The sequence below is a fragment of the Pseudomonas sp. AC463 genome, from assembly GCF_979253585.1.
The window spans coordinates 1-57,159 of record NZ_CEEDDZ010000007.1 but is presented as its reverse complement, the minus strand read 5'-3'; the positions used below and the strand labels follow the sequence as shown (position 1 = coordinate 57,159).

The 57,159-nt window shown below is 61.3% G+C and carries 49 protein-coding genes; 22 read left to right on the top strand and 27 right to left on the bottom strand.

The window, feature by feature from the left end; translation table 11 throughout:
- Window positions 1-269: 269 nt before the first annotated feature.
- The gene (locus tag AC0IYH_RS10465; RefSeq protein WP_122772997.1) at window positions 270-566 is read left to right on the top strand and encodes a PilZ domain-containing protein; all 297 of its coding nucleotides are present in this window, start codon (window positions 270-272) and stop codon (window positions 564-566) included.
- A 61-nt stretch (window positions 567-627) separates the two neighbouring features.
- Here the strand turns inward: AC0IYH_RS10465 and AC0IYH_RS10460 are convergent, their stop codons facing one another.
- Window positions 628-1,317 (bottom strand): MlaA family lipoprotein, encoded by a 690-nt coding sequence (locus AC0IYH_RS10460; RefSeq protein ID WP_116629506.1) that lies wholly within the window; start codon window positions 1,315-1,317, stop codon window positions 628-630.
- A gap of 206 nt (window positions 1,318-1,523) precedes the next feature.
- Here AC0IYH_RS10460 and AC0IYH_RS10455 point away from each other — a divergent pair, with 206 nt between their 5' ends.
- Both AC0IYH_RS10455 and AC0IYH_RS10450 read left to right on the top strand, forming a co-directional pair.
- Window positions 1,524-2,132, top strand: a complete 609-nt coding sequence (locus AC0IYH_RS10455; RefSeq protein ID WP_471834188.1) for an HAD family phosphatase — start codon at window positions 1,524-1,526, stop codon at window positions 2,130-2,132.
- Window positions 2,133-2,242: 110 nt separating this feature from the next.
- A complete protein-coding gene (locus AC0IYH_RS10450; RefSeq protein ID WP_101267746.1) occupies window positions 2,243-2,509 on the top strand; it encodes a DUF4404 family protein in 267 nt (88 codons plus the stop codon).
- 124 nt (window positions 2,510-2,633) lie between these two features.
- On the opposite strand, the gene queF is transcribed toward AC0IYH_RS10450, so the two are convergent.
- Together queF and copI are read right to left on the bottom strand one after the other, a co-directional pair.
- On the bottom strand, window positions 2,634-3,464 hold the full coding sequence (gene queF, locus AC0IYH_RS10445) for an NADPH-dependent 7-cyano-7-deazaguanine reductase QueF (RefSeq protein ID WP_116629504.1): 831 nt from the start codon (window positions 3,462-3,464) through the stop codon (window positions 2,634-2,636).
- Between the two features lie 66 nt (window positions 3,465-3,530).
- Window positions 3,531-4,052, bottom strand: coding sequence for a copper-resistant cuproprotein CopI (copI, locus tag AC0IYH_RS10440; protein WP_471834185.1), 522 nt, complete (start codon window positions 4,050-4,052; stop codon window positions 3,531-3,533).
- Window positions 4,053-4,208: 156 nt separating this feature from the next.
- Here copI and AC0IYH_RS10435 point away from each other — a divergent pair, with 156 nt between their 5' ends.
- Together AC0IYH_RS10435 and AC0IYH_RS10430 are read left to right on the top strand one after the other, a co-directional pair.
- On the top strand, window positions 4,209-4,889 hold the full coding sequence (locus AC0IYH_RS10435) for a heavy metal response regulator transcription factor (protein ID WP_116629502.1): 681 nt from the start codon (window positions 4,209-4,211) through the stop codon (window positions 4,887-4,889).
- The gene (locus AC0IYH_RS10430) at window positions 4,886-6,232 is read left to right on the top strand and encodes a heavy metal sensor histidine kinase (RefSeq protein ID WP_471834183.1); all 1,347 of its coding nucleotides are present in this window, start codon (window positions 4,886-4,888) and stop codon (window positions 6,230-6,232) included. The genes AC0IYH_RS10435 and AC0IYH_RS10430 overlap by 4 nt, the downstream gene beginning before the upstream one ends.
- Window positions 6,233-6,348: 116 nt before the next feature.
- Here the strand turns inward: AC0IYH_RS10430 and AC0IYH_RS10425 are convergent, their stop codons facing one another.
- The 3 genes from AC0IYH_RS10425 to AC0IYH_RS10415 are packed head-to-tail and all read right to left on the bottom strand — an operon-like array spanning window position 6,349 to window position 9,594.
- A complete protein-coding gene (locus AC0IYH_RS10425; RefSeq protein WP_116629500.1) occupies window positions 6,349-7,593 on the bottom strand; it encodes a lipoprotein-releasing ABC transporter permease subunit in 1,245 nt (414 codons plus the stop codon).
- A 59-nt stretch (window positions 7,594-7,652) separates the two neighbouring features.
- Entirely contained in the window at window positions 7,653-8,336 is a 684-nt protein-coding gene (gene lolD / locus AC0IYH_RS10420; RefSeq protein WP_017477213.1) for a lipoprotein-releasing ABC transporter ATP-binding protein LolD, read from the bottom strand.
- 7 nt (window positions 8,337-8,343) lie between these two features.
- Complete coding sequence (locus AC0IYH_RS10415; protein WP_101267732.1) at window positions 8,344-9,594, bottom strand: lipoprotein-releasing ABC transporter permease subunit; 1,251 nt, start codon at window positions 9,592-9,594, stop codon at window positions 8,344-8,346.
- Window positions 9,595-9,688: 94 nt separating this feature from the next.
- On the opposite strand from AC0IYH_RS10415, the gene AC0IYH_RS10410 reads away from it, so the two are divergent.
- Complete coding sequence (locus AC0IYH_RS10410; RefSeq protein WP_116629499.1) at window positions 9,689-10,267, top strand: PilZ domain-containing protein; 579 nt, start codon at window positions 9,689-9,691, stop codon at window positions 10,265-10,267.
- Window positions 10,268-10,311: 44 nt separating this feature from the next.
- Window positions 10,312-11,034, top strand: coding sequence for a glycerophosphodiester phosphodiesterase (locus AC0IYH_RS10405; RefSeq protein ID WP_116629498.1), 723 nt, complete (start codon window positions 10,312-10,314; stop codon window positions 11,032-11,034).
- 42 nt (window positions 11,035-11,076) lie between these two features.
- Here the strand turns inward: AC0IYH_RS10405 and sthA are convergent, their stop codons facing one another.
- Window positions 11,077-12,471 carry a Si-specific NAD(P)(+) transhydrogenase gene (gene sthA / locus AC0IYH_RS10400; protein WP_116629497.1) on the bottom strand — a complete coding sequence of 465 codons (1,395 nt, stop codon included), beginning with the start codon at window positions 12,469-12,471 and terminating at the stop codon, window positions 11,077-11,079.
- Between the two features lie 215 nt (window positions 12,472-12,686).
- On the opposite strand from sthA, the gene AC0IYH_RS10395 reads away from it, so the two are divergent.
- Window positions 12,687-13,220: a chalcone isomerase family protein gene (locus AC0IYH_RS10395; protein ID WP_471834179.1), complete on the top strand. Its 534-nt coding sequence runs from the start codon at window positions 12,687-12,689 to the stop codon at window positions 13,218-13,220.
- 120 nt (window positions 13,221-13,340) lie between these two features.
- Here the strand turns inward: AC0IYH_RS10395 and AC0IYH_RS10390 are convergent, their stop codons facing one another.
- Window positions 13,341-14,804 carry a glyceraldehyde-3-phosphate dehydrogenase gene (locus AC0IYH_RS10390; RefSeq protein WP_471834178.1) on the bottom strand — a complete coding sequence of 488 codons (1,464 nt, stop codon included), beginning with the start codon at window positions 14,802-14,804 and terminating at the stop codon, window positions 13,341-13,343.
- Between the two features lie 340 nt (window positions 14,805-15,144).
- Here AC0IYH_RS10390 and mfd point away from each other — a divergent pair, with 340 nt between their 5' ends.
- From mfd to AC0IYH_RS10375, 3 genes are read left to right on the top strand one after another with little or no spacing between them, the layout of a single operon-like run.
- On the top strand, window positions 15,145-18,594 hold the full coding sequence (mfd, locus tag AC0IYH_RS10385) for a transcription-repair coupling factor (protein ID WP_471834176.1): 3,450 nt from the start codon (window positions 15,145-15,147) through the stop codon (window positions 18,592-18,594).
- 11 nt (window positions 18,595-18,605) lie between these two features.
- Window positions 18,606-19,172: a CsiV family protein gene (locus AC0IYH_RS10380; protein ID WP_471834174.1), complete on the top strand. Its 567-nt coding sequence runs from the start codon at window positions 18,606-18,608 to the stop codon at window positions 19,170-19,172.
- A 9-nt stretch (window positions 19,173-19,181) separates the two neighbouring features.
- The gene (locus AC0IYH_RS10375; protein ID WP_122772988.1) at window positions 19,182-21,872 is read left to right on the top strand and encodes a DEAD/DEAH box helicase; all 2,691 of its coding nucleotides are present in this window, start codon (window positions 19,182-19,184) and stop codon (window positions 21,870-21,872) included.
- 91 nt (window positions 21,873-21,963) lie between these two features.
- Here AC0IYH_RS10375 and nagZ read toward each other — a convergent pair whose 3' ends face one another.
- Entirely contained in the window at window positions 21,964-22,974 is a 1,011-nt protein-coding gene (gene nagZ, locus AC0IYH_RS10370; protein WP_471834172.1) for a beta-N-acetylhexosaminidase, read from the bottom strand.
- A 144-nt stretch (window positions 22,975-23,118) separates the two neighbouring features.
- On the bottom strand, window positions 23,119-23,826 hold the full coding sequence (locus AC0IYH_RS10365; RefSeq protein ID WP_122772986.1) for a TetR/AcrR family transcriptional regulator: 708 nt from the start codon (window positions 23,824-23,826) through the stop codon (window positions 23,119-23,121).
- Between the two features lie 263 nt (window positions 23,827-24,089).
- On the opposite strand from AC0IYH_RS10365, the gene lexA reads away from it, so the two are divergent.
- The gene (gene lexA / locus AC0IYH_RS10360) at window positions 24,090-24,698 is read left to right on the top strand and encodes a transcriptional repressor LexA (RefSeq protein WP_169355608.1); all 609 of its coding nucleotides are present in this window, start codon (window positions 24,090-24,092) and stop codon (window positions 24,696-24,698) included.
- Between the two features lie 10 nt (window positions 24,699-24,708).
- A complete protein-coding gene (sulA, locus tag AC0IYH_RS10355) occupies window positions 24,709-25,182 on the top strand; it encodes an SOS-induced cell division inhibitor SulA (RefSeq protein ID WP_116629489.1) in 474 nt (157 codons plus the stop codon).
- Between the two features lie 159 nt (window positions 25,183-25,341).
- On the opposite strand, the gene AC0IYH_RS10350 is transcribed toward sulA, so the two are convergent.
- The 7 genes from AC0IYH_RS10350 to AC0IYH_RS10320 form a co-directional block, all read right to left on the bottom strand.
- Window positions 25,342-25,575, bottom strand: a complete 234-nt coding sequence (locus AC0IYH_RS10350) for a hypothetical protein (protein ID WP_053255041.1) — start codon at window positions 25,573-25,575, stop codon at window positions 25,342-25,344.
- A 118-nt stretch (window positions 25,576-25,693) separates the two neighbouring features.
- A complete protein-coding gene (locus AC0IYH_RS10345) occupies window positions 25,694-26,215 on the bottom strand; it encodes a DUF6586 family protein (protein ID WP_471834169.1) in 522 nt (173 codons plus the stop codon).
- Between the two features lie 126 nt (window positions 26,216-26,341).
- Window positions 26,342-28,963 (bottom strand): type I DNA topoisomerase, encoded by a 2,622-nt coding sequence (gene topA / locus AC0IYH_RS10340; protein ID WP_471834168.1) that lies wholly within the window; start codon window positions 28,961-28,963, stop codon window positions 26,342-26,344.
- Window positions 28,964-29,077: 114 nt separating this feature from the next.
- Window positions 29,078-29,314, bottom strand: a complete 237-nt coding sequence (locus AC0IYH_RS10335) for a DUF1653 domain-containing protein (protein ID WP_116629487.1) — start codon at window positions 29,312-29,314, stop codon at window positions 29,078-29,080.
- A gap of 96 nt (window positions 29,315-29,410) precedes the next feature.
- The gene (gene fadA / locus AC0IYH_RS10330) at window positions 29,411-30,586 is read right to left on the bottom strand and encodes an acetyl-CoA C-acyltransferase FadA (protein WP_026136849.1); all 1,176 of its coding nucleotides are present in this window, start codon (window positions 30,584-30,586) and stop codon (window positions 29,411-29,413) included.
- A gap of 29 nt (window positions 30,587-30,615) precedes the next feature.
- Window positions 30,616-32,763 (bottom strand): fatty acid oxidation complex subunit alpha FadB, encoded by a 2,148-nt coding sequence (gene fadB / locus AC0IYH_RS10325; RefSeq protein WP_101267702.1) that lies wholly within the window; start codon window positions 32,761-32,763, stop codon window positions 30,616-30,618.
- 498 nt (window positions 32,764-33,261) lie between these two features.
- Window positions 33,262-33,699, bottom strand: a complete 438-nt coding sequence (locus AC0IYH_RS10320; RefSeq protein WP_471834166.1) for a hypothetical protein — start codon at window positions 33,697-33,699, stop codon at window positions 33,262-33,264.
- Window positions 33,700-33,804: 105 nt separating this feature from the next.
- Between AC0IYH_RS10320 and AC0IYH_RS10315 the strand changes: the two genes are divergently transcribed.
- Window positions 33,805-34,245 (top strand): universal stress protein, encoded by a 441-nt coding sequence (locus AC0IYH_RS10315; protein ID WP_105522471.1) that lies wholly within the window; start codon window positions 33,805-33,807, stop codon window positions 34,243-34,245.
- 137 nt (window positions 34,246-34,382) lie between these two features.
- Here the strand turns inward: AC0IYH_RS10315 and AC0IYH_RS10310 are convergent, their stop codons facing one another.
- Window positions 34,383-36,302 (bottom strand): ATP-binding cassette domain-containing protein, encoded by a 1,920-nt coding sequence (locus tag AC0IYH_RS10310; RefSeq protein ID WP_116629485.1) that lies wholly within the window; start codon window positions 36,300-36,302, stop codon window positions 34,383-34,385.
- 213 nt (window positions 36,303-36,515) lie between these two features.
- On the opposite strand from AC0IYH_RS10310, the gene AC0IYH_RS10305 reads away from it, so the two are divergent.
- Window positions 36,516-38,444: a transglycosylase SLT domain-containing protein gene (locus AC0IYH_RS10305; RefSeq protein WP_116629484.1), complete on the top strand. Its 1,929-nt coding sequence runs from the start codon at window positions 36,516-36,518 to the stop codon at window positions 38,442-38,444.
- A gap of 61 nt (window positions 38,445-38,505) precedes the next feature.
- On the opposite strand, the gene AC0IYH_RS10300 is transcribed toward AC0IYH_RS10305, so the two are convergent.
- Window positions 38,506-40,287 (bottom strand): ABC transporter transmembrane domain-containing protein, encoded by a 1,782-nt coding sequence (locus AC0IYH_RS10300; RefSeq protein WP_471834164.1) that lies wholly within the window; start codon window positions 40,285-40,287, stop codon window positions 38,506-38,508.
- Between the two features lie 246 nt (window positions 40,288-40,533).
- Between AC0IYH_RS10300 and AC0IYH_RS10295 the strand changes: the two genes are divergently transcribed.
- The gene (locus AC0IYH_RS10295) at window positions 40,534-40,707 is read left to right on the top strand and encodes a PA1571 family protein (RefSeq protein ID WP_163821381.1); all 174 of its coding nucleotides are present in this window, start codon (window positions 40,534-40,536) and stop codon (window positions 40,705-40,707) included.
- 52 nt (window positions 40,708-40,759) lie between these two features.
- On the opposite strand, the gene pdxB is transcribed toward AC0IYH_RS10295, so the two are convergent.
- Window positions 40,760-41,902 (bottom strand): 4-phosphoerythronate dehydrogenase PdxB, encoded by a 1,143-nt coding sequence (gene pdxB / locus AC0IYH_RS10290; protein WP_116629482.1) that lies wholly within the window; start codon window positions 41,900-41,902, stop codon window positions 40,760-40,762.
- Window positions 41,903-42,042: 140 nt separating this feature from the next.
- On the opposite strand from pdxB, the gene AC0IYH_RS10285 reads away from it, so the two are divergent.
- Complete coding sequence (locus AC0IYH_RS10285) at window positions 42,043-43,437, top strand: MATE family efflux transporter (protein WP_116629481.1); 1,395 nt, start codon at window positions 42,043-42,045, stop codon at window positions 43,435-43,437.
- Here AC0IYH_RS10285 and tusA read toward each other — a convergent pair.
- Both tusA and rlmM read right to left on the bottom strand, forming a co-directional pair.
- Entirely contained in the window at window positions 43,434-43,679 is a 246-nt protein-coding gene (gene tusA, locus AC0IYH_RS10280; protein WP_471834161.1) for a sulfurtransferase TusA, read from the bottom strand. The genes AC0IYH_RS10285 and tusA overlap by 4 nt on opposite strands.
- A 126-nt stretch (window positions 43,680-43,805) precedes the next feature.
- Complete coding sequence (gene rlmM / locus AC0IYH_RS10275) at window positions 43,806-44,882, bottom strand: 23S rRNA (cytidine(2498)-2'-O)-methyltransferase RlmM (protein ID WP_116629479.1); 1,077 nt, start codon at window positions 44,880-44,882, stop codon at window positions 43,806-43,808.
- A gap of 190 nt (window positions 44,883-45,072) precedes the next feature.
- On the opposite strand from rlmM, the gene acnA reads away from it, so the two are divergent.
- The gene (gene acnA / locus AC0IYH_RS10270; protein ID WP_122772978.1) at window positions 45,073-47,814 is read left to right on the top strand and encodes an aconitate hydratase AcnA; all 2,742 of its coding nucleotides are present in this window, start codon (window positions 45,073-45,075) and stop codon (window positions 47,812-47,814) included.
- 134 nt (window positions 47,815-47,948) lie between these two features.
- On the opposite strand, the gene AC0IYH_RS10265 is transcribed toward acnA, so the two are convergent.
- Complete coding sequence (locus AC0IYH_RS10265) at window positions 47,949-48,887, bottom strand: aspartyl/asparaginyl beta-hydroxylase domain-containing protein (RefSeq protein WP_116629477.1); 939 nt, start codon at window positions 48,885-48,887, stop codon at window positions 47,949-47,951.
- A gap of 109 nt (window positions 48,888-48,996) precedes the next feature.
- Window positions 48,997-49,971 carry a cysteine synthase A gene (gene cysK, locus AC0IYH_RS10260; RefSeq protein ID WP_471834158.1) on the bottom strand — a complete coding sequence of 325 codons (975 nt, stop codon included), beginning with the start codon at window positions 49,969-49,971 and terminating at the stop codon, window positions 48,997-48,999.
- Window positions 49,972-50,093: 122 nt separating this feature from the next.
- On the opposite strand from cysK, the gene AC0IYH_RS10255 reads away from it, so the two are divergent.
- The 3 genes from AC0IYH_RS10255 (at window position 50,094) to AC0IYH_RS10245 (ending at window position 53,339) form a co-directional block, all read left to right on the top strand.
- Window positions 50,094-51,170: a DUF748 domain-containing protein gene (locus AC0IYH_RS10255; protein ID WP_471834156.1), complete on the top strand. Its 1,077-nt coding sequence runs from the start codon at window positions 50,094-50,096 to the stop codon at window positions 51,168-51,170.
- 145 nt (window positions 51,171-51,315) lie between these two features.
- Entirely contained in the window at window positions 51,316-52,161 is an 846-nt protein-coding gene (locus AC0IYH_RS10250; RefSeq protein WP_003210690.1) for an AAA family ATPase, read from the top strand.
- Entirely contained in the window at window positions 52,161-53,339 is a 1,179-nt protein-coding gene (locus AC0IYH_RS10245) for a vWA domain-containing protein (protein WP_471834152.1), read from the top strand. The genes AC0IYH_RS10250 and AC0IYH_RS10245 overlap by 1 nt, the downstream gene beginning before the upstream one ends.
- A 136-nt stretch (window positions 53,340-53,475) precedes the next feature.
- On the opposite strand, the gene AC0IYH_RS10240 is transcribed toward AC0IYH_RS10245, so the two are convergent.
- From AC0IYH_RS10240 to AC0IYH_RS10230, 3 genes are read right to left on the bottom strand one after another with little or no spacing between them, the layout of a single operon-like run.
- Window positions 53,476-54,390, bottom strand: a complete 915-nt coding sequence (locus AC0IYH_RS10240; RefSeq protein WP_471834150.1) for a 5-oxoprolinase subunit C family protein — start codon at window positions 54,388-54,390, stop codon at window positions 53,476-53,478.
- Window positions 54,387-55,091, bottom strand: coding sequence for a 5-oxoprolinase subunit B family protein (locus AC0IYH_RS10235; protein WP_122772975.1), 705 nt, complete (start codon window positions 55,089-55,091; stop codon window positions 54,387-54,389). Before AC0IYH_RS10235 ends, AC0IYH_RS10240 begins: the two co-directional genes overlap by 4 nt.
- Window positions 55,088-55,828 carry a 5-oxoprolinase subunit PxpA gene (locus tag AC0IYH_RS10230; RefSeq protein WP_116629472.1) on the bottom strand — a complete coding sequence of 247 codons (741 nt, stop codon included), beginning with the start codon at window positions 55,826-55,828 and terminating at the stop codon, window positions 55,088-55,090. The genes AC0IYH_RS10235 and AC0IYH_RS10230 overlap by 4 nt, the downstream gene beginning before the upstream one ends.
- A 175-nt stretch (window positions 55,829-56,003) precedes the next feature.
- On the opposite strand from AC0IYH_RS10230, the gene AC0IYH_RS10225 reads away from it, so the two are divergent.
- Complete coding sequence (locus AC0IYH_RS10225; protein WP_122772973.1) at window positions 56,004-56,915, top strand: LysR family transcriptional regulator; 912 nt, start codon at window positions 56,004-56,006, stop codon at window positions 56,913-56,915.
- Window positions 56,916-57,159: the final 244 nt, after the last annotated feature.

The window sequence follows — 57,159 nt, the reverse complement described above, 5'->3', positions numbered from 1 at the left end:
AACGGCGCCAGAATTAGGTTGGCGTAGGTGGCTCGACAATGGCCGGGCTCACGTACTGGATTCGCTTTCTAGCCTCTCTGTCCTACAAAGCACGGGGTTTTTACCCACGCACAACGGTAAAGCAGAGGTGCCCTTCTAAGGCGCAGACGGTACTCCCATCCGCCAGGGGTTTCAAGCTCATGCCGATGGTCGCCGGGCGTCTTTACACCGCAAATCACTGGGAGTTATAAGAACAGCCACGACCACAACACAAAGTAAGGATGGAACCTATGAGCGAACACGAGCGCGACTACGCCGAAAAACGCGATTTCATCCGCATGCGAGTGGATGCCGATGTGTCGCTGATCCACGCGGGCCAGGAGATTGCCGGGGTGTGCGTGGACCTTTCCAGCTCCGGGATGCAGGTACAGGCACCGCGCCAGTTCCAGGTGGGTGATCGACTGACCGTGCGCATCGATTCGGAGCACGCCGCCCTCAAGGGGCTGGAAGCGGACACCGAAGTGATCTGGACCAAGACCACCGGTGCAGACCAGCACTTGGGCCTCAAGATCCTGAAAATGCGCTGAAACCCGCGCATGAAAAAGGCGACCGTCAGGGTCGCCTTTTTTCATTTCAAAGTGTCACGGCTTAAAAGTCGTCGACGACCTTGCCATCCTTGACCTTGAACTCGCGGTTCTGCAGGTAGGCATTGCGGATAAAGGTGTACTTGTCACCGGTGATCAGCTTCTCGCTGTCGAGCAGGCTGGCACGGGTGTCGACGATGCCAAGGCCCATCACGCTGTTGCGCAGGGACACATCATCCATATAGCGGTAAGGCTGGGTGTAACTGTCCACATATTTGGACGGCGCATCACGCAGCGTGCTCGGGCCCAGCAGGGGAATCATCACGTATGGACCACTGCCGACGCCCCAGTAGCCAAGGGTCTGACCGAAGTCTTCGTCACTGCGCTGCAGCCCCATTTTGGTGCCGACATCGATAAAGCCCAGCACGCCGAACGTGGTGTTAACCAGCAAACGGGCGGTGTCGACACCGGCATTGTGGGGCTTGAGCTGCAGCACGTTGTTGGCCAAGTTGCCGACATCGCCGATGTTGCGGAAGAAGTTATGAACGCCATCCTGCACGAATTGCGGGGTCACGAACTGATAGCCTTGGGCCAATGGTTTGAGGGCGTAGGTATCAACGGTGTCGTTGAAGGTGAAGATCGGACGGTTGACGCTTTCCCACGGGTCATCTTCCGATGCAGCCTGGGCAGCGAACGGGGCCAGCAGGACGGTGGCACACACCGACAGCTGAGCGAAGTAATGGCTCCAGCGCATAGCTTTTGCTCCTTGAATGGTCTGTCATGGGCGCTATGCCCTGAATAAGGTTGGCAGTATATGACGGAAGTGTGGAATTAGGCAGCATGCGAGAAACGTCATACGCCAAACATACAAAATTCCTACAATTACCGCCGCTTTCACAGTCCTGTCATCGATTTGTCATCCCGCACCGATAGCGTCAAAGCTATTTCAGGGAAGTCGACATGCCCCACGCCGAGATTGCCAACGCCAGCGCGCCCGCCTTGACTGCTGTTCTGTTCGGACTGAGTGGCTGCCTGGTGGACTTTGGTTCCCGGGCCCGCACCGACACTCCCTCCCCCGACTCCCAGGCCACGCCAGGCGCGCTGAAAATCCTGCGCAGCCTCAAGGACCAGGGCGTGCCCTGCGCCTGGCTGGATGAACTCCCCGCCTCGGTGACCACCCCGCTGGCCGCCGCACTCCCCGACTGGCTCAAGGCTGCCGCCCCCGCCTCGATCCGCTGGCCGGCGCCCCACGCCTGCTGGCAAGCCTTGATGGAACTGAACATCGAACGCCTGGAAGGCTGCGTGCTGGTCAGCGGCGAACCACGCTTGCTGCAATCAGGGCTAAATGCGGGGTTGTGGACCATCGGCCTGGCCTCCTGCGGCTCGCTGTGCGGCCTGGCCCCCGAGCAATGGCAAGCGCTGAGCGAACAGGAGCGCGAATACAAGCGCGGCAAGGCCACGGTGGCACTGTACGGGCTGGGCGTGCACTCGGTGATCGATCACCTGGGCGAACTCGGCAGCTGCCTGGCCGACATCAGCCTGCGCCAGCTCAAAGGCGAGAAGCCCTGATCGAGATCATGCACACTCGGCGCCGGTGGATTAATCTACAGGTCAGCCCGTAGACCTTTCTCGGCGTGCCGTGGTCTATGCCAGTGCCTATCGATAAAAGGAAGAACGTCATGCCTGATCGCAAAAAGTTGGAAGAACAGGTCGAGATCCTGCGCGGGCAGTTGGAACAGCAACCTCCGCTGCCGGAAGAAAAGCGTGAAGCGCTGGAAGAGTTGATTGCCAAATTCGAAGTGCAACTTGAACTGGAACCGGCCACCCAAACCCCAAGCATCGCCGACGATGTGAACCGGGCGGTGGAAGGCTTTGAGTTGGATCACCCGGGGATTGCCGGGACGCTGCGCAATATTGTGATCACTTTGGGCAATATCGGCATCTGACCGAACCCAGAACCAAATGTGGGAGGGGGCTTGCCCCCGATGGCAGTGGGTCAGACACACATACTGTGACTGACACTCCGCTATCGGGGGCAAGCCCCCTCCCACATTTGGTTCTTGGTGATGTTTACTGACGAGCCAGACGCAGATTCTGGAACGCCACATCCTCAGTACTGCGATACGGGTTGATATCCAACCCACCCCGTCGCACATACCGCGCATACACCGTCAACTTCTCCGGCTTCAGCAAACGCTGCAAGTCCAGGAAGATGCGCTCCACACACTGCTCATGGAAGTCCGAATGCTGGCGAAAGCTCACCAGGTATTCCAGCAGACTGGCATGGTCCAGCGCCGAACCGCGGTATTCCACCGCCACGCTGCCCCAATCGGGCTGGCTGGTGACCGGGCAGTTGGATTTGAGCAGATGGCTGTGCACGCTCTCCTCGACGATGCGTGAAGCGTCGCAACGCAGCAGCTCCGGGCGCGGATGCGCGTAGTTGCTGACGCTGATATCCAGGTCATCGATGCACACGCCCGGCAACGCCAGCACACCTTCGGCCTCAACCTCGGCCAGGCTGCGGATGCGCACGCTCACCGGCTTGCCGGCGGCCGCACTGAGATCGGTGCGCAGGGTCGCTTCCAGGCTAGGGGTATCGGCGAACGCGGTCTGGTTCAGCGAGTTGAGGTACAGCTTGAACGACTTGGATTCGATGATGTTCGGCGAATCGGCCGGGATGCTGAATTCACCGATGGCCACCACCGGCTTGCCCGACGGCAGCAGCCAGGACAACTCGAAGCAGTTCCAGAAATCCACGCCCTTGTAAGGCAGGGTCTCGGCGCTCAGGCCCAGCTCGGCCCACTTGGCGGCGCGTGGAATCGGGAACAGCAACGATGGCGTGTAAGTGGAGATGTATTCACTGGACTTGCCCAGCGGCGAATGTTCGGCTGCGGGATGCATGGCGGAAACCTGGCTAAATAAACCGCGCCAGTCTACCAGCCTTTGCTCCCGCTCTTAAAAAACACCTTACTCAACGGTCAGCTTGCCGACCATGCCCGCCTGGTAATGCCCGGGCAGGTTGCAGGCAAACTCCAGCCCCGTGGCCTTGGTGAAGGTCCAGGTCAGTTCGGCGGTCTTGCCCGGCTCCACCAGGACGCTGTTGGGATCGTCATGCTTCATGCCGCCCATGTCGCCATGCCCCATGGCGCTGTGGTCCATCTTGCCCACGCCGGTCGCGGTGAGCGTGCCGCTGGCCTGCATCTGTAGCATTTCCTTCTGGTGTTCGGCATGCATCGCCGCGTCGCCCAGGTTGAATTCGTGCAACAGTTGGCCTTTGTTGACCAGTACAAAGCGCACCGTCTCACCGGCTTTAACGTCGATGGCCTTGGGCGAAAAGGAAATGTCCTGCAAGGTTACTTCCACGGTACGCGTGGCCTTGCTCGCCGCAGCCGGCTGGCCGAATGCATAGGTGTGGGCCGAATCGGCCAACGCATTGAAACTCAACGCCAGCAGGCAGCCCGCCAACAACAGGGGTGTACGCAACGCCATCGCTCTTCTCCAAAAATGTGTAACACGCTGGGGCAGCACTCTAAGATGGCGCCGCTGCCAGCCAGCTGACTGCTAGATTACAACTTTGTCAGGTTGCGCCCCAAGCCGCGTACCCACGGTATAAAGCCCATCGTTACCCGCTGCCAAGAGTTGCCCATGAAACTGCTGATCGTCGAAGACCAACCCAAAACCGGTCACTACCTGCGCCAAGGCCTGGCCGAGGCGGGGTTTACCACCGAATTGGTGGCCGACGGCACCAGCGGCCAGCACCTGGCGCTAACCGGCGACTATGACCTGCTGATCCTCGATGTGATGCTGCCCGGCCGCGACGGCTGGCAGATTCTGCAAGCCGTGCGCGACGCTGGCCTGGAGATCCCGGTGCTGTTCCTGACCGCCCGCGACGCCGTGGAAGACCGCGTGCATGGCCTTGAGCTGGGCGCCGACGACTACCTGGTCAAGCCCTTCGCCTTTTCCGAACTGCTGGCCCGGGTGCGCAGCCTCTTACGCCGTGGCACCAGCACGCCGCAGGAAACCGCACTGCAACTGGCCGACCTGCGCCTGGACCTGATTCGCCGCCGCGTCGAACGCGACGGCCAGCGCCTCGACCTCACCGCCAAGGAGTTCTCCCTGCTGGAACTGCTGCTGCGCCGCCAGGGCGAAGTGCTGCCCAAATCGCTGATCGCCTCCCAGGTGTGGGACATGAATTTCGACAGCGACACCAACATCATCGAAGTCGCGATCCGCCGCCTGCGCCTGAAAGTCGACGACAACTTCCCCACCAAGCTGATCCACACCGTGCGCGGCATGGGTTATGTGTTGGAGGAGCGCTGCAATTGATCCAGCGCCTATCCCTGGCCAGCCGACTTGCGCTGCTGTTTGCCGCCTGTACCGCCGTGGTCTCGCTGCTCGCTGGTGTGCTGTTCAACCAGGCCAGCGAGGCGCACTTTATCGAGCTGGACCAGCAACAGCTCGACAACAAACTCATGGCGCTGCGCAGTACTTTGCAGGGTGTTGACTCGCATCAGGCCTTCGCCCAGCGCGAAGCGCAACTGCGCGCCGAAATCGACCGCCAACCCGACCTCGCCCTGCGCATCACCGCCGCCGGCGAGCGCTGGCTGGACACAGCGCCCAACGTCAGCCTACCCACAGCGCCCGGCCTGCACAGCCTGCAAAACGCCGGCACCGATTACCGCGTGTACAACGCGCCATTAGTCGCCAGCCAAGCGGGTTCGCCGCAACTGAGCCTGATGCTGGACATCACCCACCACCAGCACTTCCTGCAGCGCATGCAGCACTTGATCTGGCTTACGGTCGGCCTCTCGGCCCTGGCCACCGCGCTGCTGGGCGCCTGGGCTGCGCGCAGTGGGCTGCGGCCGCTGCGGCGCATGGGCGAAGTGGCTGCCGGCGTCTCGGCCCATTCCCTGACCCAGCGCCTGCCCCAGCAACAGATGCCGGCCGAACTGGCAGAACTGGCCCAGGCCTTCAACGCCATGCTCGGCCGGCTGGACGACGCCTTCCAGCGCCTGTCGGCGTTCTCCGCCGATATTGCCCATGAACTGCGCACGCCGCTGTCCAACCTGCTGACCCAGACTCAAGTGATCCTCACCCAGCCGCGCCCGCTGGAGGAATACCGCGAGGCGCTGCACAGCAATCTCGAAGAACTGCAATGGATGGCGCAGTTGGTCAACGATATGTTGTACCTGGCCAAGGCCGATCATGGTTTGCTCATGCCCAAGCGCGAGCCTTTGGCGCTGGCTGATGAAGTGGATGCGTTGCTGGAGTTCTTTGCGTTGCTGGCCGAGGACGCTCAAGTCAGCCTGGTTCGCGAAGGCACCGCCCATGTGTCGGGCGATCGCGGCATGTTGCGTCGGGCGCTGTCGAACCTGTTGGATAACGCGTTGCGGTTTACGCCAGCGGGCGGCGCAGTGCGGGTGCGAATGGGGGATGGCGTGACACTCACGGTTGAAAACACCGGAGAAGGCATTCCGGCGAGCGTACTACCGAGGCTGTTTGACCGCTTCTACCGCGCCGACCCGGCGCGCCGTGAAGGCAGCAGCGAGCATGCAGGGCTGGGGCTGGCGATTACCCAGTCGATTGTGCGGGCGCATGGGGGGAGGATTTTTTGTGAGTCTGGGGCGGGGTGGACGCGGTTTGTGATTGAGTTGCCAATGGGGGATTGATGCTGACTGGGCCGGCCCCATCGGGGGCAAGCCCCCTCCCACATTCGACCGAGTACATCCTTTGGAATACGGTCAAAATGTGGGAGGGGGCTTGCCCCCGATAGCGGTCTAAAGCCTTACGAATACCTCAGCGCATGCGCCGGCTCAATCTTCGCCGCCCGATACGCCGGATACAGCGTCGCCAAAAAGCTCAACACAAACCCCGCCGTGCAAATCAGCAGCACATCCCCACCTTGCAGTTCCGAAGGCAGGTTGCTGACGAAATACACATCCGAACTGAAGATATGCTGCCCGGTCACCCGCTCCAGCCAGCCCACCAGCTCACTCACGTTCAGCGCCGCAATCACGCCGAGCACGCCGCCGATCAAGGTGCCAACGATGCCGATCACCGTGCCCTGCACCATGAAGATCGCCATGATCTGCCGGGGCGTGGCGCCGATGGTGCGCAAAATCGCAATGTCCGCACCCTTGTCGTTCACCACCATGATCAATGTGGCGATGATGTTGAACGCCGCCACGGCGACAATCATCAGCAGCAACAAGCCGATCATGGTCTTTTCCATCTTCATCGCGCTGAACAGACTGCCTTGGGTGTGGGTCCAGTCGTCAGCCTTGTAGGCCGTGCCCAGGCTGCCGGCGATGTCGGTCGACACCTTGGGCGCCGCGTACAAGTCCTTCACCGCCAGGCGCACGCTTTGCACCTGGTTCGGCTGCCAATGCTGGATCTCGGCGGCGTCAGCCATGTGGATCAGGGCCATGGAGCCATCCAGCTCGGCGCCGACCTTGAAAATACCGACCACGTTCAAACGCTGCATGCGCGGGGTGATTCCACCCGGCGCGGTGCTGATTTCCGGGACGATCAGGGTGAGCTTGTCGCCCACATTCAGGCGGAAACGCCGCGCAGTGATATCCCCCACCACCACGCCGAATTCACCCGGTTTCAAGTCATCCAGTTTGCCGCGCACGATGTGCTGGGCCACGATCGACACCTTACCTTCCTGGGCCGGGTCGACGCCGCTGATCTCGATCGGCTGCATCGCGCCCTTGTAGGAAAACATGCCATCCATCTGCGTGAACGGTACGGCGGCGGTGACTTCCGGGTTCTTCATCGCCGCCGCAGCCACTGGCTGCCAATCATCAATCGGGTTGACGCCGACGATGGTGGCGTGGGGCACCATGCCGAGGATGCGCGAGCTCATTTCGCGCTGGAAGCCGTTCATCACCGACAACACCACGATCATCGCCAGCACGCCCAGGGCGAGGCCGATCATCGAGGTCATCGAGATAAACGAAACAAAACGGTTGCGGCGCTTGGCGCGGGTATAGCGCGTGCCGATGAAAATCGATAACGGTCTGAACATTCGCGGGCACCGTTGAAAAAATTAAAAAGCCCGACGCCAGGCGCCGGGCTTGAAACGGGTCAGATGGCGACCAGATGACCTTCCTGCAGGTGCAACACGCGGTCCATCTGGCGGGCCATGCTCATGTCATGGGTCACTACCAGGAACGCGGTGCGCATCTGGGTGCTCAGTTCCAGCATCAAGTCCTTGATGCCCTGGGCGGTGTGGGAGTCGAGGTTGCCGGTCGGCTCGTCGAGCATCACCAGGCCCGGGTTGTTCACCAGGGCACGGGCAATCGCCACACGCTGGCGCTCGCCGCCGGACAGCTCGGCCGGCTTGTGCTCCAGGCGATGGCCGAGGCCGACGCGTTCCAGCAAGGCCTTGGCGCGCTGGCGTGCTTCCGGGATCGCGGTCTTGCCGATCAGCAGCGGCATGCACACGTTTTCCAGCGCGGTGAATTCCGGCAGCAGGTGATGGAACTGGTACACAAAACCCAACGAACGGTTGCGCAACTGGCCACGGGCCTTTTCGCCGAGGGCCGAGAGTTCTTCGCCGGCCAGCCATACGCTGCCCTGGGACGGCGTGTCGAGGCCGCCCAGCAGGTTCAGCAAGGTACTTTTGCCGGAGCCGGAACTGCCGACGATGGCTACGCGTTCGCCAGGGTGCAGTTCAAGTTGCAGGTTGGACAGCACCACCACGGATTCCGGGCCTTCCTCGTAGGATTTGCCCAGGTTGCGGCAGCTCAGGATTGCTTTTTCACTCATGCCCGATTCACTCATAACGTAAGGCCTGTGCTGGCTGGGTACGTGCCGCGCGCCAGGCTGGATACAGGGTGGCAAGGAAACTCAATACCAACGCAGCGCCGCCCACCATCAACACGTCCTGGGCTTGCACCTGGGACGGCAGGTAATCGATGAAGTAGACGTCGGCGTTGAGGAACTTGTGCCCGAGGACTTTCTCCAGCGCGGCGATGGCGGCGCTGACATTCAACGCGGCCAGGATGCCGACGGCGGTGCCGATCAAGGTGCCGACCACGCCGATCACGGTGCCCTGCACCATGAAGATCGCCATGATCTGCCCCGGTGTGGCGCCCAGGGTACGCAGGATGGCGATGTCGCCCTTCTTGTCGTTCACCACCATCACCAGGGTGGAGATGATATTGAAGGCGGCCACGGCGACGATCAGCAGTAACAGCAGGCCGATCATGGCTTTTTCCATGCGGATGGCCTGGTACAGGTTGCCGTGGGTGCGAGTCCAGTCGCGGGCGTAATACTGGGATTCACCCAGGTGCTGGGCGATTTCCCAGGCGCCGCGCGGCGCGTCGAACAGGTCGTTGAACTTGAGGCGCAAGCCCTGCACCTGGTCCGGCTGCCAGCGATGCAGGCGGGCCAGGTCGGTGAGGTTGGTCAGGCCGAGGTAACCGTCGATCTCCCCAGCGCCGACGTGGAAGGTGCCGACCACGGTGAAGCGCTTCATGCGCGGGAACATGCCGGCCGGGGTTACGGTGACTTCCGGCGCGACGAAGGTCAGCTTGTCGCCGAGGCCCACACCGAGCTTGGCCGCGGCCTTGTCGCCGATCACGATGCCGAAACTGCCGGGCGCCAGATCGTCAAGTTTGCCCTGCAGCATGAACTTGTCGATGATCGAGACGTTGCGTTCCTGGGCCGGGTCGATGGCATTGAGCAGGATCTTCTGAACCTTGCCGTCGTTGGTCAGCAGCCCCTGCATCTGGGTGAAGGGCGCTACGGCCACCACCTTGGGGTTCTGCTTGACCTTGGCGGCCAGGCTTTGCCAGTCGCTGATCGGCGCATCGCCCTCGATGGTCGCGTGGGGCACCATGCCCAGCACACGGGTGCGCATCTCATGATCGAAGCCGTTCATCACCGACAGCACCACAATCATCACGACCACGCCCAAGGCGAGCCCGATCATCGAGGTCAAGGAAATGAACGACACAAAATGATTGCGACGCTTTGCACGGGTATAACGCGTGCCGATAAATACGAAGAGAGGTCTGAACATGTCGGGGCTTGTTCGGAGGAAAAGAAGACGTCCCGGTGGCGGGGTCTGGTAAGCAGCTTTACACTCAGACCATTACCGTTACCTGGGGTTCGCCATGTCGACATTAGATGAAGAAGAACGCCGCGAATACTACCGTATCGACGACATGATCGCACTTCAAATCAAAAGCCTGTCTGCCCCCGAAGCGGCGAGCAAGGAAGTGTTGCTGGATGATTCCCCGCTGTTCAATCTGCTCAGTGAATTGCACCTGAGCGAATTCGAAGCCCAGCACCTGTTGCGCCAGCTCAGCGAGAAGGATCGCACCCTCGCCGCCTTCCTGCGTGTGCAGAACAAACGCGTGGACCTGCTCAGCCAGATCATGGCGCGCGGCCTGCTGGACGAGGTCGGCGCGCCGCAGCCGGTGATCATTTCCGAAGGCGGCATCGACTTCCAGCACCCCACGCCCCTGCCGGCCGGCGCACACCTGGCGGTCAAGCTGGTGCTGATGCCCCAGGCGCTCGGCCTGCTGCTGCGCGCGCGCGTCACCCATTGCGACCCCAAGGGCGATGGCTTTGACGTTGGCACCGAGTTCGAATCCATGACCGACGCCCAACGCCAATTGCTCGCGCGCTACATCCTGCAAAAACAAGCCCAGGAGCGCCGCCTGGCGCGTGAACAAAGCGACGACCTCTGACTACGTATTCACACCGCCGGACGACCTGGCGCAAAGGAGCAACTGTGACCCTGATTTATGGCCACCGCGGTGCCAAAGGCGAAGCACCGGAAAACACCCTGACCAGCTTTCAGGAGTGCCTCAAGCACGGCGTACGCCGTTGCGAACTGGACTTGCACCTGTCCATGGACGGCGAGTTGATGGTCATCCACGACCCGACCCTCAAGCGCACCGCTGACCGGCGCGGCAAAGTCGTCGAGTATTCGGCGGCGGACCTGGTAAAGATGGACGCGCGCAAAGGCGGCCCGGGCTGGGTCAAGCCGTGCCCGATCCCGCGTCTGGAAGAGCTGTTCGAAAAGTGCGACTTCGATCACTGGCAACTGGAAGTCAAAAGCGCTTCGCGCACCCGCGCCGCAACCACCGTGCTGGCGATCCGGGAGATGGCCGTAAGGCACGGCCTGATGGACAAGGTCACCGTGACCTCAAGCTCGCGGGAAGTATTGAAAGCAGCGGTTGAACTCACCCCGGACCTGTCACGCGGCCTGGTCGCCGAATACGCCTGGCTCGACCCGTTGAAGGTCGCGCAGAACTATGGCTGTGAATACTTGGCGTTGAACTGGACGCTGTGCACCCCCGAGCGTCTGGAGAAAGCCCAGCGCCAGGGTTTGCACGTGTCCGTGTGGACAGTCAACGAACCCGCGCTGATGCGCAGGCTCGCCGACTTCGGCGTAGATAGCCTGATTACAGACTTTCCCGGTTTGGCCACTGCCACCCTCGGGAATTACTGAAATCGGTCTCCCCGGCCGGCTCAGGCCACCGGCCGGAGCCGCTCAAAAAAGCCGGTTGAGGCCGTCGTAGGCCGCTACCCGATAGGCTTCAGCCATGGTCGGGTAGTTGAACGTGGTGTTCACAAAATACTTGAGCGTATTGAGTTCACCCGGCTGGTTCATGATCGCCTGGCCGATGTGCACGATCTCCGAGGCCTGGTAGCCGAAGCAGTGCACGCCGAGGACTTCCAGGGTTTCACGATGGAACAGGATCTTCAGCATGCCCTGGGGCTCGCCGGCGATCTGTGCACGCGCCATGCTCTTGAAGAACGCCTTGCCCACTTCGTAAGGCACCTTGGCCTTGGTCAGTTCGTGCTCGTTCTTGCCGATCGAGCTGATCTCGGGAATGGTGTAGATCCCGGTCGGCACGTCGTTCACATAACGCCAGCTGCCATTATCGACGATGCTGCCCGCCGCCGAACGGCCCTGGTCATGGGCGGCACTGGCCAGGCTTGGCCAGCCGATCACGTCACCGGCTCCGTAGATGTTTGGCACGCAGGTCTGGTAGTTCTCATCCACTTCGATCTGGCCACGGCTGTTGACCTTGACCCCGATGTTTTCCATGCCCAGCTTGTCGGTGTTGCCGGTACGTCCGTTGCACCACAGCAAGGCGTCGGCCTTGATTTTCTTGCCGGACTTAAGGTGCAGGATCACCCCGTTGTCCAGGCCTTCGACGCGCTCGTACTCTTCGTTGTGGCGCACGGTGATGTTGTTGTTGCTGAAGTGGTAGCTCAACGCCTGGGAAATTTCCGAGTCGAGGAAGCTCAGCAGCTGGTCGCGGTTATCCACCAGCTCCACCAGCACACCCAGGCCGCTGAAGATCGAGGCGTATTCGCAACCGATCACGCCGGCGCCATAGATAATCAGTTTGCGCGGGGTGTGGCCCAGGCTCAGGATGGTGTCGCTATCGTAGATACGCGGGTGGTGGAAATCGATATCCGCCGGGCGATACGGGCGCGAACCGGTGGCGATGATGATGTGCTTGGCCACCAGCTTCTCAACCACGCCGTTGGGGCACACCACTTCAATGGTTTGCTCGTCGGCGAAGCTGCCGGTGCCGAAGAACAGGTCGACGCGGTTACGGGCGTAGTAGCCGGTACGCGAGGCGACTTGTTTGGAAATGACTTTCTCGGCGCTTTTCAGCACGTCCGGGAACGAGAACCAGCGCGGCTCACCAATCGCCCGGAACATCGGGTTGGTGTTGAACTGCATGATCTGGCGGACCGAGTGACGCAAGGCCTTGGACGGGATGGTACCCAGGTGGGTGCAGTTACCGCCGACCTGGCGACGGCTATCGACCATCGCCACCTTGCGCCCTGCCTTCGCGGCGTTCATCGCCGCACCTTCTCCAGCCGGGCCGGAACCCAGTACCACCACGTCGTAGTTGTAGACAGCCATGCGTACTCCTCAGAACAGGCCAGGCGTACGGTTGGACGCCTGGCTAAATCATGCCGCGGCCAGCGGTCATGAAGGACAATTTGGCTCAAGTGTGTGAACCGGGGCACAGTCTATATAAGGCTCAACGCCGCGCACATTAACCCTTGGTCGCGTCGTAGGCCAGTCTTGCCATACTACAGCACGCAAATCAGCGCTGATTTCAGGGGTGGGCCATTATGCGACAACTACTTATCTGTTTGGTGATGATGCTCTCGCTGACCGCTCACGCCAGTGATGCGGAGCGTCTCAAGCAAGCCGGCTTTGCGGCGCAAGCAGAGGGACTGGTGCTGAAAAACCAGGCAGTGCTCACTTATCTTTGGGCGGATGTGTACGCGGCTGCGCTGTATGCCCCGCAGGAGTTGAGTGCAAGGCAGGCCTGGAGTCAGCAAAAAGCCGTGCGCCTGGCGTTGTATTACTTTCGCGACATCGACCGCAGTGATGTGATCAAGGCTGCCACCGCGACGCTGGAGCGCCAGCAGGCCAAAGGCCGATTGAAGCCCGAGATTGAAAAGCTGCATGCCAGCTTTCGTAATATCCATAGCGGTGATCGGTATGCACTGGATTTTCGTCCGGGGCGTGGGTTGAATCTGGAGATTAATGGTGAGGTGGTGTTTAGCAGTCGTAGCGATGAACTGGCCAGGACCTATATGGGTATTTGGTTGGCGCCTAAGGGGTTGTCTGATGAATTGCGTGGCAAGCTGCTGAACTGAGTTGGCTGCACCGTCCTCATCGAGGGCAAGCCCCCGATGAGGCCCTATCAGTCACCCAAAACCCCACAGGCATAAAAAAACCCCGAACCAGTCGGGGCTTTTTTTATTAACCGCTAATGCTTAGCGCGGGAACGCAGGCGGGTTGACCCCGGCCATGTCTTCCATCACGCGAACCACCTGGCAGCTGTAGCCGAACTCGTTGTCGTACCACACGTACAGCACAACGCGGTTGTCCTGGGTAATGGTCGCTTCCGCGTCCACCACACCGGCGTGGCGCGAGCCCACGAAGTCGGTGGAGACCACTTCCTGCGAGTTGACGTAGTCGATTTGCTTGTGCAGATCGGAGTGCAACGCCATGTAGCGCAGGTACTCGTTCATCTCTTCACGGGTGGCGGCTTTCTCAAGGTTGAGGTTGAGAATGGCCATCGACACGTTTGGCGTCGGAACACGGATCGCGTTACCGGTCAGCTTGCCGGCCAGCTCAGGCAGGGCCTTGGCAGCAGCGGTGGCCGCACCGGTCTCGGTGATCACCATGTTCAACGCGGCGCTACGGCCACGGCGATCGCCCTTGTGGAAGTTGTCGATCAGGTTCTGGTCGTTGGTGTACGAGTGAACGGTTTCAACGTGGCCGTTAACGATGCCGAACTTGTCATTCACAGCCTTCAGCACCGGCACGATGGCGTTGGTGGTGCAGGAAGCGGCGGACACGATCTTGTCGTCAGCGGTGATTTCGCCATGGTTGATGCCATGCACGATGTTCTTCAGCTTGCCCTTGCCCGGTGCGGTCAGGACAACGCGGTCGATACCCGGGCAGGCCAGGTGCTGGCCCAGGCCTTCGGCATCACGCCATACGCCGGTGTTGTCCACCAGCAGGGCGTCCTTGATGCCGTACTGGGTGTAGTCCACCTCAGCCGGGTTCTTCGCGTAGATCACCTGGATCAGGTTACCGTTGGCGGTGATGGTGCTGTTTTCTTCGTCGATGACGATGGTGCCGTTGAACGGGCCGTGTACCGAATCGCGGCGCAGCAGGCTGGCGCGTTTGGTCAGGTCGTTCTCGGCGCCTTTGCGCACCACGATGGCACGCAGGCGCAGGCCGTCGCCGCCACCGGTTTTTTCGATCAGGATGCGCGCCAGCAGGCGGCCGATACGACCGAAGCCGTACAGCACAACGTCGGTGCCTTTGCGGGCGGCGGCGTTCTGCTGGCCAACCACATCGGCCATTTCTTCACGCACGAACTGCTCGGCGGTGCGGCCAGCGCCTTCCTTGCGGAATTTGTAGGCCAGCTTGCCCAGGTCTACCGAGGCCGCGCCGAGCTTGAGCTCGCTCATGGCTTTAAGCAGAGGGAATGTTTCGTGGACGGAGAGTTCGCTGTCGTCGGCAGAACGATGGCGAGCAAAGCGATGCGCCTTGAGAATCGCGATGACTGACTGGTTGATCAGGCTGCGGCCATAGATCGAGCTCACCACATTGTTATTGCGGTACAGCTGACCGATAAGCGGGATCATCGCTTCTGCGAGTGCTTCACGGTCGATCCATTCACCAAGACACTGGTCGGGCTTCTGAGTCACGGGAACCTTCCACATGTAGGGGCTGAAAAAAGGGGCTACATTATGCCGCCCGACTGCCCTCGGAGCAATGCGCGCCCTACAACAAAAACCCCTTGCGGAAAAATACCGCCCCTCTGCAGCCCAGTAAATACGCGGGTTCCAGAAGGCCACTAGCCAAGCGCCTACGCCGACTTGTCCGTAACTCTCCAAAACTTACGTGCAAAATGGCACTACATATTGAGTCAAAATGCACCATTGTTTGTCTTAGCCACTACATTTCCTGCAAACCGTAATAGGCTCAGTCAGCAACTGACAGGCGGCACCTCGGGCCGCTACAATTACCGACTTTGTCGCAACGCTTGGAGCTCAACCTTCCGTGCCCGTTCTGCGTCTACCGCTTCTCCCTGCCGCGGCAGGTAAACAGCACTGGGGCAACCTGCCCGGTGCCGCCCTGAGCCTGGCCATTGCCGAGGCTGCCAGCGCAGCCAAGCGCTTTACCCTGCTGCTTACCGCCGACAGCCAAAGCGCCGAACGGTTGGAGCAGGAGCTGAGCTTCTTCGCCCCCGATTTGCCGGTGCTGCATTTTCCCGACTGGGAAACCCTGCCCTACGACCTGTTCTCGCCGCACCAGGACATCATTTCCCAGCGCATCGCCAGCCTGTACCGCCTGCCGGAACTGGCCCACGGCGTGCTGGTGGTGCCAATCACCACGGCCCTGCACCGCCTGGCGCCGACCAAGTTCCTGCTCGGCAGCAGCCTGGTGCTCGATGTCGGCCAGAAACTCGATGTGGAGCAGATGCGCACGCGCCTGGAAGCCAGCGGTTATCGCTGCGTCGACACGGTGTACGAGCATGGCGAATTCGCGGTGCGCGGCGCGCTGATCGACCTGTTCCCGATGGGCAGCAAGTTGCCGTACCGCATCGACTTGTTCGATGACGAAATCGAGACCCTGCGCACCTTCGATCCGGAAAACCAGCGCTCCATCGACAAGGTGGACTCGATCAAGCTGCTGCCGGCGCGGGAATTCCCGCTGCAAAAAGACGCGGTCACGCGCTTCAAGGCACGCTTTCGCGAACGCTTCGACGTGGATTTCCGCCGCTGCCCGATCTTCCAGGACCTGAGCAGCGGGATTACACCGGCCGGTATCGAGTACTACCTGCCGCTGTTCTTCGACGAAACCTCCACCCTGTTCGATTATCTGCCCCAGGACACCCAAGTGTTCTCGCTGCCAGGCATCGAGCAGGCGGCGGAAAACTTCTGGAACGACGTGCGCAACCGTTATGAAGAGCGCCGCGTCGATCCGTCCCGGCCTTTATTGCCGCCCGCCGAGCTGTTCCTGCCGGTGGAAGACTGCTTCGCCCGCCTGAAAAGCTGGCCGCGTGTGGTCGCCAGCCAACAGGACGTGGACGCCGGCGGTGGTCGCGAACGCTTCCCCGCCGCCGCGCTGCCGGATCTGGCGATCCAGGCCAAGGCCACGCAGCCACTGGAAGCACTGTCCAACTTCCTCGGCGACTTCCCCGGCAGCGTGCTGTTTACCGCCGAATCCGCCGGCCGCCGTGAAGTGCTGCTGGAACTGCTCGAACGCCTCAAGCTGCGGCCGAAAACCGTCGACAGCTGGCCGGACTTTGTCGCCAGCAAGCACCGCTTGGCGATCACCATCGCGCCGCTGGACGAAGGCCTGCTGCTGGACGACCCGGCCCTGGCACTGATCGCCGAAAGCCCGCTGTTCGGCCAACGCGTGATGCAGCGTCGCCGCCGCGAAAAACGCGCCGACGCCAACAACGACGCGGTCATCAAAAACCTCACCGAGCTGCGTGAAGGCGCGCCGGTGGTGCATATCGACCACGGCGTAGGCCGCTACCTGGGCCTGCAAACCCTGGAGATCGACAATCAGGCCGCCGAATTCCTCACCATGGAGTACGCCGAGGGCGCCAAGCTCTACGTGCCAGTGGCCAGCCTGCACCTGATCGCCCGCTACACCGGCAGCGACGACGCTCTGGCGCCGTTGCACCGCCTGGGCTCCGAGACCTGGCAGAAAGCCAAGCGCAAGGCCGCCGAACAAGTGCGCGATGTGGCCGCCGAGCTGCTCGACATCTATGCACGCCGCGCAGCGCGCGAAGGTTATGCGTTCGCCGACCCGAAAGCCGACTACGCCACCTTCAGCGCCGGCTTTGCCTTCGAAGAAACCCCGGACCAGCAAACCACCATCGAAGCCGTGCGCGCCGACATGCTCGCGCCCAAGCCGATGGACCGCCTGGTGTGCGGCGACGTGGGCTTCGGCAAGACCGAAGTGGCCATGCGCGCCGCCTTCATTGCCGTACACGGCGGCCGCCAGGTGGCGATCCTGGTGCCGACCACCCTGCTCGCCCAGCAGCACTACAACAGTTTTCGCGACCGCTTTGCCGACTGGCCGGTGACCGTCGAAGTGATGAGCCGCTTCAAGTCCGCCAAGGAAGTGAACGCCGCCATCGCCGACCTCGCCGAAGGCAAGATCGACATCGTGATCGGTACGCACAAATTGCTGTCGGACGATGTGAAGATCAAGAACCTGGGCCTGGTGATCATCGACGAAGAACACCGCTTCGGTGTGCGCCAGAAAGAACAGCTCAAGGCCCTGCGCAGCGAAGTCGACATTCTTACGCTGACTGCGACGCCGATCCCACGCACGCTGAACATGGCGGTGTCGGGCATGCGCGACTTGTCGATCATCGCCACGCCGCCGGCGCGGCGTCTGTCGGTGCGCACCTTCGTCATGGAGCAGAACAAAAGCACGGTCAAGGAAGCACTGCTGCGCGAATTGCTCCGTGGTGGCCAGGTGTACTACCTGCACAACGACGTGAAAACCATCGAGAAATGCGCCGCCGACCTCGCCGAATTGGTGCCGGAAGCACGGATCGCCATCGGCCACGGGCAGATGCGCGAGCGCGAACTCGAACAGGTGATGAGCGACTTCTACCACAAGCGTTTTAACGTACTGATCGCCTCGACCATCATCGAGACCGGTATCGACGTGCCGAGCGCCAACACCATCATTATCGAGCGCGCCGACAAGTTCGGTCTTGCGCAACTGCACCAGCTGCGTGGTCGTGTTGGTCGCAGCCACCACCAGGCCTACGCCTACCTGCTGACGCCGCCGCGCCAACAGATCACCTCCGACGCGGAAAAGCGCCTGGAAGCGATCGCCAACACCCAGGACCTCGGCGCCGGTTTTGTGCTGGCCACCAACGACCTGGAAATCCGTGGTGCCGGCGAATTGCTGGGCGACGGCCAGAGCGGGCAGATCCAGGCCGTAGGTTTCACTCTTTATATGGAGATGCTCGAGCGCGCGGTGAAAGCCATCCGCAAGGGCGAGCAACCGAACCTCGACCAGCCCCTGGGCGGCGGGCCGGAAATCAACCTGCGTTTGCCGGCGTTGATTCCCGAAGACTACCTGCCCGACGTGCATGCGCGGCTGATCCTGTACAAGCGCATCGCCTCGGCCACCGACGAAGAAGGCCTCAAGGACCTGCAAGTGGAGATGATCGACCGCTTCGGCCTGCTGCCGGAACCGACCAAGAACCTGGTGCGCCTGACCCTGCTCAAACTGCAGGCCGAGCAACTGGGCATCAAGAAGGTCGACGCCGGGCCGCAGGGTGGGCGCATCGAGTTCGAAGCGCAGACGCCGGTGGACCCATTGGTCCTTATCAAACTGATCCAGGGCCAGCCCAACCGCTACAAGTTCGAAGGGGCTACGCTGTTCAAGTTCATGGTGCCGATGGAACGCGCTGAAGAACGCTTTAATACATTGGAGGCGTTGTTCGAGCGCCTCATCCCGAAAACTGCTTGAAGGACGCCCCAATGCGCCTGTTCCGCATTTTGAGCCTGATGTTGGTGGTAGTGGCACCGGCGGCGTTTGCCGACAGCCCCTACCAGGTGGAAATGATCCTGGTGCGCCAGAACGCGGAACCGGTGATCAGCAGCCGCCCCGCGCCGGAAAACTGGGATGCCGGTGCCGTGCGCCTGGGCGACAAGATGAGCCCGCCGCGCCTGGGCAACATCGTCGACAAACTGCGCGCCGACAACAGCTACACCGTGCTCGCGCACAAGGCCTGGGAACAGAACCTGGGCGAGCAGCCGGTGAAGATCTCGATCACCGACGGCCAGGAGCAGTTCGGCCAGTTTCCCATTGAAGGCGTGTTAAACCTGCAACTGGGGCGCTTCACCGATATCGATGCGAATTTCTGGATCAACCAGTTCGACGCCAACGGCAGCGTGGTCGCCAGCGAGCACCTGAGCCAGACCGACGTACGTACCAAGAATAATCAGCTCAACTACCTGGACGGCGGCCACCTGGCGCTGCTTATCAAGATCACCTCCTTGACCGCCAAGCCCCCCAGCGCACCACCGCCCGACATTCAGGACTGATCCAGCGCCATGCCCCTGACGTCGTCATTGACCAAACCCCTGGCCCCTTCGTGGGCCAATCGCTTCAAAGAGCAAAGCCTGGAGCGTGGGCGACGTTACGCGCTGGAGAACCGCGTGCGCATTGTCGAGTCCGGCGACAGCACCATCGTCGCCAGTTGCGAGGGCTCGGGCGGCAATGTTTACCGGCAGACCATCTCGTTGCGCGAATCGGCCAAGGGCACGCTGATCCTGGTGGACAGCCGCTGTACCTGCCCGGTGCACACCAATTGCAAACACATTGCGGCGGTGCTGCTCAAGGTCCAGGAAACCCTGGCCTACCCGGCGGCGGCCCAGGATGCGGAACTGCTGGAGAAGCTGCAGGCCGTGCTGGACAATCGCGTCGTACTGCCGCAAGTGGTGATGGAAGATGTGCCTCCGGTGCCACGCCTGTGGCTGGCGAGTGTTGAGTTCAGCGCGTTTGAACCGCGCAACGGCAAGATGCAGCGCTATATCCAGCACCGTGCGGCGCTGTCGTTCAACTACCTGGGCAACTATGTCAGCGGGCAAAAAAACGCCGACATCATCGTGCGCCAGGAAACCCAGAGCCTGCGCATCAAGCGGCATCCCGAGCTGGAGCAACCCTATCGCGAGCAATTGCGCCTGCTTGGCTTCAAGATTGCCACGCGCCAGAGCAAGGCCCTGCCGGAAAGTGCCGGCGAGCTGTTCGAGATGGTCAATGACAGCGCCTGGCTGAACTTCACCCTGAATGCCTCGCCGACCTTGCGCGCGGAGGGTTGGGAGTTGCAGATCGATGAGGATTTCGGTTTTGACCTGAGCGCGGTCGATGACTGGTACGCCACCGTCGACGAAGGCCCGGAGCGCGATTGGTTTGACCTGGAACTGGGGATCATCGTCAACGGTGAGCGCCTGAGCCTGCTGCCGATCCTGCTCAACCTGATGCGCTCACACACCGAAATCCTCAACCCGGAAAAACTCGCGCGGCGCCGCGACGATGAGCTGATCCTGGTGAACATTCCCGGCCTGCCCAACGGCCATGGCCCGCTGCAAGTGGCGTTGCCCTACGGCCGCTTAAAGCCGGTACTGGCGACCCTCGGCGAGTTTTATCTACAGGACGCCGGCACCACCACGCTGCGCCTGGCCAAGGCCGATGCGATCCGCCTCAACCCGCTGGAAGACCTGCCCCTGCAATGGGAGGGAGGCGAGAAGATCCGCAACTTCGCCCAGCGCCTGCGGGATATCAAGGGCTTCAGTTGTGAAGCGCCTGAAGGGCTGAACGCGACCTTGCGCCCGTACCAGTTGGAAGGTTTGAGCTGGATGCAGTCGCTGCGGCAATTGGATGTCGGCGGGATTCTCGCGGATGACATGGGTCTGGGCAAAACCCTACAAACTCTGGCGCATATTCTCAGCGAGAAAGCCGCCGGGCGCCTGGACCGCCCGTGCATGGTGGTGATGCCCACCAGCCTGATCCCCAACTGGCTGGACGAAGCAGCGCACTTCACCCCGCAGCTCAAGGTGCTGGCGTTATACGGCGCGGCGCGCAAGAAACATTTCGCGAGCTTGCAGGACTACGACCTGCTGCTGACCACCTATGCCCTGCTGCCCAAGGACATCGACACCCTCGCCGCCCAGCCCCTGCATGTGCTGATCCTCGACGAAGCCCAGTACATCAAGAACCCGTCCAGCAAAGCCGCCCAGGCTGCACGCGAGCTGAATGCGCGGCAGCGCCTGTGCCTGAGCGGCACGCCGCTGGAAAACCACCTGGGCGAGCTGTGGTCGCTGTTCCACTTCCTGCTGCCGGGCTGGCTGGGCGATGTAAAAAGCTTCAACCGCGATTACCGGGTGCCCATCGAAAAACGCGCGAGCGATGTACGACTACAGCACCTCAATGGTCGGATAAAACCTTTCCTGCTGCGCCGTACCAAGGAACAGGTCGCGACGGAATTGCCGCCCAAGACCGAGATCATCCACTGGGTCGACCTCAATGAGGCCCAGCGCGACGTGTACGAAACCATGCGCCTGGCCATGGATAAAAAGGTCCGCGACGAGATCACCCGCAAAGGCGTGGCGCGCAGCCAGATCATCATTCTCGAAGCGCTGCTCAAGTTGCGCCAGGTGTGCTGTGACCTGCGTCTGGTCAACGACGCCACCCTGCCCGCACGCGGCAGCAGCTCGGGCAAGCTCGACAGCCTGATGGAAATGCTCGAAGAGCTGTTTGCCGAAGGGCGCCGGATTCTGCTGTTCTCCCAGTTCACCTCGATGCTGAGCCTGATCGAAGTGGAACTGAAAAAACGCGATATTGCCTACGCACTGCTGACCGGCCAGACCCGTGATCGGCGCACGCCGGTGAAGGACTTCCAGAGCGGCAAGCTACAGATTTTCCTGATCAGCCTGAAAGCCGGCGGCGTAGGCCTGAACCTGACCGAAGCCGACACCGTGATCCACTACGACCCCTGGTGGAACCCGGCCACGGAAAACCAGGCCACCGACCGTGCCTATCGCATCGGGCAGGAGAAGCCGGTGTTCGTGTACAAGATGATCGCGCGGGGCACGGTGGAGGAGAAAATCCAGCACCTGCAGAAGGAGAAATCCGACCTGGCGGCAGGCGTGCTGGATGGGCGCACGACGGGGGATTGGCAGTTGGGTAACGAGGATATCGAGGCGCTGTTTGCGCCGTTGCCTCACAAGCAAGAGAAGCGCTGACTGTAAGATCGCTATCGGGGGCAAGCCCCCTCCCACATTTGTGCGTATTCACAATTCAAGAGTGGGAGGGGGCTTGCCCCCGATGCGGTCTTCAGTCGATCAACTGAGCCTCCCGCAACGCGTTCAGCGCCGCCAACCAACGCGGATCCTGTTTGTACGCGGTCGACGCAATCGCCTGCCCACGCATCCGCGCAATACGAGCAGACGGCGTAACCTTCATGCGCTGCGCAGCGCTTAGCGCCAACTCAGCCGCCGCACGATCGTTACACACCAAACCCATATCGCAACCCGCCGTCAGCGCCGCCTCAATCCGACTGGCCGCATCGCCGACCACATGGGCACCGGCCATCGACAGATCATCGCTGAAAATCACCCCGTCAAACTGCAACTCGCCGCGCAGGATGTCCTGCAACCAACGGCGCGAGAAGCCGGCCGGCTGGGCGTCAACCTGCGGGTAGATCACGTGGGCCGGCATCACGGCCGCCAATTGCTTGCTCAGGCGTGCGAAAGGCACCAGGTCATTCGCGCGAATCTGTTCCAGGCTGCGTTCATCATTGGGAATCGCTACGTGGGAATCGGCCTCGGCCCAACCATGGCCCGGAAAGTGTTTACCGGTGGCCGCCATGCCGGCGCTGTTCATGCCGCGAATAAACGCACCGGCAAGCACTGCGGCGCGCTCGGGGTCGCCTTCGAATGAGCGGGTGCCGACCACGGCGCTGCGTTGGTAGTCGAGGTCCAGCACCGGGGCGAAACTAAGATCCAGGCCCACCGCCAGCACTTCAGTGGCCATGATCCAGCCGCACTGCTCGGCCAGGTATTCAGCGTTGGGGTTATCCGCCAACGCGCGCATGGCCGGCAGGCGCACAAAACCCTGGCGCAGGCGCTGCACGCGGCCGCCTTCCTGGTCGACGGCCAGCAACAGGTCGGGGCGCACGGCACGGATCGCAGCACTCAATTCACGTACCTGGCGCGGGTGCTCGATATTGCGCGCGAAAATGATCAGGCCGCCCACTTCGGGTTGGCGCAACAAGTGACGATCCTCGGCCGTCAGCCAGGTACCGGCCACGTCGACCATCAAAGAGCCTTGCAGGGCAGCAGTCATAAACCTTCCTTAAATAACGCACACAACCCGTTGCACTCACCACGCGCGAGACACGCGGCGAGCACAACAGGTTGCGAGTAAATAGCTGAAATCGGCATGGCGGCTAGCTTAGCGGATGCAAGCGGCCGCGCACACCCGGGGCGGTCAAACCTTGGCGACGGTCGGCACAGTTTTGCTGCGCGGGCGCAGTTGCGCGGCCGCCATGGTCGGGTCGGTCACCCCGGTTTCGGCGCGCATGCCGGCGGCCAGGAACGGCACCATCAGGCGCATCACCTGCTCAATGGAGGTGTTGACGCCGAAATCGGTCTCGGCAATCGCACGCAATGCCTTGATCCCGGACATGCTGAACGCTGCCGCGCCGAGCATGAAGTGCACGCGCCAGAACAGCTCGATCGGCGGGATACGCGGCGCCGCTTCGTTGACCAGCAACATGTAGCGACGGAAAACCTTGCCGTACATGTCTTCCAGATAACGCCTCAGGTGGCCCTGGCTTTGGCTGAACGCCAGGCCCAACAAGCGCATGAAGATCGACAAGTCATTGCCGCTACGCGGTTGAACCACCAGCGCTTGCTCCACGAGGATTTCCAGCAGGTCTTCCAGGCTTGGCTTGTGGTCGGCCTTGGCCTGGCGGCGCTCCAGCTCACGGTCGAGGCTGGCGCAGAACGGCCCCAGGAAGCGCGAGAACACGGCCTGGATCAGGGCTTTTTTCGAGCCGAAATGGTAGTTCACTGCCGCGAGGTTGACCCCCGCCTTGCTGGTGATCAGCCGCAATGAAGTTTCAGCAAATCCTTTTTCCGCGAACAATTGCTCGGCAGCATCGAGAATGCGTTCAACGGTTTCCGACTGGGCCATGGCTACTCCGCCTGACAAACACTTGTTTGAAACATACGTTTCAGGGTGTGTCTTGTCAAGCCTGCGGGTTCGTTTTCCGGCCGGGCAGTCATCTATTTCATGGCTATTTAATCACATCCGTCACGCCCTGGAGGCGGCGCTATCTCTGCCCTGCAGGACGGGTGACGAATGACCGTCCAGCGGAGTGCCGAAAAAGGATGATTGCCAAGCGCAGTTCACTGTATATAATCCCAGTCACTGTATAAAAAGACAGAGCGATCAACATGCTAAAACTGACGCCACGCCAAGCTGAGATTCTGGCTTTTATCAAGCGCTGCCTCGATGACAACGGCTACCCGCCGACGCGAGCGGAAATTGCGCAGGAACTGGGGTTCAAGTCACCCAACGCTGCCGAGGAACACCTCAAGGCCCTCGCTCGCAAAGGTGCTATCGAAATGACCCCGGGTGCTTCGCGCGGTATTCGTATCCCTGGCTTTGAAGCCAAGGCCGACGAATCGACACTGCCGATCATCGGCCGCGTCGCCGCCGGTGCACCGATCCTGGCACAGCAACACGTTGAAGAATCCTGCAACATCAACCCGACCTTCTTCCATCCTCGCGCCGACTACCTGTTGCGCGTGCACGGCATGAGCATGAAGGACGTGGGGATTTTCGACGGCGACCTGCTGGCCGTCCACACCACTCGCGAAGCCCGTAATGGCCAGATCGTCGTTGCCCGTATTGGCGACGAAGTCACCGTCAAACGCTTCAAGCGCGAAGGCAGCAAGGTCTGGCTCCTGGCCGAGAACCCTGAGTTCGCCCCGATTGAAGTGAACCTGAAAGATCAGGACCTGGTGATCGAAGGCTTGAGTGTCGGCGTTATCCGCCGCTAAAGGAGACATCATGCAGCTCGTGCACACCCCGCAACACACACAACTGTCGCTGTTCGAGGCCTTTATGGCCCAACCCCTTGCGCCGATCCTCAAGGAAACGGTCGAGGCGCCCTGGAGCGCCGAACCCGAGGCGTTCAGTGAACTGTCGTTGCGCGGTGCTGCCGGGAGCTGCTTGAGCCTGCTGGCGCCGATCCTGCGCGAATTGAGCGAGGAACAGGACGCCCGCTGGCTGACACTGATCGCCCCGCCCGCCAGCCTGACCCAGGCCTGGCTGCGGGACGCCGGCCTCAACCGCGAACGGATCCTGTTGCTGCAACCACGCGGCATGCAAAGCGCCCAGCAGTTGACCTGCGAAGCTTTGCGCCTGGGCCGTAGCCATACCGTAGTGAGCTGGTTGAACCCGTTGAATGCGACGGCCAAGCAACAACTGATCAGCGCCGCACGTACCGGCGATGCACAGAGCTTGAATATTCGATTGGGATAATGTGGCGAGCGAGCTTGCTCGCGCTGGGCTGCGAAGCGGCCCTAGATAGATAGCTTAATGCGGTACATCAGTCATGACGCGGTGTCTGGTTTTGGGGCCGCTTGGCGGCCCAGCGCGAGCAAGCTCGCTCGCCACAACAACCCGGCTTTTCACTGAAACTCAGTGAAGCACCCGCGGCCCATCGTCCTTCTCCGGCTCGCCTTCCGCCAGGCGGCCCGCCATCTGCACACCTACGCTCAACATCGCTTTTGCGACTTCCACGTGCTGGCCTTGCAGGAATGCTTTTGCGTCTTCGGAAAAATCCAGAATGACCAGAGAACCCTCGTCCTCAGCCCGGCGCAGCTCGATTCGGCCGTCAGGCAGTTCAACAATTTCCAGAAAGGACGTCGGCATAAAAGTCTGTTCTCCACGAAAGGCCGGGATTATATCAGTCATCCACCCGGCCTCGCTGAGGAACTGAAGAGGTTTCTTTACGGCTTGATGAACGGTGTTTTCTGAACCCGTGCCGGTTTCAGCACTCGTTCAGGCCTTCGCGAAAACGCAGCGCCATCTTTTTCAGCTCCTGGCGCCAGCCTTCCAGCTCTTCCCGGCTCAACGGCTTTGGCTCTTCTTCCTCCAGTGCCACCGCCACGATCAGCGTCTGGGTCACGTCGCCCTTGGGCACATGGGGGATACGCGGCGGCTGGAACATGTCCGCATGCGCCTTGAGCAAGCGTGCCACCCAGCTGTCCGGGCTCTGGGCCATTTCCACCAGCTCGGCCAACTCAGGGATGGCCATGCTCTCCAGAACTTCGCGATTCATGATCATTTCTGCACGGGGCGAACCGGCCTGCGGCAAGCGGTAGAACCCGGCGATCTCATGGCACAATCCCAACAAGGCACCGTACAGGTGGAACAAGGCCGCCTCACGCCCCGCCTGGACCAGCGCGATGGCATTCATCTCCTTCCCTTCCTCGGCACGGCCAAGGGCTTCCAGGGACAAACCCGCGAAGTAAATTTTCTGATTGGTACGGGTATAGAGTTCGTTGGCCATGACGGCAATCTCCACAACGAATAGGCGTGATGCTGGCTTAACAGTGTCACGGATCAGCCAAGACTACTGCAAGCGCAAAAAAAGGCCGCCTATGCAGGCGGCCTTTGTATCCGGCAGATTAGACGATCAAGCGCCCTGGCGCTTGTCTTCGACCTTCCATTTGCCGCCGTCGTAGAACGCTTTCCAGCCGGTAGGCTTGCCGTCCACTTCGGTCTGCACGTACTGCTCCTTGGTCTTGCGGCTGTAGCGGATCACGGCCGGGCGACCGTCGGGATCCTTATTCGGCGCTTCACACAGGAAGTGGTACTTGGGATCGATCTCGTCCTTGTGCGGCACGATCTCCAGCACCAGCGGTGCGCGGGTCTCGCGGTTTTTCGGGAACTGGCTGGCAGCCAGGAACAGCCCCGAAGCGCCGTCACGCAGGATGTAGGTGTCGTTGACCTTCTCGCACTTGAGTTCGGGCATCTTCACCGGGTCCATCTTCGGCGGCGCCGCATCACCGCTCTTCAGCAGTTTGCGGGTGTTCTTGCACGTCGGGTTGGTGCAACCGAAGAACTTGCCGAAACGGCCGGTCTTGAGCTGCATCTCGCTGCCGCACTTGTCGCATTCCAGGCTCGGACCTTCGTAGCCCTTGATGCGGTAGCTGCCTTCTTCGATCTCGTAGCCGTCGCAATCCGGGTTATTACCGCAGATGTGCAGCTTGTGCTTCTCGTCCAGCAGGTAGGCGTCCATCGCCGTGCTGCAAATAGGGCAACGGTGCTTGCCACGCAGCACCAACGATTCGGACTCACCCTCGTCGTCGGCCGCGATTTCATCGCCCGGCACCAGGTTGACGGTGGCCTTGCAGCGTTCTTTCGGCGGCAGGCTGTAGCCCGAGCAACCGAGGAACACGCCGGTGGACGCGGTACGAATCTGCATCGGGCGCCCGCAGGTCAGGCACGGGATGTCGGTCATCACCGGCTGGTTGGCGCGCATGCCGCTTTCAGGGCTTTCGGCCACTTCGAGCTTCTTCTTGAAGTCGCCGTAGAACTCGTCCAGCACGTTTTTCCAGTCGCGCTCGCCCTGGGCCACGTCATCGAGGTTCTCTTCCATGCCGGCGGTGAAGCCGTAGTCCATCAGGTTGGAGAAACTCTCGGAGAGGCGCTCGGTGACGATGTCGCCCATCTTTTCCGAATAGAAGCGACGGTTGTGCAACGCCACATAGCCGCGATCCTGGATAGTCGAGATGATCGCCGCGTAGGTCGAAGGACGACCGATACCGCGTTTTTCCATCTCTTTCACCAGGCTGGCTTCCGAGTAACGTGCCGGCGGCTTGGTGAAGTGCTGGGACGGGTCGAGCTTGATCAGCTTCAACGTGTCGCCCTGGGCCATGTCCGGCAGCACATCGTCATCGCCAGGCTTGGCGATTTGCGGCATCACACGGGTGTAACCGTCGAACTTGAGGATACGGCCCTTGGCACGCAGCTCGAAGTCGCCAGCGGCCACACTGACGGTGGTGGACAGGTATTGCGCCGGCAGCATCTGGCACGCCAGGAACTGGCGCCAGATCAGCTCGTAGAGGCGCTCAGCGTCGCGCTCCATGCCACTGAGCTTGCTTGGCTCGGTGTTGGCGTCGGAAGGACGAATCGCTTCGTGAGCCTCCTGGGCGCCCTCTTTGCTGCTGTAGACGTTCGGCTTCTCCGGCAGGTACTTCTTGCCGAATTCGCTTTCAATATAAGTACGCGCCATCGCCACCGCGTCTTGCGACAGGTTGGTGGAGTCAGTACGCATATAAGTGATGTAGCCGGCTTCGTACAGACGCTGGGCCATCATCATGGTTTTCTTCACGCCGAAGCCCAGGCGGTTGCTCGCGGCCTGTTGCAGGGTGGACGTGATGAACGGTGCCGACGGCTTGCTGCTGGTCGGTTTGTCTTCGCGCTTGACGATGCTGTAGCTGGAAGACTTGAGCTTTTCCAGCGCGGCCGTGGCCTGGGCTTCGTTCAGCGGCTTGAAGGCCTCGCCTTTCTCGCGGGCCACTTCAAAGCGCACATTGGCGCCCTTGGCGGTACCGAGGTCGGCGTGGACTTCCCAGTATTCTTCGGGGTTGAACGCACGGATCTCGCGCTCACGCTCCACCACCAGCTTCACCGCTACCGACTGCACACGGCCGGCCGACAGGCCGCGGGCGATCTTGGCCCACAGCAGTGGCGAGACCATGTAGCCCACGACGCGGTCGAGGAAACGACGCGCCTGTTGGGCGTTGACGCGGTCGATGTCCAGCTCGCCCGGCTTGGAGAAGGCTTCCTGGATGGCTTTCTTGGTGATTTCGTTGAACACCACACGCTTGTAGCGGCTGTCATCACCGCCGATGGCTTCCCGCAGGTGCCAGGCAATGGCTTCCCCTTCGCGGTCCAAGTCCGTTGCGAGATAGATGGTGTCGGCATCTTTGGCGAGCCGGCGCAGCTCTTCGATGACCTTTTCCTTGCCCGGAAGGATTTCGTACTTGGCCTTCCAGCCATGCTCCGGGTCCACACCCATGCGCGAGACCAACTGCTTGCGCGCTTTCTCTTTAGGCGTGAGCACCGGACCTTCGCCCGCAGCCGCCTTGCCACGCTTGGCGGCAGGCTCCTTGCTGGCGCTAGCCGAACCGCTGGTGGGCAGGTCTCGGATATGGCCGATACTCGACTTCACCACGTACTCGTTGCCCAAGTACTTGTTGATGGTCTTGGCCTTAGCCGGGGATTCCACAATGACCAGCGATTTGCCCATGGATCAGAAAATTCCTGAATTCGAGAAGTGAAAGGCAGTTGGCGCCTGACGCGGCAACGCTATATATAGTGGCAACAAGGTGAGGTCAAGCGCAGCATTCTGCGCGGCCTGCCGTTATTGCCCTGAAAAAAGACTGGGTTCGGCCTGGACCAAAGCAAAGCGCGGGACCTGCTTGCCGTCAACTTCGACGCTCTCCAGGAACATGCTCAAGGGGCGCACCCAAAAGCCGTAATCGCCATACAGTGCTTGGTAAAACACCACTTCTTCTTCAGTCTCGGAGTGCCGTGCCACGTTAAAAACACGGTACTGCGGCCCCTTATAATGTTGGTAGAGCCCTGGTTCGACTTGCATGCTCTGGCCCTCTTACAAAATTTATTAAAAAAAAATTCAAAACCGCCAAAAAACAAAAACCGGGGCACTGGGCCCCGGCTGCCGCCAACCGAACCTTTAGACGCGTTCGAAGACGGTGGAAATGCCTTGGCCGAGACCAATGCACATGGTTGCAACCCCAAGGTTGCCGCCATTTTGCTTCATCACGTTAAGCAAAGTGCCGGAAATACGTGCACCGGAGCAACCGAATGGGTGGCCCAGGGCAATCGCACCGCCGTGCAGGTTAACCTTCTCGTTCATCTTGTCGAGTACTTTCAGATCTTTCAGCACTGGCAGGGCCTGTGCGGCGAAAGCTTCGTTGAGCTCGAAGAAGTCGATATCGGAGATGGTCAGGCCCGCGCGCTTCAAGGCTTTTTGTGTGGCCGGTACTGGACCATAGCCCATGATCGCCGGGTCCACACCCGCCACGGCCATCGACCGGATCACGGCCAGCGGCTGAATGCCCAAGTCCTGGGCACGCTGCGCCGACATCACGATCATGCACGAAGCACCGTCGGTGATTTGCGACGAAGTGCCGGCTGTCACGGTGCCGCCCTTTGGATTGAAGGCAGGTTTCAAGGCCGCCAGGCTTTCCAGGGTGGTATCCGGACGAATGGTCTCGTCGTAGTCGAACAGTTTCAGGAAGCCGTTCTCGTCGTAACCGTTCATCGGGATGATTTCATCCTTGAACTTGCCTTCCACGGTCGCCTTGTGGGCGAGCTGGTGGGAGCGCACGCCGAACGCGTCCTGGGCTTCGCGGGTAATGCCGTGCATCTTGCCGAGCATTTCTGCAGTGAGGCCCATCATGCCCGAGGCTTTTGCCGCGTACAGCGACATGTGCGGGTTAGGGTCTACGCCGTGCATCATGCTGACGTGGCCCATGTGCTCCACGCCGCCGACCACGAACACATCACCGTTACCGGTCATGATCGCCTGGGCGGCCGTGTGCAGCGCGCTCATCGACGAACCGCACAGGCGGCTCACGGTCTGGCCGGCAGCCGTGTGCGGGATCTGGGTCATCAACGACGCCATGCGCGCGATGTTCCAGCCCTGCTCCAGGGTCTGGTTGACGCAGCCCCAGATCACGTCCTCGACTTCGTTAGGGTCGACCTTGACGTTACGCTCCAGCAGCTTGCTGATCAGGTGCGCGGACATGTCTTCGGCACGGGTGTTGCGGTGCATGCCGCCCTTGGAGCGGCCCATCGGTGTGCGACCGAAGTCGACAATCACCACGTCTCTTGGATTCAAGCTCATAAATATTCTCGCTCTATTCGTCTGGGCGCTTAACCGAAGAAGCTCTGGCCGTTCTTGGCCATTTCACGCAGCTTCGCGGTCGGGTGGTACAGCGGGCCCAGATCAGCGTATTTGTCAGCCAGGGCAACGAACTCGGCCACACCGATCGAGTCGATGTAACGCAGCGCACCGCCACGGAATGGAGGGAAACCAATACCGTACACCAGGCCCATATCGGCTTCGGCGGCGGTTTCAACGATGCCGTCTTCCAAGCAACGCACGGTTTCCAGGCACAGGGCGATCATCATCCAGTTGATGATGTCTTCGTCCGACACCTCACGCTGCTCGTAGATGACCGGAGCCAGCACTTCGTGCACCGACGGGTCGGCCACTTTCTTCTGCTTGCCCTTCTTGTCGGCCTCGTAGGCGTAGAAACCCTTGCCGTTCTTCTGGCCCAGGCGCTTGGCCTCGTACAGCGCGTCGATCGCCGAGCGGCGGTCGTCTTTCATGCGGTCCGGGAAGCCTTCAGCCATCACGTCGCGACCGTGGTGGCCGGTGTCGATGCCGACCACGTCCATCAGGTACGCCGGGCCCATTGGCCAGCCGAATTTTTCCATGACCTTGTCGATGCGCACGAAGTCCACACCGGCACTGACCAGCTTGGCGAAACCGCCGAAGTACGGGAACAGCACGCGGTTGACCAGGAAGCCCGGGCAGTCATTGACCACGATCGGGTTCTTGCCCATTTTCTTGGCGTAGGCAACGGTGGTGGCAACCGCCAGCTCGCTGGACTTCTCGCCACGGATCACTTCCACCAGCGGCATCATGTGCACCGGGTTGAAGAAGTGCATGCCGACGAAGTTTTCCGGACGCTTGAGGGCCTTGGCCAGCAGCGAGATGGAAATGGTCGAGGTGTTGGAGGCCAGGATGGTGTCGTCTTTAACCTGGGCTTCAACTTCAGCCAGTACCGCTTGCTTGACCTTCGGGTTCTCGACAACCGCTTCGACCACCAGGTCGACGTGGCCGAAATCGCCGTAGGACAGCGTAGGACGAATGCCGTTAAGCACTTCAGCCATTTTCGCAGCGGTCATACGACCTTTGTCCACGCGACCGACCAGCAGCTTGGCGGCTTCCGCCAGGCCTTGCTCGATACCGTGTTCGTTGATGTCTTTCATCAGGATCGGCGTGCCTTTGGACGCCGACTGATAGGCGATACCGCCACCCATGATACCGGCGCCGAGTACGGCAGCCTGTTTCACGTCGCGAGCGATTTCGTCGTAGGCCTTGGCCTTTTTCTTCAGCTCCTGGTCGTTCAGGAACAGGCCGATCAGGCTCTGTGCAGCCGAGGTCTTCGCCAGTTTGACGAAGCCAGCAGCTTCCACTTCCAGGGCTTTGTCGCGACCGAAGTTCGCGGCCTTCTGGATGGTCTTGATCGCTTCAACCGGCGCCGGGTAGTTCGGGCCGGCCTGGCCAGCCACGAAACCTTTGGCGGTTTCGAACGACATCATTTGTTCGATGGCGTTGAGCTTGAGTTTTTCCAGCTTCGGCTGACGCTTGGCCTTGTAGTCAAATTCGCCGCTGATGGCGCCCTTGATCAGGTTCAGTGCGGCTTCGGCCAGTTTGTCCGGGGCAACCACGGCATCGACGGCGCCGACTTTCAGCGCGTCTTCTGCACGGTTTTCCTTGCCGGCGGCAATCCACTCGATGGCGTTGTCGGCACCGATCAGGCGCGGCAGGCGTACGGTGCCGCCGAAGCCCGGGTAGATGCCCAACTTGACTTCAGGCAGGCCGATTTTGGCAGTGGCCGACATGACACGGAAGTCTGCGGCCAGGCACATTTCGAAGCCGCCGCCCAGCGCGATGCCATTGATCGCGGCAACGGTTGGCACGTTGAGGTCTTCGAAATCGCTGAAAATCTTGTTGGCTTCGAGGTTGCCAGCCACCAGCTCGGCATCGGGCAGCTTGAAGTTGTCGACGAATTCGGTGATGTCAGCGCCGACGATAAACACGTCCTTGCCGCTGGAGACGATCACGCCCTTGACCGAAGCATCTGCTTTGATGGTATCTACGGCCTGACGCAATTCATTCAGGGTTAGACGGTTGAACTTGTTGACGGACTCACCCTTGAGGTCGAATTTCAATTCGACGATGCCACTTTCAAGAGCCTTAACCGTGATGGCTTTACCTTCGTAAATCATCAACTGATCTCCACGATATGGAAGCTGAACAGTACACACTGGACGCTGGCCTCTGGTTGGACATTGATAAATACGTCAATGCTCATGCCAATCCGCCAGGCACACCCGCCAATGCGCTAGTCGGGGTTATGTATGAGCGGTCTGACAGACAAACGCTCAATTCATACGCCCGTTTGATTTGGGTACGCCACCTTCATCCAATTCCGAGCAATTGTCAATCGCTCGAAAGGCTAGCAAAAACGCGACTTTCCAGTCATTTCAGAACCCCGGCACCCAGCCCCCGACTGCCCAATACCGCGACATTCACAGAATCAATAATCAAAAAGACACGGGAAAAGGCTGTACAGATGCGGATATGCCGCTAGGCTAGCGGTACTTGCTACAGAATAGTCAGAACGCTTGGGTGAACACCCGGCGTGATGTAACACAGATTTACCGGCCTGCCTGGCCAACTCCAGCCCGATGATGATGTCGGGCTTTTTATTGCCTGGCGTTCCGTCAGGCCAAGGCCTTCAGCAACGTATCAATATCTTTCAATACGCCAACCTCGCCCTTCTCGCCCCAATACAAGGCAATCATTTGCAGGTCGGCCTCGACCTTGTAGACGTTCGCCGGCAGCATTGCAAAATGCGGCAACAACTTCTCGTCCGTACACACTTCACGCCATTGGTTGACCCACACACCCGGCTCCAACTGCCAGTAACTCCAGGTCGCCGGCGCACTCCCGCGCCGTGGCCTGCAGTACTGCGCGCACGGGCTCGGCGGCTCGTGTTTGAGCCAGTGCGGCCACTCCTGCGGCGCCAGTTGCATGGTCAGGCCAATGCGGCGTGCCTCCATGCGCAGGGCCATGCGCCCGCTCTGATGACGCGACGGGCGCAGCCATGCCAGAGGGCTAAGAACCACAGCAAGGATTGACACCACTATCCAGACCGTCATATGTGTACTCCCGAATTTCTAGATGAGCGGATTTGATCTGTCGCAACCCCATCCGCTTGAAAGCAGCCATACTGAACTTATTGCAGTCCCCTGGAGGAACGCCTCATGCCCTACCAACATATTCTGGTCGCTGTCGATCTGACCGAAGAGTGCGATCCAGTGATCAAGCGCGCGCAGGAATCTGCAATTGCCAATGGCGCCAAACTGTCTCTCGTGCACATCGTAGAGCCCATGGCCATGGCCTTCGGTGGCGACGTGCCGATGGACCTTTCCCAGTTGCAGCAACAACAATTCGACCAGGCCAAAGAGCGCCTCGACCGCCTGATCCTCAAATACCCGCATCTGCAAAAAGATGACTGCCACCTCACGTACGGCCAACCGCGCCAAGAGATCCACCATCTTGCCAAGGAAAAGGCTTGCGACCTGATCGTGGTTGGCAGCCATGGCCGACACGGCCTCGCGCTGCTGCTGGGTTCCACTGCCAATGACGTGCTGCACGGCGCGCCGTGTGATGTGCTGGCCGTCAAACTGGTAAAAAGCTCTTAAGACCGCTGTAGATTCAATGTGGAAGGGGCGGCGCGACGAATCGACTTGCCCCCTCCCCCATTTTGAATCGCATTTCATATAAAAAAGCCCGGCGCTCAATCAAACGAGCGCCGGGCTTTTTATGAGACAGGAATCACTCAGGCATCCAACTCAGCCCAACGCTCCATCAGCACTTCCAGCTCCTGGTTCAACGTCTCCAGGGACGCGATGACCTTGGCGGTTTCCGCCGCCGGGCGCAGGTAGAAACCCGCGTCAGCCATGGCTGCTTCTACTGCGGCGATCTGCTGTTCCTTAGCGTCGATGTCACCCGGCAAGGCTTCCAGCTCACGCTGCAGCTTGTAGCTGAGCTTCTTCTTGGCAGCCGGAGCAGTTTCCACAGCCGGTGCAGCAGCCGCCACCGGGGTAACCACCGCCGAGGTCAGGTCGGCCTTGCCGGACTTGCTCTCGGTCACGCCCAGCAGGCGCGGCGAGCCGCCCTGACGCAGCCAGTCCTGATAACCACCAACGTATTCACGCACCTTGCCTTCACCTTCGAAGACCAGGGTGCTGGTGACCACGTTGTCGAGGAATGCCCGGTCGTGGCTGACCATCAGCACGGTGCCGTTGAATGTCAACAGCACCTCCTCCAGCAGCTCGAGGGTTTCCACGTCGAGGTCGTTGGTCGGTTCGTCGAGTACCAGCAGGTTGGCCGGCTTGCTGAACAGCTTGGCCAGCAGCAGGCGCGCACGCTCGCCACCGGACAAGGCTTTCACCGGCGTACGTGCACGCTGGGGGCTGAACAGGAAGTCGCCCAGGTAGCTAAGCACGTGGCGGCTCTGGCCGTCGATGTCGATGAAGTCGCGGCCTTCGGCGACGTTGTCGATCACGGTTTTTTCCAGGTCCAACTGGTGACGCAACTGGTCGAAGTAGGCCACGTCGATGCGCGTGCCCTCTTCCACTGTGCCGCTGGTTGGCTGCAGGCCGCTGAGCATCAGCTTGAGCAAGGTGGTCTTGCCGGTACCGTTGGCACCGAGCAGGCCGATACGGTCGCCGCGCTGCAGGACCATGGAGAAGTCCTTGATCAGGAACGGGCCGTCCGGGTGATGGAAGCTGACGTTCTCCAGCACCATCACTTGCTTGCCCGACTTGTCGGCGGTGTCCAGCTGGATATTGGCCTTGCCGGTGCGCTCGCGACGTTCGCTGCGCTCAACGCGCAGGGCTTTCAGGGCGCGTACACGGCCTTCGTTACGGGTGCGACGGGCCTTGATGCCCTGGCGGATCCAGACTTCTTCCTGGGCCAGCTTCTTGTCGAACAAGGCGTTGGCGGTTTCTTCAGCCGCCAAGGCGGCTTCCTTGTGCACCAGGAAGCTCGCGTAGTCGCCGTTCCAGTCGATCAGGCCGCCACGGTCCAGTTCCAGGATGCGCGTGGCCAGGTTCTGCAGGAAAGAACGGTCGTGCGTGATAAACAGCACGGCGCCCTGGAACTCCTTGAGGGCTTCTTCGAGCCAGGCGATGGCGCCGATATCCAAGTGGTTGGTCGGTTCGTCGAGCAGCAGCAGGTCCGGCTCGGACACCAGTGCCTGGGCCAGCAGTACACGGCGACGCCAGCCGCCGGACAACTCGGCGAGGGTCTTGTCGGCCGGCAGTTGCAGGCGGCTCAGGGTGCTGTCGACCAATTGCTGCAAGCGCCAGCCGTCACGGGCTTCGAGGTCCTGCTGGACGTGCATCAGCTTGTCCAGGTCGGCTTCGGTGACGCAGTTCTGCGCCAGGTGATGGTACTGCGCCAGCAACTCGCCCACGCCATCCAGGCCTTCGGCAACCACGTCGAACACTGTCCGTCCGTCGGCCACCGGCAATTCTTGCGGCAATTCGCCGATCTTGAGGCCCGGGGCACGCCAGACAGAGCCGTCATCGGGCTTCTGGTCGCCTTTAACCAGCTTCATCATGCTGGACTTGCCGGTGCCGTTGCGGCCGATGATGCACACCCGCTCACCACGGGCGATCTGCCAGGACACCTTGTCCAACAACGGCATAGCGCCGAAAGCAAGGGACACATCGCTGAATTTGAGCAGGGTCATACGCTTCTCCAAAAACTGGGCGCGCATTCTACCTGACTTGAGGGTGGTATGCGGCCAGCATTTTCACGACTGACACGTCCTGTCAGACATTTGCGGCGAACTTGAACGAACCGGCCGGCAAAGCTTTCGCCGGCCGCTGGCAAAAGGCTAAGCTAGGGGCAATCAGTGTCGGCAGTGCCGGCGCTAGTCGTGATTTCTCTGCACGGACGTCTCATGCGCAGTCGCCTTTTCAACTTTTTATCTTGTCTGCTTCTTTCCGCCACCGCCGTTCAATCCGCCCAGGCCGTGGACCTCACCACCCAACGTCAATATTACGATGAAGCCAAACGTGCGCTGGCCAAGGGCGACACCGGCCCCTACATGCAATACAGCCAGGCCCTGGCCGACTACCCGCTGACGCCGTATCTGGCCTACGACGAACTGACCGCGCGCCTGAAGACCGCGAGCAACCAGGAAATCGAACAGTTCCTGGCCAAAAACGGCGACCTGCCCCAGGCCAACTGGATGAAACTGCGCTGGTTGCGCTGGCTGGCCGAACGTGGCGACTGGCAGACCTTTGAAAAGTACTACGACGCCAAGCTCAATTTCGTCGAACTGGACTGCCTGCACGGCCAATATCAGCTCACCCACAATCTGAAGGCCGAAGGCTACAAGACCACCGAAAAGCTGTGGATGACCGGCAAATCCCAGCCCGCCGCCTGTGATACCACCTTCGCCCAGTGGGCGGCCGACGGCCAACTCACCGAACAGAAGATCTGGGACCGTGCCAAGCTCGCCGCCGAAGCGCGCAATTACGCGCTGGCCAACAGCCTGGTAAAAACCCTGCCAACCCTCGGCGCCCAAGGCCGCCTGATGGTCGACGTGGCACAGAAGCCCGACATGCTCAGCGACCCGTCGCGCTTCCTGCCGGCCACCGAGGCCATGTCGGATGCCGTAGGCCTGGGCCTGCGTCGCCTGGCGCGCCAGGACCCGGACAAGGCCATGGCGCTGCTCGACGGGTATGCCAGCAGCATGCACTTCTCCCGTGACGAAAAAGTGTCGATTGCCCGTGAAATCGGCCTGACCCTGGCCAAACGCTTCGACCCGCGCGCCCTTGAGGTGATGACCAAGTACGACCCCGAGCTGCGCGACAACACCGTGTCCGAATGGCGCCTGCGCCTGCTGTTGCGCCTGGCCCGCTGGGAAGATGCCTACCAGTTGACCCGCAAACTCCCACAAGACCTGGCCACCACCAACCGCTGGCGCTATTGGCAGGCCCGCAGCCTGGAACTGGCCGAGCCGAAGAACCCGCAAGCGCTGGTGCTGTACAAGAACCTGGCGCAGGAACGCGACTTCTATGGCTTCCTCGCCGCCGATCGCTCCAAGGCGCCGTACCAGCTCAAGAACAAACCGCTGTTGATGAGCCAGGCGCTGGTCAACAAGGTGCGCAACACCCCTGGCGTGCGGCGTGCCCTGGAGTTCTATGCGCGCGGGCAGATCGTGGATGGCCGCCGCGAGTGGTACCACGTCAGCCGTCACTTCAACCGTGACGAAATGGTCGCCCAGGCCAAGCTGGCCTACGACATGAAGTGGTACTTCCCGGCGATCCGTACCATCAGCCAGGCCCAGTATTGGGACGACCTGGACATTCGTTTCCCGATGGCCCACCGCGACACCCTGGTGCGCGAAGCCAAGGTGCGGGGCCTGCATTCCAGCTGGGTGTTCGCCATCACCCGCCAGGAAAGCGCCTTTATGGACGACGCGCGCTCCGGCGTCGGCGCCAGCGGCCTGATGCAACTGATGCCCGGCACCGCCAAGGACACCGCGCGTAAATTCAGCATCCCGCTGGCCTCACCGGCGCAGGTGCTGGACCCGGACAAAAACATCCAGCTCGGCGCGGCCTACCTGAGCCAGGTGCACAGCCAGTTCAACGGCAACCGCGTGCTCGCCTCCGCCGCCTACAACGCCGGCCCCGGCCGCGTGCGCCAATGGCTGCGCGGCGCCGACCACCTGAGTTTCGACGTGTGGGTGGAAAGCATCCCGTTCGACGAAACCCGCCAGTATGTGCAGAACGTGTTGTCTTATTCGGTGATCTACGGCCAGAAGCTCAACTCACCGCAGCCGCTGGTGGATTGGCATGAGCGCTATTTTGATGATCAATAAATGACACAGAAATAAAAAATGCCCGCATTGAGAGATGCGGGCATTTTTTATGGGCGCCGGGTCAGTGTTGAACTGGCTCATCCCCATCACTGAACTGCAACGCCGCCAACCGCGCATACAGCGGGTTGCTCGCGATCAACTGCTGGTGCGTGCCCACCGCCACCAGTTTGCCCTGGTCCATCACGGCGATGCGGTCCGCGTGCTTCACCGTCGCCAGGCGGTGGGCAATCACCAGCGTGGTACGGCCCTGCATCAATTGCGGCAGGGCTTGCTGGATCAAGTGTTCACTCTGGGCGTCGAGGGCGCTGGTGGCTTCGTCCAGCAGCAGGATCGGCGCGTCCACCAACAGCGCGCGGGCGATGGCCAGGCGTTGGCGTTGGCCGCCGGAAAGCCCCATGCCGCCGTCACCGAGGTGAGTCTGGTAGCCGTCGGGCATTTGCAGGATGAAATCATGGGCGTGGGCGATGCGCGCGGCGGCTTCGACCTGCTCCATGGTCGCGCTCGGGTTGCCGTAGCGGATGTTCTCTTCGACGCTGCCGAAAAACAGCGCCGGGCTTTGGGACACCAGGGCGAATTGGCGGCGCAGGTCGAGTGGGTCAAGGTCGGTCAGCGCGTGGCCTTCGAGCAGGATGCGGCCGTGCTGTGGGTCGTAGAAACGCAGCAGCAGGTCGAAAATCGTGGATTTGCCGGCACCGGACGGCCCCACCAGCGCCAGGGTTTCACCGGGGTTGACGGTCAGGTTCAAGCCATCGATGGCGTAGCTGTCCGGCCGCGAGGGGTAGGAAAAACGCAGATCCTGCAGCTCCAGCCGACCACTGACCCGCTCGGGCAATTGCACGGTGCCAGCGACGGGCGCCTGGATTTCATTGGTGGACTGCAACAGTTCGCCGATCCGTTCGGCCGCACCGGCGGCACGTTGCAGCTCGCCGAGTACTTCGCTGAGGGTGCCGACGGCGCTGCCGACGATCAGGCTGTAGAACACAAAGGCCGCCAGCTCGCCGCCGGAAATGCGCCCGCTGATCACGTCCATGCCGCCGACCCAGAGCATCACACCCACGGCGCCGAGCACCAGCATGATCACCAGGGTAATCAGCCAGGCGCGCTGGGTGATGCGTTTGCGTGCGGTGGTGAAGGCCTCTTCCACGGTCACGGCGAAGCGCTGTTCGTCCTGCACCTGGTGGTTATAGGCCTGCACGGTCTTGATCTGCCCGAGGGTCTCGGACACATAGCTGCCCACGTTGGCGATGCGGTCCTGGCTCTGGCGCGACAGGCTGCGCACACGGCGGCCGAAAATCAGGATCGGCGCCAGTACCAACGGCAGCGCCACCACCACGATGCTGGTGAGCTTGGGGTTGGTGACAAACAGCAGCACGATGCCGCCGATCACCATCAGGGCATTACGCAGGAACAGCGACAGCGACGAGCCGATCACCGATTGCAGCAAGGTGGTGTCGGTGGTCAGTCGCGACTGGATTTCCGAGCTGCGATTGTTCTCGTAGAACCCGGGATGCAGGTAGATCAAGTGGTTGAACACCTGCCGGCGAATATCGGCGACAACCCGCTCGCCAATCCACGACACCAGGTAAAACCGCGCAAACGTGCCCACCGCCAGACCCAGCACCAGCACCATGAACAGGCCAATGGACTGGTTGAGCAGGTGCGGCGACTGGGTCATGAAACCCTGGTCCACCAGCAGGCGAATGCCCTGCCCCATGGACAAGGTGATGCCGGCGGTGACGATCAGCGCCAACAGGGCGCCCAGCGCGTGCCAGCGGTAGGGTGCGATAAAGCGGCTGGCCAGACGGATCGCACGGCGTTGTCGGACGGAGAACATGGAGGGCATCACCTGCGCAAGGGGCTAAGTATCTACCCCCACAACATTGGGGGAACTTGCGTAAATAACAATGAGTCAGGTTAATTATGCCCGCCGATAAGGGCCGCTAGAGGCTATCGGTCTAATGCCTGGCTGGAAATCCGCAGAGGTTTCTGGTGGACTGGGTATTCGAACCGGTGATTGTGCAAGGAGTTGTAACAGCGCAGTCACACGGGGGGGTCAATGTAGGTACACAACCTGATGAGGAGACAGGCCATGACCTTGCAAAACAGCAGTGAAGCCAAGATTGAAGTGATCCGCCAACCGCAGCAGTTGCCTTGCTCGTACATCGACGCCAAAGGCCAGGAAGTGCAGATTACCGAAGAGATGATCCAGCAAGCGTGCACCGAGCTGGAACAGCGACTGGTCAAGCCTGCGCAGCAAGGCTGAAGCGCCCAAGCTCTTTCAAAACCGGCCCGGGTGGCCGGTTTTTTTATGCGCCTTAAATCGCTTCAGCGCCCAGGGCTGTGACGATGCTCGACAACACCGCCGACTCGCCATTGATGCGCACCTTCAAGCTGTCAATCTCGCGCCGCGCCGGGTAGCCCTTGCGCAACAGGTCGAATGCCTTGCGCTGCTCTTCCACGGTTCCCACAAGGCTGCGACGGAAATCCGCATCATCACGGCGCGGGTCGTAGACGCCACGGCACAAGGCGGCCAACGCCCAGGCCGGGTCGGTCGCGGCGTTCAAATGCACCTGCGCCAACCACGGCTCAGGCAGCAGATCGCTCAACTGAATGACTGGCTCCTGACCCAGATACGCGCAGAGCGCCTGATAGATCTGCGCCGTGCCACGCTGCCTGCCGTCCAGGCTGTAGCCGGCGATATGCGGGGTGGCCAGCACGCACAGGTCGGCCAGGTCGACGTCCACTTGCGGCTCGCCTTCCCATACATCCAACACTGCTTGCAAGTCTTCACGCGCCAACAACACTTCGCGCAGGGCGGCGTTGTCCACCACCGGGCCACGGCTGGCGTTGATCAGCCAGGTACCGGGTTTGAGCTGCTCAAGACGCTGGCGGTCGAACAGGTGCCAGGTGGAGCCATTGCCGGACTTGGTCAGCGGCGTGTGCAGGCTGATCACGTCGCACTGCTCGATGATCTGCGCAAGGCTCACGTAATCGCCATCTTCGGCGATCTGCCGCGGCGGGTCGCACACCAGCACGTTCCAGCCCAGGCCCTTGAGCACCTTGACCAGCCGCCCGCCGACTTCACCGGCGCCAACCACGCCGTAGGTGCGTTGGTTGAGGTCGGCGCCTTCGATTTCGGCCAGGGTCTGCAGGCTGCCCAGCACGTAGTCCACCACGCCGCGCGCGTTGCAGCCGGGGGCGCTGGACCACTGGATGCCGGCCTGCTTGAAGTAATCAAGGTCAAGGTGGTCGGTGCCGATGGTGCAGGTGCCGACGAAACGCACGCTGGTACCCTCCAGCAGCGCGCGATTAACGTTGGTCACCGAGCGCACCAGCAGCACGTCAGCCTGCTCGACGGTGGCGCGGTCGATGGAGCGGCCAGGCACGCGGCGAATCTCGCCAAATCCTTGGAAGAATGCATCAAGCAGCGGGATATTTTCGTCGGCAACAATCAGCATGGCGAGCTCCTTAGGCGGATTGGCAGTGTACAGGCATCGCAGCCGCCGCTTACAAATCCCTAACACAGGTTTTTTCCTGACCGTTGTGTCAAAGCGTAGAATCCGCCGTCCTTGCGCTTCTCTTTACTGGACACCTGTACGTGAACACTGCCACCGCCCCCCTCACCCGCCCCGCCCGCATCAGCCGGGAAGTGCGCGACCTGATGACGCTCGCCCTGCCGATCATGATCGGCCAACTGGCTACCACCGCCATGAGCTTTGTCGATGCGGTGATGGCCGGGCGCGTCAGTCCCCAGGACTTGGCGGCAGTGGGCCTGGGCAACTCGATCTGGATCCCGGTGTACCTGCTGATGACCGGCACCCTGCTGGCCACCACGCCAAAAGTCGCCCAGCGTTATGGCGCCGGCAAGTTCACCGAGATCGGGCCGCTGGTCCGTCAGTCATTATGGTTGGCCGTGGTGGTGGGCCTGTGCGGCGCGCTGCTGTTGCTGTGCGCCGAACCGGTGCTGCGCGCGATGAAGGTCGAGGCCGACCTGATCGAGCCGTCCATGGGCTACCTGCACGGCATTGCCGCCGGCATGCCGGCCATCGCCCTGTATTACGTGCTGCGCTGCTTCAGCGATGGCCTGGGCCGCACGCGCCCGAGCATGGTCATGGGCCTGGTCGGGCTGGCGCTGAATATTCCGCTGAACTACATCTTCATCTACGGCCACCTGGGCCTGCCGGCGATGGGCGGCGTGGGCTGCGGCTGGGCCACGGCAATTGCGATGTGGGTGATGATGCTTGGGCTGGCCGTTTGGACGCGGTTCGGCCCGGCGTATCAGAGCAGCGAATTGTTCAAGCGCTTCGACTGGCCACAATGGGCGGTGATCAAGCGCATATTGGGGATTGGCTTGCCGATCGGCGTCGCGATCTTTGCCGAGTCGAGCATCTTCGCGGTGATCGCCCTGCTGCTCGGCAGTCTCGGCGCCACCGTGGTGTCGGGGCATCAGATCGCGCTGAACGTCAGCTCGCTGGTATTCATGATCCCCTACTCACTGAGCATGGCCATCACCGTGCGCGTCGGCCAGGCCCTGGGGCGTGGCGAGCCGCGTGAGGCACGCTTCGCCGCCGGGGTCGGCATGGGCACCGCGCTGGCGTATGCCTGCCTGTCGTGCGGGCTGATGCTGGTGTTTCGCGAGCAGATCGCGACCATCTACACCCCGGACCCGGTGGTTATCCACCTGGCGTCGACGTTGATTGTGTTTTCCGCGCTGTTCCAGTTCAGCGACTCGATCCAGGTCACCGCCGCCGGCGCACTGCGTGGCTATCAGGACACCCGCGTGACCATGGTGCTGACGCTGTTCGCCTATTGGGGCGTGGGCTTGCCGGTGGGTTACGCGCTGGGGCTGACCGACTGGCTCGGAACGCCGAGCGGCCCCAGCGGTTTATGGCAAGGGCTCATCGTGGGCCTGAGCTGTGCGGCGGGGATGTTGCTGGTGCGCCTGGCGCGCAGTGCACGCCGGCGCATTCGGGCGCACAAAGCCCTGGGTTAATCGGCCTTCTTGCGGATCCAGTACAGGTACGTCCCGGCCTGCTCCTGCTGATCCACCAGCTCGTGGTCGAGAAACACGCAGAACTTGGGGATATCGCGACGCGTCGACGGGTCGGTCGCGATCACCTTGAGCAAGCCGCCTGGCGGCAAGTCGCGGATGTGCTGGTGCAGCATCATTACCGGCTCCGGGCAGTTGAGGCCGGTGGCGTCGAGGGTGCCGTCGACGGGCAGTTCAAGACTCATATTTCACTCCTAAAACTAACCCGCTCTCCTGTGGGAGTGGGCTTGCCCGCGATGAAGGGGGCACATTCAACACAAATTTCGACAGTTATACCGCTATCGCGGGCAAGCCCGCTTCCACATTTGTTATCAGTGCTTTCGGGTTTTCTTCACGTCCACCAACCGACGCAGGTGGCAGGTCACTTCCTCACGGTCGTGGTACAGCTGCTTGCAGCCAATTTCCACCCGAATGCCGCGCGCCTTGAAGCCTTCTTCGATGCGCTCCAGCAGGCGTTTCACCTCGGCGTAACGCTGTTTCATCGGCAACTTGAGGTTTACCACCGCCTCGCGGCAATGCCCTTCGCCGATCCAGGTTTCCAGCAAGGCGGCGTTGCGCGCCGGTTTCTCGACGATGTCGCAGACCATCCAGTCCACCGGCTGCTTGGGCACGAAGGTGAAGCCGTCAGCCATCAGGTGTTGCACCAGGCCGGTGTCCATCAGGCTTTCGGCCATGGGGCCGTTGTCGATGGCGGTCACCAGCATGCCGCGGTTTACCAGTTGCCAGGTCCAGCCGCCGGGGGCTGCGCCGAGGTCGACGCCGGTCATGTCGCCGTGCAGGCGCTCGTCCCACTGGTCGCGGGGGATAAAGTGGTGCCAGGCTTCTTCCAGCTTGAGGGTCGAGCGGCTGGGTGCGTCACGCGGGAACTTGAGGCGCGGGATGCCCATTGGCCACATCGCCGAATTGTTGGATTCCGCCAGGCCCATGAACACTTCGCGGCCACTTTTGAAGGTCAGCAATAGACGCGGCTTGCTCGGGTCGTCCACCAGCTTGCCCGCGTTGAGCAGGGCCTTGCGCAGGTGCACTTCGAATTTCTTGCAGAAATTGGAGAGTTCCTTGCCGTCGTTGGTGTCGACCATCTCCAGCCACAGGCTGCCGCACACCGGAAACTCGCGCAGGTGGGCGAGGATTACGCTGATGCGGTCGGTTTCCGGCAGGTCGATGAATACCCCGCGCGCCCACTGCCGCGGGAAGATCAGCTCGGCAAAACGCTGGCCGTGCATCAGGCGCTGGGCGCCGTCTTCTTCGGTGCAGACAAATTCGGCGCAGGCGCTGCCGGTCTTGGCCTTGGCGTAGCCGGAAACGTTCAGGCGCGCGGCGTGTTCCGCGATCTCGGAACAGACTTCGCCTTCAAAACCCGGGCGGCAGTGCATAAAAAGGGTGTTCATTGAATCTCCTGGCAACTGGCTTGCTGTAGCGCAATGCCTGTCATGAAAACGCGCGCATGATAGCCGAGTTCGGAACCTTGGACTCAGCGATAGAGTCCAGTTATTAGCCTGCTAATGAAAACAGGGCTAAGTTGAACGCTCTGTTCGTCCCGTCAGGTCCGTAGCCGTGCGGACCATAAGGAGTCGCGTCATGTCATCGCTTGATAGCCTGAGAACCCTTAAAACCCTGCAAATCGACGACAAAACCTACCACTACTTCAGCCTGCCCGAAGCCGCCAAGAGCCTGGGTGACCTGGACAAGCTGCCGATGTCGCTCAAGGTGCTGCTGGAAAACCTGCTGCGCTGGGAAGACAACAAGACCGTCACCGGCGCCGACCTCAAGGCCATCGCCGCCTGGCTCAAAGAGCGCCAGTCCGACCGCGAGATCCAGTACCGCCCGGCGCGGGTATTGATGCAAGACTTTACCGGCGTTCCCGCCGTGGTCGACCTGGCCGCCATGCGCGCCGCCGTGGCCAAGGCCGGTGGCGACCCGCAGCGCATCAACCCGCTGTCCCCGGTGGACCTGGTGATCGACCACTCAGTGATGGTCGACAAGTTCGGTAACGCCGACGCCTTCGAGCAAAACGTCGACATCGAAATGCAGCGCAACGGCGAACGCTACGCCTTCCTGCGCTGGGGCCAGAGCGCCTTCGACAACTTCAGCGTGGTGCCGCCGGGCACCGGCATCTGCCACCAGGTCAACCTCGAATACCTCGGCCGCACCGTGTGGACCAAGGACGAAGACGGCCGCACCTACGCCTTCCCCGACACCCTGGTAGGCACCGACTCCCACACCACCATGATCAACGGCCTCGGCGTACTCGGCTGGGGCGTGGGCGGGATCGAAGCGGAAGCGGCGATGCTCGGCCAGCCGGTGTCGATGCTGATTCCGGAAGTGATCGGCTTCAAGCTGACCGGCAAATTGAAAGAAGGCATTACCGCCACCGACCTGGTGCTGACCGTCACCCAGATGCTGCGTAAAAAAGGCGTGGTGGGTAAGTTCGTCGAGTTCTACGGCGACGGCCTGGCCGATCTGCCTCTGGCTGACCGCGCGACCATCGCCAACATGGCCCCCGAATACGGCGCCACCTGCGGCTTTTTCCCGGTGGATGAGGTAACGCTGGACTACCTGCGCCTGTCTGGCCGCCCTACACAAACCGTGAAACTGGTGGAGGCCTACACCAAGGCCCAGGGCCTGTGGCGCAATGCCGGCCAGGAGCCGGTGTTCACCGACAGCCTGGCGCTGGACATGGGCAGCGTCGAAGCCAGCCTCGCCGGGCCGAAACGCCCGCAGGACCGCGTGGCCCTGCCGAATGTCGGCCAGGCGTTCAGCGACTTTCTCGACCTGCAATTCAAACCCACCAACAAGGAAGAAGGCCGCCTGGAAAGCGAAGGCGGCGGCGGTGTCGCCGTGGGCAATGCCGACCTGGTGGGCGAAACCGACTACGAATACGACGGCCACACCTATCGCCTGAAAAACGGCGCCGTGGTGATCGCCGCCATTACGTCCTGCACCAACACCTCCAACCCCAGCGTGATGATGGCGGCGGGGCTGGTGGCGAAAAAAGCCGTGGAAAAAGGCCTGACCCGCAAGCCGTGGGTGAAAACCTCACTAGCGCCGGGCTCCAAAGTGGTTACCGACTATTACAAGGCGGCAGGCCTCACCCAGTACCTGGACAAGCTTGGCTTCGACCTGGTGGGGTATGGCTGCACCACTTGCATCGGCAACTCCGGGCCGTTGCCTGAGCCGATCGAAAAAGCCATCCAGAAGGCCGACCTCGCCGTCGCCTCGGTGCTGTCCGGCAACCGCAACTTCGAGGGCCGCGTGCACCCACTGGTGAAAACCAACTGGCTGGCCTCGCCGCCGCTGGTGGTCGCCTACGCGCTGGCTGGCACCGTGCGCATCGATATCAGCAGCGAGCCGCTGGGTAACGACCAGGACGGCAAACCGGTGTACCTCAAGGATATCTGGCCGAGCAGCCAGGAGATTGCCGACGCTGTGGCCCAAGTGACCACCGGCATGTTCCATAAGGAATACGCCGAAGTGTTTGCCGGTGATGAGCAGTGGCAGGCGATTGAAGTGCCGCAGGCTGCGACTTACGTGTGGCAGAAGGATTCCACCTACATCCAGCACCCGCCGTTCTTCGATGACATTGCCGGGCCGCTGCCGGTAATCAAGGACGTCCAGGGCGCCAACGTGCTGGCCCTGCTGGGGGATTCGGTGACCACCGACCACATCTCCCCTGCCGGCAACATCAAGGCCGACAGCCCCGCCGGCCGTTACCTGCGCGAACAGGGCGTGGAACCGCGCGACTTCAACTCCTACGGCTCACGCCGAGGCAACCATGAAGTGATGATGCGCGGCACCTTTGCCAATATCCGTATCCGTAATGAAATGCTCGGCGGCGAGGAAGGCGGCAACACGCTGTATATCCCCACCGGCGAGAAGATGGCGATCTACGACGCGTCGATGAAGTACCAGGCGTCGGGCACACCGCTGGTGGTGATCGCCGGTCAGGAATACGGCACCGGCTCCAGCCGCGACTGGGCGGCCAAGGGCACCAACTTGCTGGGGGTCAAGGCGGTGATTGCCGAGAGCTTCGAGCGTATTCACCGTTCCAACCTGGTGGGCATGGGCGTGCTGCCGTTGCAGTTCAAGCTGGACCAGAACCGCAAGGCGCTCAAGCTGACTGGCAAGGAGAAGATCGACATTCTCGGGCTGACGGGCGCGGAAATTGTGCCGCGCATGAACCTGACGCTGGTGATTACCCGGGAGGATGGCAGCAGCGAGAAGGTCGAGGTGCTGTGCCGGATTGATACGCTTAACGAAGTGGAATACTTCAAGGCGGGGGGCATTTTGCACTACGTGCTGCGCCAACTGATCGCCAGCTAAAAAACACTGGAGATCAAATGTGGGAGGGGGCTTGCCCCCGATGGCAGTGGATCAGTCGACACATACAGTGACTGAAACACCGCTATCGGGGGCAAGCCCCCTCCCACATTTTTGACCGCGTTTAAACTTTCAGATCAGCCGAACAACCACTTCCACAGCAGCACCAGCACCACGACAGCCAACACCGGCCGCGCAATGCGGTAGGCCTTGGGATGCTTGCGCTTCCACTGCTTGACCTGGCCGCTGAATTTGTCGCTGAAGGTCTTGCTCCACGCATACGCCTGGTTGATCCCGCCCACCCGTTCGTCGTCAAGGTTCTGCGGCGCCGTCGCGCGGCCCAATTGCTTGCTGACCCAGCGGTTGACGCGGGTCATCACACGGTTGCTCAACGGGCGTTCGATGTCGCAGAACAGGATCACGCGGGTCTGGTCGGTTTCGTTCTTTACCCAGTGCACGTAGGTTTCGTCGAACATCACGTCTTCACCGTCGCGCCAGGCGTAGACCTGGCCATCAACGAAAATGCGGCAGTCGTCAGAGTTCGGCGTGGACAGCCCCAGGTGGTAACGCAGCGAACCCGCAAACGGGTCGCGGTGCGGGTTGAGGTGGCTGCCGCCCGGCAACAGCGCGAACATCGCGCCCTTGACGTTGGGAATGCTGCTCACCAGCGCCACGGTTTTCGGGCACAGCGCCTCGGCCGATGGCAGCGGTTTGTCGTACCACTTGAGGTAGAAACGCTTCCAGCCCTTCTTGAAGAACGAACCGAAACCGGCGTCGTTGTTCTTTTCGGCAGCGCGGATGTAACCCTCGTCGAACAGGTGCATGGCCTCTTCGCGGATCACTTCCCAGTTGTCCTTGAGCACATCCAGTTCCGGGAACTTGCTGCGGTCCAGGTAGGGCTTGGACGGCACCGCCGAAAACAGGTACATCAACGCGTTATACGGGGCGAACAGCGCCGAATGGTTGACGAACTGGCGCAACATCGGCAAACGCGCCTTGCCGCGCAGGTGCACATACAGCGTGCTGCCGATAAACAACAGCAACACCGACAACTTGGCGGCCAACGAAAAGGTCATGCAGCAACTCCTGAAAATAAGCGCCTGGCCAACAGCAGACGTAGCAGCCGGCCATGATAAACATTTGGGCGAGTATGCAGAAGGCCCGGTTTATCGGTGCTGATGCAAATCAAGCCTGGTTTTCTTGTTCGGTAAACAAATCGCTGAACAGCATGCTCGACAGGTAACGCTCACCGGAGTCGGGCAGGATCACCACGATGGTCTTGCCCTGCATCTCTGGCTTCTCGGCCAGGCGCACCGCTACGGCCATCGCCGCGCCGCAGGAGATGCCACACAGGATGCCTTCTTCCTGCATCAGGCGCAGGGCCATGGCCTTGGATTCGTCATCGGTCACCAGCTCAACACGGTCAACCATCGACAGGTCGAGGTTTTTCGGCACAAAACCGGCACCGATCCCCTGGATCTTGTGCGGGCTCGGCTTGATCTCTTCGCCGGCCAGCGCCTGGGTGATCACCGGCGATACGGCTGGCTCAACGGCCACCGACAGAATCGGCTTGCCCGCGATGTTCTTGATATAGCGCGACACACCGGTGATGGTGCCGCCAGTGCCGACGCCCGCCACCAGCACATCGACGGCGCCGTCGGTATCGCTCCAGATTTCCGGGCCGGTGGTTTTTTCGTGGATCGCCGGGTTCGCCGGGTTTTCGAACTGCGCCGGCATAAAGTAGGTGGCCGGGTCGCTGGCGACGATCTCAGCGGCTTTTTCGATGGCGCCTTTCATGCCCTTGGCCGGTTCGGTCAACACCAGCTCGGCGCCGAGGGCCTTGAGCACTTTGCGCCGTTCGATGCTCATGGACGCCGGCATGGTCAGCAGCAGCTTGTAGCCACGGGCGGCGGCGACAAACGCCAGGCCGATCCCGGTGTTGCCCGAGGTCGGCTCTACAATGGTCATGCCGGGCTTGAGTTTGCCGCTGCTTTCGGCGTCCCAGATCATGTTTGCGCCAATGCGGCACTTCACCGAGTAACCCGGATTACGCCCTTCGATCTTGGCCAGGATGGTCACGCCGCGCGGGGCGATGCGGTTGATCTGCACCAGGGGCGTGTTACCGATGGAGTGCGCGTTGTCTGCAAAAATGCGGCTCATGACGGGTCCTTCAGACAATGAAAAGAAGGCCACAAGGGTATGCCTCGGGCTGCGAAGCGTCCAGTCAGAGGAACGTTGGGCGCCTGCGGACAGTCCATCTCCTACCTGCAAGGAGAACAGCCATGAAACGTCGCTACAGCTGGCCCCTATGGATCATCGCCGGAGTGCTGGTGGTTCTGGTCGCCGTGAGCATCGCCCTGCCCTATCTGGTGCGTAATTACCTGAATGACAAGCTCGCCGACATGGGCGACTACCGCGGCCAGGTCACCGACGTGGACCTGGCCCTGTGGCGCGGCGCGTACAGGATCAATGGCCTGGAAATCATCAAGGTCGACGGCAAGGTGCCGGTACCGTTCGTCAAGGCGCCCTTGATCGACCTGGCGGTCAGCTGGCATTCGTTGTGGTACGACCATGCGGTGGTCGCCAAGGTGCGGTTTATCAACCCAGAGGTGAACTTCGTCGACGGCGGCGCCAACAAGCAGGCGTCCCAGACCGGTAAAGGCACCGACTGGCGCGAGCAGTTGAGCAAGCTGGCGCCCATCACCCTCGATGAAGTGCGCATTGAAGACGGCAAGATCGCCTTCCATAACTTCAGCTCCAAGCCGCCAGTGAATATCAACGCTACCGAGGTCAACGCCAGTTTCTATAACCTGACCAACGTGGTCGACGTCAAAGGCAAGCGCGACGCGCGCTTCGAAGGCAAGGCCCTGCTGCAAGGCCAGGCGCCCTTGGAAGCCACTGCCACCTTCGACCCATTGAGCAATTTCGAAAACTTCGAGTTCCGCTTTCGTGCCAAGGACTTGCAACTCAAGCGCATGAACGACTTCGCCTCGGCCTACGGCAAGTTCGACTTCAAGGCCGGCACCGGCGATGTAGTCATCGAAGCCCAGGCCGAAAAAGGCCAACTGACCGGCTATATCAAGCCATTGCTGCGCGATGTGGAAGTGTTTGACTGGAAACAGGACGTGGAAAACAAGGACAAGAACATCTTCCGTTCCATCTGGGAGGCCGTGGTCGGCGCCAGTGAGACGGTGCTGAAGAACCAGGCGAAGAACCAGTTTGCCACCCGCGTCGAGCTGAGTGGCAGCGTGCATCAGCAAGATGTCAGCGCGTTCTCGGCGTTTTTGGCGATTTTGCGTAATGGGTTCATTCAGGCCTTTAACGCACGGTACGAACAACCCAAGCCCAGCGCAGATTGAAAAATGTGGGAGGGGCAAGCCCCCTCCCACATTGGATATGGCGACTTCCTGACTGGCCATTCAGAGACTGAATAACCCGTCTGCGTTCACAGTCGCCGGGGCTGCGCGGTATAGTCCGGGCATTGATGAATGCGAGGAAACACCGATGAAGTTCGAAGGCACCCAGGCCTATGTGGCTACCGATGACCTGAAACTGGCCGTCAACGCCGCCATCACCCTGGAGCGGCCATTGCTGGTCAAGGGCGAGCCCGGCACCGGCAAGACCATGCTCGCCGAGCAACTGGCCGAATCCTTCGGCGCCAAGCTGATCACCTGGCACATCAAGTCCACCACCAAGGCCCACCAGGGCCTCTATGAATACGATGCGGTCAGCCGTCTGCGCGACTCGCAGCTGGGCGTGGACAAAGTGCACGACGTGCGCAACTACCTGAAGAAGGGCAAGCTCTGGGAGGCCTTCGAGTCTGAAGAGCGGGTAATTCTGCTGATCGACGAAATCGACAAGGCCGACATCGAGTTCCCCAACGACCTGCTGCAAGAACTCGACAAGATGGAGTTCTACGTCTACGAAATCGACGAGACCATCAAGGCCAAGAAACGCCCGATCATCATCATTACCTCCAACAATGAAAAAGAGCTGCCGGACGCATTCCTGCGCCGCTGCTTCTTCCACTACATCGCCTTCCCCGACCGCACCACCCTGCAAAAAATCGTCGATGTGCACTACCCCGACATCAAGAAGGACCTGGTCAGCGAAGCGCTGGACGTGTTCTTCGATGTGCGCAAGGTGCCGGGCCTGAAGAAGAAGCCGTCCACCTCCGAGCTGGTCGACTGGCTCAAGCTGCTGATGGCCGACAACATCGGCGAAGCCGTGCTGCGCGAACGCGACCCGACCAAGGCCATCCCGCCACTGGCCGGGGCGTTGGTGAAGAACGAACAGGATGTGCAATTGCTGGAACGGCTGGCGTTCATGAGCCGTCGCGGTAATCGCTGATGCTGCTCAACCTGTTCAACGAGATGCGTGCCGCCAAGGTGCCGGTTTCGGTGCGCGAGCTGCTCGACCTGATCAACGCGCTCAAGCAGCGCGTGGTCTTCGCCGACATGGACGAGTTCTACTACCTGGCCCGGGCGACTCTGGTCAAGGACGAGCGGCATTTCGACAAGTTCGACCGCGCGTTCGGCGCCTACTTCAATGGCCTGGAGAAACTCGACGACCACCTGCAGGCGCTGATCCCCGAAGAGTGGCTGCGCAAGGAGTTCGAGCGCTCGCTGAGCGACGAAGAACGTGCGCAGATCCAGTCCCTCGGCGGCCTCGACAAACTCATCGAAGAGTTCAAGAAACGCCTGGAAGAACAGAAAGAACGCCACGCCGGCGGCAACAAGTGGATCGGCACCGGCGGCACCAGCCCGTTCGGCTCAGGCGGCTACAACCCGGAAGGCATCCGCGTCGGCGATGCCGGCAAACGCCAGGGCAAGGCCGTGAAGGTCTGGGACCAGCGCGAATACAAGAACCTCGACGACCAGGTCGAACTGGGCACGCGCAATATCAAGATCGCCCTGCGCCGCCTGCGCAAATTCGCGCGCCAGGGTGCAGCCGAAGAGCTGGACATCGACGGCACCATCGACCACACCGCGCGCGACGCCGGCTTGCTGAATATCCAAATGCGCCCCGAGCGGCGCAACACCATCAAGCTGCTGTTGCTGTTCGATATCGGCGGCTCGATGGACGCCCATGTGAAGATCTGCGAAGAGCTGTTCTCCGCGTGCAAGACCGAGTTCAAGCACCTGGAGTACTTTTACTTCCACAACTTCGTGTACGAGTCGGTGTGGAAGAACAACCAGCGCCGCACCTCGGAACGCACCTCGACCCAGGACCTGCTGCACAAGTACGGCGCCGACTACAAAGTGATCTTTATCGGCGATGCGTCGATGGCTCCGTATGAAATCACCCAGGCCGGCGGCAGCGTCGAGCACTGGAATGAAGAGCCTGGGTATGTGTGGATGCAGCGCTTCATGGCCAAGTACAAGAAGCTGATCTGGATTAACCCCTACCCGAAAGACACCTGGGGCTATACGGCGTCGACGGGGATTGTGCGGGAGTTGGTGGAGGATCAGATGTATCCGCTGACGTTGCGCGGGCTTGAGGAAGGGATGCGCTTCCTGTCCAAGTAACCAGCGATCTCATTCATGCTGTAGATCCAATGTGGGAGGGGGCTTGCCCCGATGAGGGTGTGTCAGCTGATAAATCTCCAGCTGACCCACTGCCATCGGGGGCAAGCCCCCTCCCACATTTGGACCTCAGTGTTTTCTAGACGGTGGTAAGGCGCTGCAAGAAGTCCACATGCTGCCGATGCGCCGTCTCCTGCACCACCGGCACCAACCTTACCTTCTCCCCCGGCAAACACTGCGCCAGTCTTGCCAACGCCAACGGCGTCAACGCGCCCAAACGCGGGTAGCCACCAATGGTCTGCCGGTCATTGAGCAACACAATCGGCTGCCCGTCCGGCGGTACCTGGATCGCCCCCAATGGAATGCCTTCGGAAATCAGCGACGGCCCCTGGTACTGCAACGGCGTACCCAGCAGGCGCATGCCCATGCGATCGGCGCGACTGTCCAGCGCCCAGTCGGTGTTGAACGCATCGAACAGGCTCTGCCCGCTGAACTGGCCGATCTGTGCGCCGACGATCACCTCCAACGGCGCTTTGGTCGGCAGGTTGGGATCGCTCAGCACCTTCATCGCCCCGCCCGCGCCGGAATACGCCAGGCGCCCACCCTCGGCCAAAGCCTTACCGAAACCATCCACACCGCCCAGCTCTTCACGCACAACGGTGGCGCAACTGCCGAGCACAGCCGGCGCATCAAACCCGCCGGGTGCCGCCAGGTAAGCCCGCGCACCGCTGAACGGCTGGGTAAAACGCAGGCGCTGGCCCTTTTGCAGGATAAAACTGCGCCCCGGGCTGATGGCGCGTTCATCGATATACGCGCCCAGGTCCGCGCCGGCCAAAGCCAATAGGCAGTAGTCCTCGGCCTGCACGGTGAAGCCGCCGAGGGTGATTTCCACCACCGGCGCGTCCAGCGCATTGCCCAGCAGCCAGTTGGCCCACGACATCGACACCCAATCCAGCGCGCCGCCCTGGGTCACGCCCAAATGTCTTACGCCGAAACGGCCGGCGTCCTGCAACAGGCACAGCGGTGTGCTGGCCTCGATCAACAAGCGGCTCATGCCTGCGCCTCCAACGGTGTGTCATCGCCACCCAGTTTGATGAATTCGGCGTGCTCGACCGCTGCAAAACGCACCGTGTCGCCCGGTTGCATCAGGCTGTAGCCGTCGCGCTCACGGTCGAACAGTTTGGCCGGGGTGCGGCCGATCAGGTTCCAGCCGCCGGGTGAGACCACCGGGTAGGCGGCGGTTTGCCGCTCGGCAATGCCGACGCTGCCTGCGGCTACGCGTTTGCGCGGGGTGTTGAGGCGTGGCGTAGCGAGGATTTCGTCCACCAGCCCCATAAAGGCAAAGCCTGGCGCGAAGCCGAGGGCGAACACCTGGTATTCGTGGGCGCTGTGGCGGCGAATCACTTCACTGACGGCCAGGCCGCTGCGCTGGCTGAGCAGGCTCAGCTCGGGGCCGACGCTCAGGTCGTACCACACCGGCAGCACATGGCACTGGCCGCTGCCCTGGGCTTGAGGTTGCAGGTCGCTCAGGGCCTGGTCAATCAGTTCCCGCGCCTGGGCCGGGCTCAGCGCGGTGAGATCGTAGTGCACCATCAGTGTGGTGTAGGACGGCACCAGGTCCACCAGCGCCGCACCAAAACCGCTGCGCAGGCGCTGGGTGGCGGCAAGCATCCACGGCATGTTGGCTTCGGCGATCACGTCGAACAGCCGCACCATCAGGCAGTCGATGGCCACCACTTCAATGCGTGGCTTCATGCTGGCTTCAATGCCTCGCGGATGCGCTGCACGGCGGCCACCGAGCTGGCGTTATCGCCGTGTACACACAGGGTGTTGGCCTGCAACACCAACGGGCTGCCGTCGCTGGCGATCAGCGGCTCGCCTCGGGAAATGGTCAGGGCCTGTTGCACGATAGTGTCGGAGTCATGGTGCACGGCACCGGGTAACTGACGCGAGACTAGGTGACCCTTGGTGTCATAGGCGCGGTCGGCGAAGGCTTCGAACCACAGGGTTACGCCATATTCGTCGCCCAAGGCCTGGGCGGCGCTGTTATCGCGGGTGGCCAGCAGCATCAGTGGCAGGTCGCCATAAGCGGCGATGGCCTGGATCACCGCACGCAACTGAGTCGGGTTGGCCATCATGTCGTTGTACATCGCGCCGTGGGGTTTGACGTAACTGACTCGCCCGCCCTGGGCACGGCAAATCCCATCGAGGGCACCGATCTGATAGTGCAACAGGTCCTGGATTTCCTGCGGCGTGTAGGCCATGGAGCGGCGGCCGAAGCCTTGCAGATCCTGATACGCCGGGTGCGCGCCCACTTGCACGCCGTGCTTGAGCGCCAGGCTGACGGTCTTGCGCATGATGCTCGGGTCGCCGGCATGGAAGCCGCACGCCACGTTGGCGCAATCAATGAACGGCATCACCTCGGCGTCCAGACCCATGGTCCAGTTGCCAAAGCTTTCGCCGATATCGCAATTCAGTAATAGGCGGCTCACGCTGGTCGCTCCTGTAGGCTTTGTTTTTTTGTAGTGTGGGATTTTTTACGCAGAACTCGCAACTTGTCCTGACACCCCAACGACGCTTATCGTGGAATAGCTCGATTTTTGGCGCTGGCCCGGTGCGGCGTCCAACTAATAAAAACCGATCCATGCATAAGAAAAAGTTGATCCCATGAATTTGAAGTTCCTCGAAACCTTCGTCTGGGTGGCCAAGCTCAAGAGCTTTCGCCTGACCGCCGAGAAGCTGTTCACCACCCAGGCCTCGATCTCCAGCCGCATCGCGGTGCTTGAAAGCGAGTTGGGGGTGAAGCTGTTTCTGCGTGATTCAAGGGGCGTGAGCCTGACCCCGGAAGGCCTCAAGGTGCTCGATTATGCCGAGCAGATGATGGTCACCATGCAGGGCTTGAAGCAGTCGCTGGAGACCACCAGCAGCAAGGTCGGGCGTATTCGGATCGGAGCGATGGACACGGTGATCCACACCTGGCTGAGCCCGTTGGTCGCAGAATTGATGGATCACTTTCCGCTGGTGGAAATCGAGTTGGTCGCCGATACGGCATTGAACCTCAGCGATCAGCTGCAAAAAGGCTTCCTCGACCTGATCCTGCAAACCGACCTGCTGCGCCTGGAAACCGTGCGCAGCCTGGAGCTGGCCAGCCACCCCATGGCCTGGATCGTTGCCAGCCATTCGATCTATAACCGTGACTACGCCTCCCTGGCAGAACTGGCCCAGGAGCGCATCATCACCTATTCGAAAAATTCCCACCCGCATCAGGATGTATTGAGCCTGATGCAAGCCAACGGCGTGGCCGCGCCGCGGATGAACTGTGTGAATTCGGTGTCGGCAATTACCCGCTTGCTGCGCGATGGCTTTGGCATTGGCGCGCTGCCGCCGGTGTTGGTCAGGGAGGAACTCGCGCGGGGGGAATTGGTGATGTTGCCGATGGCGCAGAAACTGCCGAATTTGCAGGTGGTGGTGTCGTGGCGGGTGGGGGTGGAGCTGGTGGAGGAGATTGTGGGGTTGTGTCAGAAGGTGGTGGCCAGGTATGCCGAGGAAGTCGGCGAAGAGCGGATGGTGCTGGCATGAGTGTGGCAGGGAGCTTGCCCCCGATGGCGGTCTGTCAGTGTACATATCCGTTGCTGCGGTAACGGCTGCCTAGGGTTCCGCTCTTACAGCGGGTCACTTTTGGAAAGGCCCAAAAGTAACCAAAAAGCCTTCGCCCCACCACTCGGTGCCTCGCCTAGGCTCGGCACGCCCGTAATCCGACAGGGATGTGGGGGGCCGCCGCCACGCGCCATCCATGGCGCGGGGCGGCTAAACCGGCATCCCT

Bases quoted from the DNA above. Each gene is read 5' to 3' on its own strand.
- AC0IYH_RS10465 (WP_122772997.1), top strand. From the start codon at position 270: ATGAGCGAACACGAGCGCGACTACGCCGAAAAACGCGATTTCATCCGC.
- AC0IYH_RS10460 (WP_116629506.1), bottom strand. From the start codon at position 1,317: ATGCGCTGGAGCCATTACTTCGCTCAGCTGTCGGTGTGTGCCACCGTC.
- AC0IYH_RS10455 (WP_471834188.1), top strand. From the start codon at position 1,524: ATGCCCCACGCCGAGATTGCCAACGCCAGCGCGCCCGCCTTGACTGCT.
- AC0IYH_RS10450 (WP_101267746.1), top strand. From the start codon at position 2,243: ATGCCTGATCGCAAAAAGTTGGAAGAACAGGTCGAGATCCTGCGCGGG.
- queF (WP_116629504.1), bottom strand. From the start codon at position 3,464: ATGCATCCCGCAGCCGAACATTCGCCGCTGGGCAAGTCCAGTGAATAC.
- copI (WP_471834185.1), bottom strand. From the start codon at position 4,052: ATGGCGTTGCGTACACCCCTGTTGTTGGCGGGCTGCCTGCTGGCGTTG.
- AC0IYH_RS10435 (WP_116629502.1), top strand. From the start codon at position 4,209: ATGAAACTGCTGATCGTCGAAGACCAACCCAAAACCGGTCACTACCTG.
- AC0IYH_RS10425 (WP_116629500.1), bottom strand. From the start codon at position 7,593: ATGTTCAGACCGTTATCGATTTTCATCGGCACGCGCTATACCCGCGCC.
- lolD (WP_017477213.1), bottom strand. From the start codon at position 8,336: ATGAGTGAAAAAGCAATCCTGAGCTGCCGCAACCTGGGCAAATCCTAC.
- AC0IYH_RS10415 (WP_101267732.1), bottom strand. From the start codon at position 9,594: ATGTTCAGACCTCTCTTCGTATTTATCGGCACGCGTTATACCCGTGCA.
- AC0IYH_RS10410 (WP_116629499.1), top strand. From the start codon at position 9,689: ATGTCGACATTAGATGAAGAAGAACGCCGCGAATACTACCGTATCGAC.
- sthA (WP_116629497.1), bottom strand. From the start codon at position 12,471: ATGGCTGTCTACAACTACGACGTGGTGGTACTGGGTTCCGGCCCGGCT.
- AC0IYH_RS10395 (WP_471834179.1), top strand. From the start codon at position 12,687: ATGCGACAACTACTTATCTGTTTGGTGATGATGCTCTCGCTGACCGCT.
- AC0IYH_RS10390 (WP_471834178.1), bottom strand. From the start codon at position 14,804: ATGTGGAAGGTTCCCGTGACTCAGAAGCCCGACCAGTGTCTTGGTGAA.
- AC0IYH_RS10380 (WP_471834174.1), top strand. From the start codon at position 18,606: ATGCGCCTGTTCCGCATTTTGAGCCTGATGTTGGTGGTAGTGGCACCG.
- AC0IYH_RS10375 (WP_122772988.1), top strand. From the start codon at position 19,182: ATGCCCCTGACGTCGTCATTGACCAAACCCCTGGCCCCTTCGTGGGCC.
- nagZ (WP_471834172.1), bottom strand. From the start codon at position 22,974: ATGACTGCTGCCCTGCAAGGCTCTTTGATGGTCGACGTGGCCGGTACC.
- AC0IYH_RS10365 (WP_122772986.1), bottom strand. From the start codon at position 23,826: ATGGCCCAGTCGGAAACCGTTGAACGCATTCTCGATGCTGCCGAGCAA.
- lexA (WP_169355608.1), top strand. From the start codon at position 24,090: ATGCTAAAACTGACGCCACGCCAAGCTGAGATTCTGGCTTTTATCAAG.
- sulA (WP_116629489.1), top strand. From the start codon at position 24,709: ATGCAGCTCGTGCACACCCCGCAACACACACAACTGTCGCTGTTCGAG.
- AC0IYH_RS10350 (WP_053255041.1), bottom strand. From the start codon at position 25,575: ATGCCGACGTCCTTTCTGGAAATTGTTGAACTGCCTGACGGCCGAATC.
- AC0IYH_RS10345 (WP_471834169.1), bottom strand. From the start codon at position 26,215: ATGGCCAACGAACTCTATACCCGTACCAATCAGAAAATTTACTTCGCG.
- topA (WP_471834168.1), bottom strand. From the start codon at position 28,963: ATGGGCAAATCGCTGGTCATTGTGGAATCCCCGGCTAAGGCCAAGACC.
- AC0IYH_RS10335 (WP_116629487.1), bottom strand. From the start codon at position 29,314: ATGCAAGTCGAACCAGGGCTCTACCAACATTATAAGGGGCCGCAGTAC.
- fadA (WP_026136849.1), bottom strand. From the start codon at position 30,586: ATGAGCTTGAATCCAAGAGACGTGGTGATTGTCGACTTCGGTCGCACA.
- fadB (WP_101267702.1), bottom strand. From the start codon at position 32,763: ATGATTTACGAAGGTAAAGCCATCACGGTTAAGGCTCTTGAAAGTGGC.
- AC0IYH_RS10320 (WP_471834166.1), bottom strand. From the start codon at position 33,699: ATGACGGTCTGGATAGTGGTGTCAATCCTTGCTGTGGTTCTTAGCCCT.
- AC0IYH_RS10315 (WP_105522471.1), top strand. From the start codon at position 33,805: ATGCCCTACCAACATATTCTGGTCGCTGTCGATCTGACCGAAGAGTGC.
- AC0IYH_RS10310 (WP_116629485.1), bottom strand. From the start codon at position 36,302: ATGACCCTGCTCAAATTCAGCGATGTGTCCCTTGCTTTCGGCGCTATG.
- AC0IYH_RS10305 (WP_116629484.1), top strand. From the start codon at position 36,516: ATGCGCAGTCGCCTTTTCAACTTTTTATCTTGTCTGCTTCTTTCCGCC.
- AC0IYH_RS10300 (WP_471834164.1), bottom strand. From the start codon at position 40,287: ATGCCCTCCATGTTCTCCGTCCGACAACGCCGTGCGATCCGTCTGGCC.
- AC0IYH_RS10295 (WP_163821381.1), top strand. From the start codon at position 40,534: ATGACCTTGCAAAACAGCAGTGAAGCCAAGATTGAAGTGATCCGCCAA.
- pdxB (WP_116629482.1), bottom strand. From the start codon at position 41,902: ATGCTGATTGTTGCCGACGAAAATATCCCGCTGCTTGATGCATTCTTC.
- tusA (WP_471834161.1), bottom strand. From the start codon at position 43,679: ATGAGTCTTGAACTGCCCGTCGACGGCACCCTCGACGCCACCGGCCTC.
- rlmM (WP_116629479.1), bottom strand. From the start codon at position 44,882: ATGAACACCCTTTTTATGCACTGCCGCCCGGGTTTTGAAGGCGAAGTC.
- acnA (WP_122772978.1), top strand. From the start codon at position 45,073: ATGTCATCGCTTGATAGCCTGAGAACCCTTAAAACCCTGCAAATCGAC.
- AC0IYH_RS10265 (WP_116629477.1), bottom strand. From the start codon at position 48,887: ATGACCTTTTCGTTGGCCGCCAAGTTGTCGGTGTTGCTGTTGTTTATC.
- cysK (WP_471834158.1), bottom strand. From the start codon at position 49,971: ATGAGCCGCATTTTTGCAGACAACGCGCACTCCATCGGTAACACGCCC.
- AC0IYH_RS10255 (WP_471834156.1), top strand. From the start codon at position 50,094: ATGAAACGTCGCTACAGCTGGCCCCTATGGATCATCGCCGGAGTGCTG.
- AC0IYH_RS10250 (WP_003210690.1), top strand. From the start codon at position 51,316: ATGAAGTTCGAAGGCACCCAGGCCTATGTGGCTACCGATGACCTGAAA.
- AC0IYH_RS10245 (WP_471834152.1), top strand. From the start codon at position 52,161: ATGCTGCTCAACCTGTTCAACGAGATGCGTGCCGCCAAGGTGCCGGTT.
- AC0IYH_RS10240 (WP_471834150.1), bottom strand. From the start codon at position 54,390: ATGAGCCGCTTGTTGATCGAGGCCAGCACACCGCTGTGCCTGTTGCAG.
- AC0IYH_RS10235 (WP_122772975.1), bottom strand. From the start codon at position 55,091: ATGAAGCCACGCATTGAAGTGGTGGCCATCGACTGCCTGATGGTGCGG.
- AC0IYH_RS10225 (WP_122772973.1), top strand. From the start codon at position 56,004: ATGAATTTGAAGTTCCTCGAAACCTTCGTCTGGGTGGCCAAGCTCAAG.